Below are 57,671 nucleotides of genomic sequence, written 5' to 3' on the forward strand. Positions count from 1 at the left end.
GTAGCCAGCACCAATTATCAGGGCTGCACCAAGTACAAGAACAGCAATCCGCCCCGATAAAGGCCAAACGCCTATTCGAGATAACTCGATATCATTTATATCAAGTTCATTAAGCTGTTTTATAGTATCTGCCAGTGCCATGACCGAAATCCTTTACTATTTTGCGCTATCTTCATCATCGTCTTGCTTGCGCCCACTGACCTTCACTGTAAGCTGGAATTCACTCGCTTGCTCGCCGAATTGTGGAGTTGCGGTTACACCAGTTAGATTGGGGGCCTCATACCAATCCGACTGGTCCAGATTTCGCATGAAAGAGGAAACTCGGTTATTTGATTCAGCCACACCTGATAGGTCCAACCGATCACCTTCCCTATTCATCCCATTTAGCCACAACCCCTCAGGAGTTGCCTGTACAATTTCATCAAAATAACGTACAGCCAGTGGCCGGTTACCCTGCAATTCTTGAATTACCCGCATTCGATCAATTAATTCTTGGCGACGCTTTTTTAGATCGTTGATTTCTTTTACCTGAATATTTAGCGCATTAATCCTAGTCTGAAGGATCTGGTTTTTTTCTTTTTGACTAACAACCTGTTGATCAACCGTTTTCATCCAGAAGAATACTGCTAACGCAGCAGCAATAAACACCAATAGAGCCAACTGCTGGAATTCTTTTTGCTTTTGTGCCCGGTACTCCTGACGCCAGGGGAGAAGGTTAATTTTTGCCATCTCAGTAGTCCTTCTCCCTCATAGCCAAACCAGTGGCAATCATCAGCGATGGAGCCTCACTCGCAAGAGCTTGCTGATTAACCCTTGAGGAGATGCTCATTCGCAAAAATGGATTAGCAATCAAAGTAGGCCTACCCAATTTTTCAGCAATCAAATCACCAACTCCCTCCATCGCTGCAACACCACCACCGAGCAGGATAAAATCTACATCGCTATAAGATGTGGAGGAGTAAAAGAACTGTAAAGAACGAGTTACCTGTTGCACAACAGCATCACGGAAGGGTTCCAACACCTCAGCAAAGTAGTCATCCGGTAATCCACTCCCTCCCTGACGCTTCGCTAAAGCAGCTTCCTCTGCTGAGAGACCATAGCGGCGTTGAATCTCATCAGTAAGCTGGCGCCCACCAAAAAGCTGCTCACGGGTATACACAGTTTTACCATCCACAAGAACAGACAGAGCGCTCATCGTTGCTCCAATATCAATAACAGCAACGACCAACTGCTCTTGCGGGGGGAGCTGATCCTCCAGCAGAGTATAAGTTCGCTCGATGGCGTACGCTTCTACATCAACGACACCGGGCTCAAGGTCCGCCTCACCTAGTGCAGAAATCCGCTGCTCAATATTCTCCGTTCGGCAGGCTGCAAGCAGGACTTCCACTTGCCCATCCCCTTTTTCAGAAGGCCCCTGCACCTCAAAGTCCAGGCTGACTTCTTCAAGCGGATAGGGAATATACTGGTCAGCCTCGATTGCGATTTGGGCTTCCAATGCCTCGTCAGTAAGGTCCGCTGGCATTTCGAGCGTCTTGGTGATCACCGCTGATCCAGACACGGCAACGGCAGCTTCCCGCAGGCGGGTTTTGGAGCGTCGCACAACTTTGCGGATAGCCTCAGCCGTCGCCCCCACATCGTTGATATTCTTATCAACTACGGCATTGGGTGGGAGAGGTTCCACGGCGTAACTTTCGACACGATATTTGTCGCCGTTGCGACTTAGCTCCAGCAACTTGACCGCAGTAGAGCTAATATCGAGTCCCAACATGGCCTTGGGGCCTTTGCTCAGAAAAGGGAAAATTCCCATTTTTTCTTATCTTTTCCGTGGGTTATGAGGGTTTGATGTTATAGCACTTTAAATTAACGCTTCAACCTGCATTTGCATAGGTAATAGCGCACAATATTCGTATAATTATTCACCTAATCACTTTGATGAAGTACACAGAAGCAGTTTCATGACCGTAAAAGCCCGCAATCGTCTGCTCGCACTGCTTTGGCTCGGCCTTGCCGGTGTGGCCGCTACAGCAATGGCCCTAGCCAGTATCTACCTCTACCTCAAACCGGGGTTGCCCTCAGTGGAGAGCCTCCGCGATATCCGCTTACAGACCCCTCTTAGGGTCTACTCACGGGATATGAAACTGATCGGTGAGTTCGGTGAAAAGCGGCGCAACCCTATCACGATCGAGCAAACGCCAGAACCCTTTATCAAAGCGATACTTGCCGCTGAGGATGCCAGCTTTTACTCCCACAATGGTGTCTCCATCAAAGGTTTGATGCGGGCCGCCTCGCAGCTGATTAAGACCGGTTCTATCCAGTCTGGTGGTAGTACACTGACAATGCAGGTGGCGCGCAACTTCTTTCTCAGCCGAGAACAGCGTTTTGTGCGCAAGTTCAATGAAATTTTGCTATCACTGCAAATTGAGCAAGAGCTGACCAAGGACGAGATCCTCGCCCTATACATCAATAAGATCTTCCTCGGAAACCGCGCCTACGGTTTCCAGGCTGCAGCTCAGGTCTATTACGGCAAAGATATCAAGGATCTGAATCTGGCCCAGTGGGCTATGATGGCGGGACTCCCCAAAGCGCCATCAACCTTCAACCCTCTCGCGAACCCCTCCCGAGCCCTGGTACGCCGCAACTGGATCCTGATGCGGATGCTCGACCTTGGCTATATCAACCAGGATCAATATAACCAGTCTATTACTGCGCCGGTAACAGCCAGCTATCACAGCCGCGATCTCGACCTGGATGCACCCTATATCGCCGAGATGGCACGGAAGGAGGCAGTAGACCTCTTTGGCGACAACGCTTATACCGACGGCTACCAGGTCATAACAACGGTAGACAGTCGCCTGCAGGAGTCGGCTCGCAATGCGCTTCAGCACGGTCTGGAAACCTATGATGCGCGCCACGGCTATCGCGGCCCAGAACAGCGTCTTGCACCGGAATTGCTGCAAGATAGCGACCAACTTATCGATTTACTCAACGAGATTCCGATTCTCGGCGGTTTGGAACCCGGCGTTGTCACCGCAGTAGAACCCAAGAAACTTCAGGTTCAACTGAGAGATCGGCGCGTAATTGAATTGCCTTGGAGCAATGGACTCAGTTCTATCAGGCCCTATATTTCTGAGAGCGCCCGGGGCGCACGCCTTCAGTCCGCTGAAAAAATGTTTGCTCCCGGAGATGTTATTCGATTACGCAAGGTCGTTAAGGAAAAGAAAGAGAGCAACTCCAGTAGCGAGATGATCGCCACCGCTGTAGATGAGCCCCTTCAGGCCGATCCGTTTGCGGATCCCGAGAGCGGTGATACCAAGCCTGCCGAACCCCAGGTGACTGAAGAGTGGGTTCTAGCCCAGGTCCCGGAAGCACAGGGCGCCCTGGTATCTATTGAGCCCGAAGATGGGGCTATCCGCGCCCTTGTCGGTGGTTACGACTTCCGCCAGAGCCATTTCAATCGGGCCACTCAGGCCGCCCGGCAACCCGGCTCCAGTTTCAAGCCCTTTATTTACGCCTCGGCGATCGAGCGCGGATATACAGCGGCCAGCATTATCAATGATGCCCCGATTATCTTTGAGGAAACCAACCTGCAAGATGTATGGCGGCCTGAAAATGACGGGGGGACCTTCCTCGGCCCAACCCGCCTGCGTATGGCGTTGTACAAGTCCCGCAATATGGTCTCAATCCGGTTGCTGCAATCCCTAGGACTGGACTACGCCCTGGGCTTTGTCGAAGGCTTTGGGTTTGAGCGCAGCAAGCTCGCCCGCAACCTGACCATTGCTCTGGGTAGCTCCGCTCTCACGCCCCTGGAGATGGTGCGCGGCTATGCCGCCTTCGCCAATGGTGGCTACCGAGTGGAGCCCTACCTGGTTGACCGGGTATTGGATGTTAATGGCGAAGTCCTGTATCAGGCACTGCCTCTCACTGTATGCGATAACTGTCCTGAGCCGGGCACAGGCTCTGAAACTCTGTCCGCTGAACCCGTCGATCTCGCGGAATTACAGCTGGAAGGACAAGGGGTCGATCAAGGTGAAGAGCCAGCGGAACTACACGTACTGCCCGTTGGCCCCCTCGACCCGAGCAAGAGCCAAGCGCGTCCTCGCGCTCCGCGAGCCATGTCCGCAGAGACGGCATACATAATGGATTCGATGCTTAAAGATGTTATCAAAAAGGGCACCGGGCGCCGCGCTCTGGCGATGAAACGCGGTGATATTGCCGGAAAGACCGGTACCACCAATGGTCCACGGGATGCGTGGTTCTCAGGTTACAGCCCCTACCTGGCTACCAGTGCCTGGGTTGGCTTCGATTCCTATGGCGAACTGGGTAAAAATGAATACGGTGGCTCGGCCGCTCTACCTATCTGGATCGATTTTATGAGCAGTGCCCTCGAAGGTCTTCCCGAGCGCCACCTGGCTCAACCAGATGGCATAGTTACGGTACGCATCAACCCTCAAAATGGCTTGCGCACCTCTTACGGGGGCATGTTTGAGATATTCAGGACCAACCGGGTGCCCGGCCGCGAAGTGTATAACCCATATCGCAATCGCTACACCGATGAAGATATGGATATGCCCAGCCAGGATGGCCGGGAGGATTCTTTACCGGAAGAGCTGTTCTAAGCGAACAGCCCAATCAAAAAAGGGGCCTCAGGCCCCTTTTTTGGTGATACATCGCAAAACAACTCAGTCACTGCGATAGCGCAAGCAGGCCCGCTCTAATCCCTGCAGGTCGGGAATAACCGCCTCCTCACCAGAAAGGGCCACATGCATTAACTCTCCAGGGCTTAGCGGCTGCTCTCGCAGTGCCAACTCCTCAGGGGTAACCCGTACCAGGCGCGGAGTGCCGCGCAAGAGCAATGCAAAATACGGCAGCTCACCATCGGGATTTCCCGTACTCAGCACCGCAATACGCCCCTCTTCTGCAACTGCTCCCAAGGCACCACCACGCATCACTTCAAAAGATACCACCGGCAGGCGCTGTTCCCGCCAGATCAGATCTCCCAAATACCACTCGGGTACATCTTGAACTGCCATCGGCGTCTGCATTGCAACAACCTCTGAGAGGCTGTCCACCGGCACCAGCAGCTGCCCCTGCTCAAGGGGCAATAACAGGCTACTCACTTCCTGGGGGACATCTACCGGCAGCGCTTCAACTTCACTCATTGCCTATCTCTATATTATTCCTGATATTTGCCGTCTCAGCTTCCGACAGCTTCGGCATCCGCGTACTCACGAATAGCCGCCAGCAGTACATCTTCCTGGTAAGGCTTACCCAGGTAGTGGTTAACTCCCAGGGACATAGCGTGATCGCGGTGCTTATTACCGGTACGCGAAGTAATCATTACGATAGGAATATCGCGCAGGCGGCTGCTGGAGCGAATATGGCGGGCAACCTCGAAGCCATCCATACGCGGCATCTCAATATCCAGCAAGATCAGATCCGGGATCTTATCCTGCAGCTGGATAACCGCATCCTGACCATCCTTTGCAGTGCTAACCAGATAGCCCTCTCGCTCCAGGAAGCGCGTCGTTACCTTGCGTACCGTAACCGAGTCGTCCACAACCATAACGGTCTGCTGGCGCGCCTCCTGCTCGGACTGCACTTCAGGCTCTTCCTGAATTTGAAGCTGTGGCACTTCCGGCCTTGCCAGCTGGGTGGCCTGGCGGCGCAGCAGGGCGTGAGCGTCGAGAATCACCACGACGCTACCATCACCAGTTACCGTTGCACCTGATACCCCTTGAACCCCGGAGAACTGCGGGCCGAGGCTTTTCACTACAATCTCGCGGCTGCCCTTAATGGCATCCACCTGTAATGCCATAGCGTGCCCTTCAGAGCGCACCAACAAAACGGGCAGTTGCATATCATCGACACTGAGCTTGGGTTGAGCACCAGACTTCAGCAGAGTACCGAAATAGCTAACCTGATAGAGTTCTCCGGCGTATTCGAAACGCGCATCATCTGAGCGATAGTAGTGCTCCAGCTCAAATGGGCTGAGGCGCACAATACCTTCGATAGTATTCAGCGGCAGTGCAAACAGGTCATCGCCAATTCGCACCATCAAAGCGCGGTTAACCGAAACTGTGAACGGCAGACGAACGACAAATTCTGTTCCTGCGCCTGCCTCTGAGTTGATATGGACGCTGCCACCGATCTGCTTCAGCTCGGCGGATACAACGTCCATGCCCACACCCCGGCCAGAGATCTGGGTAACTTTTTCTGCAGTGGTAAAACCAGCCTGCAGAATGAACTGAAGAATCTCATTATTCGAGAGCTCAGCATCCGGCCTCATCAGGCCATTTTCCACGGCCTTTTCACGTACTCGGATCAAATTGACACCGGCACCATCATCGCGGATGGTGAGGACAACTTCACTGCCCTCCCTTTTCAGCGCCACATCGATACGCCCACGCTCAGACTTGCCGGCAGCCAAACGCTCCTCTGGCATTTCAATGCCGTGGTCCACAGCGTTGCGCAGCATATGCTCCAGTGGCGCAACCATACGCTCCAACATGGACCGGTCCAGCTCGCCTTCAACGTTGGAGAATCCCAACTCGACCTGCTTGCCCAGCTCAGCACTTACTTGGCGCACGATGCGACGCAGGCGCGGTACCAGACGGGAGAAAGGTACCATGCGGCTGCGCATCAGACCTTCCTGCAATTCGGTATTTACTCGGGACTGCTGGAGCAACAGGGTCTCTGTATCCCGCGCCTTGTTATTCAGAGTGGAGCGCAGCTCCATCAAGTCAGATGTGGACTCCAGCAGGGAGCGGGATAACTGCTGAATAGACGAGTAACGGTCCATTTCCAGCGGATCGAAGTCGCCGTCCTGTTCTGCCAACTGCTCCTGGCGGAACAGGATCTGAGCCTCGGTCTCGCGGTCCAGGCGGCGCAGCTGTTCGTTGAGACGCACCAGCGTCACATCCATCTCGTCTAGGGCGAGACCGAACTCACTCATCTGCTCTTCAAGACGACCACGGGAAATTGCAGTCTCACCGGCGAGGTTTACCAACTCCTCCAGAAGTTCAGCAGCTACACGCACCATCTCCTGGGGCTGGTTCCGGGTCGGTGCCGCTACCTCCTGCTCTGCATTACCGGCCTTGCGGATAAACGGCAAAACGTTATCGCTTTCCTGACCTACAGCGATCTCGGGCAGCTGCGTAGCAACTACATCAGCATCCGGCTGAGTACTCTCGGCCGCAGTGACTTCATCACCTTGTTCCGCATCCGCTACGAGAACAGTTTCTTGAGCTTGTTCGTCTGAAACTTCAGATTCAATCACTGCTTCTGCAGCTGCCGAGTTAGCCGGCTTCTGATCCGCCCAATCGGTGCTGACCAGCTGTACAAAAGCATCAAGCTGTTCACCAGCCATCCAGGCGCGAACTGTCTCTACTCCATCGGCGAGACGATCGTGGATACCATGGGCATTGGCGAAGAAATCTGCGGAGGGCCGATCGTTGTCGCGCATGCCTTCGATCACCGTTTCAAAACGGTGGGCTACTTCACCCAACCCCATTAGGCCAGCCATACGTGCACCACCTTTAAAGGTGTGCAATACACGCTTCAGGGCCTCACCTTGCTCGCGGCCTTCCGGCTGCTCTTCCCAACTCTGGATCAGTTCCTCCAGCTCATCGGTAAGATCTCCCGCCTCCTCCATAAAGACATCGACAACATCCGGGTCAATGTCTGCCAACAACTTCTGTAAATCGACTGATTGAGCGGAATCCTGTGATGACACCTCGCTACCCGGTTGCTCGATAGCCAGGTCGCCAGCAGGTTCAACTTCAGGTGCAGAGAAGGGTTCTTCAAATTGAGAAACGTCCTCAACGGCGGCCTCAACTTCTATGGCCTGCAATTGAGGAATTTCCGAATCCTCAGCCTCGCCATTGAGAGATTCCCCGTCGTGCGACACCTGTAATACAGGTGGCTCAATCCACTCATCAGGGGATGCTTCTGAAACCAGAAGCTCGGTTACTTCCGTGGGCTCCGGCGCCTGCTCTTCAGGCTCGGCAATAGCCAGTGCTTCGCTATCGATTCCCAGTTCATTGAGGTCGTAGTCATCTTCAGCTGAAGAGCTGGTTTCCTCACCCTGAGCCAGGTAGCGAAGCGCCTCTTCCACAGCTTCACTGACTTCAGGGAGGTCTTGTGCTGCTGCTACTGCATCGATTAAATCAAGTAGCTCGTTGTGTCCCTGCTCAAGAGAGGCCCACAGCGCTGGCTCCTGCTCAAGATCACCAGCAAGGACTTTGCGATAAACATTCAGTAACAGCTCAGCGAGCTCGGCCAGGATCGGCAACTGCGCCCGGCTGGCCGCCTCCTGCAGAACATTGAGTTCGTCAGCGACCAATACAACACGACTTTTATCCGCCGGATCGGCGCGCCACTCCATCAGCATTTGGTCTGCATCAAGCAGCACCCGCATACCATCAGCCATCAAGACTTCGAGCAGCTGGGGATCGACCGCGCGAGGTTCATTCGCCTCGCGCTCGCGAATCAAGTGACCTACAGAGCGCTCCTGCAATTCAGCAACGCGAGCAAGAAACTGTTCCGATTTCTCTATTGCGAGAGGCTCTGAAGAGCGAATCTGTTCCAGTACTTCACGCACATAGGTGGCGCTATCATTGATCAGATCAAAAATATCTGCATCGATAGGCACCTGATAAATACGCAGCTCTTTAGCGAAGCGCTCCAGTGGCGCCATAATTTCGGCAACCACTTTGACTTCCGCCATATGTGCGGAGCCTTTAAGTGTGTGGAGTGCCCGGTGCATTGGATCGCTCGGTACACCATACAAAGGCGCGGCAGCCTGCATATCCTGCAGATACTCATCTACGACATTGAGGTGCGTCTCTGCTTCCTGTGCAAAAATTTCCCAGAGTTGAGCCAGGTCTTCTCCCGTGTCCTCAACAACGTCAACTGCCGCGACACCGCCTGCACTTTGAGCTTCCAGATCAGCGGGCATCTCTCCCGCACTCAGCTGCTCAGCCCAAGCTTGTAACTGCAGGGTAAGCTGCTGATCGGGGTCGCTCTGACCGTGTTTAAACGCCTCAATCATTGAGGGGAACTTCTGATACACCTGCTCAATCAGGTATACATGGGCAGGCCCGGGCTTCACACTGCCATCGATAACCCGGTTGAGCATATTCTCCACAGACCAGGCCAGTTCACCAATATCCAGGGCCTCGACCATACGGCCCGACCCCTTCAGGGTATGGAAGCCCCGACGAAACTCTACCAGGGCATCCTGATTGGCAAAATTGGCAGCCCACTCCGGGAAGTAGCAACTGATATGCGCAAGAACTTCCCCGGCTTCTTCCAGGAAGATCTCGATAATTTCATCGTCAATCAGGCTCTCAGTGTCATCACCGAGTTCCTCCGTCGTATCCGCGACCTCTGCAACTGCAGCAACCGGCTCAACCTCAGCAGACTCTACCATCGGTGCAGCTTCAATGAAGTCAGCAATCTCAGCAGGCGCTTCCTCAGCTTCAGGAGCCTCTATCCCAGTTTCAACTTCAAGTACCGGAGCAGCTTCAACCTGAGGAGCCCCATCAGAGAACCAAGACTCCTCCGGAACAGACTCTCCATCGATTTCCAGCTCGGACTCCACAACAGAATCTGCTTCATCGACAGGCAGTTGCAAAGTTATGGCAGATGTCTCTTCCGCTTCTTTTTCAGCTTGAGAGTCCAGAGGTTCGTCAGAAACCACAGCGGCTTCGTCATCGGGGATTAAATCGTAATCAATAAGATCTGGCAGTTCGGGTTCTGATATCGGAGACGCTTCCAGATTGGCGTCGGCCTTACTCTCGTCGACGATCTTCAGCGAAACGCCCAATGCCTCTACGCTATCTTCAGCCAGTGCCAAAAGCATTTCTGCATCAGCCAGACCTTCCGCACGGCGCTCCAGGTAGTATTCAACACTGGTAATGGCATCTGCCAGAGTATCCAGCATTGTCCATTCGGGCTGTTCTCCAGCCTCAATCAGGGAGTTGCCAATATAGCGATTGCAAGCGGAGATAATTTCACCCGCTCGCTGGTAACCCACCATTTCAAGGCCACCACAGACTTCCTGTAAACGCTGTGGCACACGGCTCAGGTAACTGATATCCCAGTGGCTGGCCACATACTCCATGACCGCTTCTTTTACCGCTTCCAGACCGAGTCTGGCCTCGCGTAATACAGAGTCAGTGGCGTCGCCCATAATGGGCTGCTCATCATCGACTTTTTTATTGCGATCGACGGTGGCGGCAAGCGCTGAATCGAGCTGAACCAATTCCCCGGCGGCACGCATCAGGTACTCTTCAACGTCAGTACCACGGGAAGCATCGCGAAGGTCTTCGTAGACACTGCGAGCGCGAACCCGCTGCGCCTCCAATCCCAAAATACCGAGTGTATCCGCGAGACGCTTGGCCACTGCGGCAGTGTCAGACAGCGAGGGTTGTTCTGTATCAGTTGTACTGGGCTCCAGTGCTTCACGCACCAACTGCAGTTCATCGCGCACTGCAGCAATTGCACTGCCTAAGGCTTCTGGCCCCATCGCCAATACGTCTTCAGTATCCGGGCGAGGCGTACCGGGAACCGCCTTATCTAATGCGAAGCGGTGGTAGAGTTTCTCGCAGTGCGGCCCATTCGGACCGGCGAGGTAGACATAAAAAAGTAGGTTGCGCAGAAAGTCCTGATCCAGGCGCGCGTCCAATACCTTTGCGCCACGCCCCTGCAACAACCTGAATTCAATATCCACCTTGCGCAGTAAATGGCGCAGTGCGGGCTGCACATTAATACGGTGTTCGCCGAGCGCCTCCAAAATACCGAACAGTACTTCCCACAGGGATTGGCGGCAGCTGCCACTGTAAAGCAGCTGCATTTTTTCAATAATCTTGGTGAGGTAAGCCAGGCTTTCGCCACTGTTTACATCCCGGATCAGACCCGCAGCCGCAACGTGATACATCTTGCGCAACTTGGTGACCAGGTCATTTAAGCGGGCGCTATCGGCGACGAGGGGCTGGCGCTTTCCAATCACCGTTGCCAATGAAGACAGTTCTGGCGAGAAAAGCGCTCCTTCACTGATCAATCGCTCGCGGCGCACTGCGCGCAAGTCATTCATCAGGGGAAGTAAGAGAACGGCATTGTCACGACGCTGAAAAGAAACCTTTTCGAGGTAAAGGGGCAACTCCAGCAATGCGCGCATCAAAAATTCGCGCGTCTCGTCGGTATTTTCAACCGCACCAGTGGCGAGGGCCTGGATAAGTTGCTCCATCTCTTCTGCTAACATCGCGGCACCACTGAGCTGTGCCATATGCAAGCTACCGTGCACCTGGTGCACCAGCGACAAGCTGTTTTGCAGAAGAGAGGCACCCGCATCGGGTTCGACAGCGAACGTCTCAAGAAATTGGCGCGCTTGTGCCAAAGTCTCGTTAATTTCACCGATCAGCCAATCCAAGGCCATGAAGTTCGGATTGTCGTGACTCACGCCAAGTCCCCAATAATTTATTCAGTACTCAAGCGCTACAGTTTTCTGCGAGAAAAACTCGCGGATTTATCGGAAGCAATTCCGTGCGCCCCTTTTGCGCCCGGCCAACTTTCATAATGGCCGGGCATTATTGTGTGGGTTAGGCCAGGGCCCGGTCTTCGCGGGACTCCAATGAATGAGTATCTTCACCTTCAATAGCGAAAGTATCTGTATCCATTTCCGGCAACTCCACGTCATACAGCTCGCTGTTGCTTTCAACACTTTCCTCTTGCGGAAGTTTGAAGCCGGCAACGGATTCGCGCAGTGCACTCGCGGTCTGCGCCAGGTTACCAATGGACTGGGCGGTAGCTTGGGTACCCGCAGAAGTCTGCGAGGTAATTTCCTGAATCACGTTCATCGTGTTGGAAATGTGGCCTGCAGACGAAGCCTGCTGACGGGCAGCGTTAGAAATGTTCTGAATCAACGATGCCAGGTTGTTGGATACACTTTCAATTTCTTCCAGTGCAACACCCGCATCCTGGGCCAGACGAGCTCCACGTACCACCTCACTGGTGGTTTGTTCCATGGAGATTACCGCCTCGTTGGTATCGGACTGAATCGCTTTTACCAGACCTTCGATCTGCTTGGTTGCAGCTGCAGAGCGCTCCGCAAGTCGCTGTACCTCATCCGCAACCACCGCGAAGCCTCGACCGGCATCACCGGCCATGCTCGCCTGGATCGCGGCATTCAATGCAAGAATGTTGGTCTGGTCGGCAATGTCGTTAATCAAACTTACGATATCGCCAATTTCCTGGGAGGATTCACCCAGGCGCTTAATTCGCTTGGAGGTATCCTGAATCTGCTCGCGGATGTTATCCATGCCTTTAATGGTGTTCTGTACCACCTTGGCGCCATTACTTGCGATATGTACCGAGCGCTCGGCTACCTGGGCAGATTCGGAGGCGTTGGCAGATACCTGGTCAATGGTGACCGCCATTTCGTTAACCGCGGCAGAAGCTCCGGCAATTTCCTGTGCCTGGTGCTCAGAGGCCTCGGCCAAGTGCAGTGCAGTCTGCTGGGTTTCCTGGGACAAGCCAGATACTTCCTGTGCAGCACCATTAATCCGCGATACCAGCACACGCAGCTGGTCAATAGTAAAGTTAATGGAGTCGGCAATCGCACCAGTAAAGGCTTCGGTTACCGTTGCAGAGGTGGTCAAGTCACCGTCGGCGAGGTCGGCCAGCTCGTCCAGCAGCTGCATAATCGCGTGCTGGTTACGCTCGTTGGTATCTTCCTCTTTTTTCAGGTTTCGGCGGGTACCGGAGAATGCCATCGCCATCATACCGAAGATCAACAAAACGAAGACCAAAGCCAGTGCAGCAATGGTCAAGTTGTTGGGCTGGCGATCATCTGAAAGGTTTACGATTCGGTCATTCAGCGTACTCAATGCTTCGATCAGCTGGGGAGATGACGCGATAATGCCGTCAGAGGCCTGGCGGGTAGCAAACAGGGCTGGAGTTGCTTCGAAGATATCCCGTACGGAGGTGCTTACGAAGCCGAACAGCTCAGTAATTTCATCCAATGAGTGGCGAGCCTCTTCATCGGTAATACGGGAAATCCCCATCACCACATCGCCGCTCTTCATACCGTCAACCACCTTACCGAAAAGACTGGCGTCGGTATTAAACTGGTCAGCGGCGGCTTCGGCATCATCGCCACCTTGAAGCATTTTATCGATATTTCGACCAATACGCTCCGCACGCCATACCTGCAACTGGGCCTGTTCCACCTGATTTGCCGGGGCGTTGTTAGCCAGCAGAATTTCTACAATATTGTTGTGCTCAGCCTGTAATTCCGGAAGCGAGTCACTCAGCGTTGAAGCGATATCGTTAAGAAATACGATGGTTTCCTGGTTGCCGATAATCGTATCGACCTGCTCGCGCAAGCTGCGCCAAACCTGATCGTAAGCAGACAGCTGAGCACCCAGGGCGCGGCGACTATTGTCATCCATTCGCTGAAGCTGGTTCCAGGCATTAGCCATTTCTTCGGTAACATTTTCCAGCTCGGTAAAGGCCTCACTATCGCCTGCGGTTGCCGCCGGCGCATAGGAAACTACCTGATAGGAAAGGGCCCGCAACTCGGCGACTTGCTGCAGGTACTCTTTATCCTGCTCGTCTCGAGTCTGTACCAAATAAATACTGACAATAAGCCCCGCCAGCGTGGCGAGTACCAGTAGACCTAATACCAGCGCGGCAGGGTTACTGCGCAGCGCGGAAAAGGAACTCTGGGAGCCTGGTTTCATAATTTACTCCTAGCGGGCCATTGCATTAGGCCGGTTTAATACCACTTTAGTTTTAACGCTTTAATGACAAGACCCCTCAGTCAGTGCTGTACATCCCTGCACTAATTGCGGGCCATCCGGTCGACCACCCTCGGCTACCGGAAAGAAAGAACTGGATTAGTCAGCGTAAAGCTGCATCCATAAAACGCGCATCCTTGATCAGTGCCCGCATATCGAGAACGAGCCAACGATGCTGCTGTAAAACAAACTGGCCGTGCACCATTGGCGCAAATGGTTCACTCAAATCTGTCGGTGCCTCACGGGCATACTCAAACGCCAAGTGCTGCATCCCAAACAATTTATCCACGATAAGCCCCACGTAGGTCTTATCCCTCTCGAGCACCAAAACACGACGTTGCTGGCGCGGACCTGAGAGGTAGCCGCCATAAAAAGCTGCGAGATCAATAAGGGGAAGCAGGCGACCACGAACATTAGAGACGCCTTTTACCCAAGGCTGAACGCCGGGAATAAAGGTGTGCTGTGGCACTTCGAGCAATTCCACAACGTCATCCATGGAGGCGACAAAGTGGTTATCCAGAAGAGAGAAACCGATACCGGTCCAGTAGGGTTTGATTTCCCGGCGGCCAGGCAGGCCAGTGGCCTGCGCTTTGGCGCGCCGTGCAATATCAACCAGAGCTAAATAAGGTGTTTGTGACTGCACTTTTCGCAGCTGGCTATTAGGCCAACACCTCCCCGATCGCATCCAGCAATTTGCTCTCATCGACAGGTTTGGTCAGGTAAGCCCTGGCTCCCTGGCGCATACCCCAGACACGGTCTGTATCCTGATCTTTGGTAGTTACCATAATGATCGGAATTTCACCGGTATTGCTGTCTTTGCTCAATTGGCGGGTGGCCTGGAAACCGTTGAGACCCGGCATCACAATATCCATCAGGATCAGATCGGGGCGTTCGGCGCGGGCTACTTCAACTCCGCTTTCACCGTTGGGAGCGGTGATTACTGCGTGGCCATTTTTTTCAAGAATGGTTGTCAGCTTATGTGTTTCTGTAGGAGAGTCATCAACTATTAGTACTCTTGCCATCATTTCCCCCATGACATCTTTTCGGCAACAACTACTGCGCTCGGCGGTTTTTGTTGTGATTATCCTCGCTAGCATGTGCCGAGATGCACTATGACTACCGATAGTGTGGGTACAAAAATCAACCGGTATGTAACAACCGGAAAATCTGTACTCAAATTAAATTTTGGTACCGAGCTTGTGGGCACAATGCCCACAATGGAGTCCGTTATCTATATTTTCTTTTTCTGTAGGCCACTTATGCGGCATGGTGCGGCTTGGCATGAGCGGAAATAGCACCCAGCAGCTCGCTCTTACTAAAAGGTTTGGTCAGATATTGATCGCAACCAACAACACGCCCTTTTGCCTTATCGAACAAACCGTCCTTACTCGACAACATTACAACAGGGGTGGAGCGGAATTCGCTGTTATTTTTTATTAACGCACATGTTTGATAGCCATCCAGGCGCGGCATCATAATATCGACAAAAATGACATCCGGACGGGAGTCCGCGATTTTTGCTAACGCATCAAAACCGTCTGTCGCGGTGACCACGGTACAGCCCGCCTTTTGCAGCAACGTCTCCGCAGTGCGGCGAATTGTCTTACTGTCGTCGATCACCATGACAGTCAGACTTTCCCAGTTAAGCTCCATAGTCTTTTTTGAATCCCCTGTTTACTTATTTTCGGGCACGCGAAAACTTTAGTTGCGCCCTTTTTTCAAACCGCTTGCGGGGTCCGGGCGCCTAGCCTGGCGAAGGTCGCACGCTGAGACGAACTTTTATCACAGAACCCCAGGCGAATCTAGCTGAGTCGACACACTGCAGGCGACGCAGTTCAAATTATCACCACTTATACATTCATTGGAGGTATTGCGTTAAGAAGGTTGCACCTTCGCAAAGCTGCTCTTACCTTATCTATCCAACAACGCTGGTAGCGGCCACAAATTTGGGAGCAAAACCAGTGATAACTGGGATAGAAATACCCAACGATTTGGAAACCCGTATGAATTATTCCCTCGGTGTGGTGATGGACCCCATCGCCCAGATCAATTTTAAAAAAGATACGACGCTTGCACTGTTACAAGCCGCACAAGATTGTGGTTTCCAGCTGTTTTATTTCGAGCAGAGCCATCTTTACCTGGAGAATGGGCGCGCAACTGGGCGCGGCTGCCCTATGCAGGTTTTTGATGATGAGAATCGTTGGTTTTCTCTGGAAGAGTCCAGAGAAATGCCTCTCGGCGAGCTGGATGTAATCCTGATGCGTGTCGACCCCCCCTTTGATAATGAATATATTTATTCCACTTATATTCTCGAAGCCGCAGAGCGCGAAGGTGCAACGGTAGTCAACAAGCCCCAGGCGCTACGCGACTGCAATGAGAAAATTTTTGCGACAAGTTTCCCCCAGTGCTGCCCACCGGTTCTAGCCAGTCGCGATATGGCCAAGCTGCGGGAATTTCACCGAACTCATCAAGATGTCATTTTTAAACCTCTAGACGGTATGGGCGGTGCGGGCATCTTTCATTGCAAACCGGACGGCGCCAACTTGGGAGCAATTCTGGAAATGCTTACCGACCACGGCCGCCAGCAGATTATGGCGCAGCGTTACATCCCCGAAATCAAAGACGGTGACAAGCGTATCCTGGTCGTTAACGGTGAAGCGATTCCCTATTGCTTGGCGCGAATTCCGGAAGCGGGCGAGACTCGCGGCAATCTTGCAGCCGGCGGGCGCGGAGAAGCACGCCCCCTGACCGATAGAGATCGTTGGATCGTTGAGCAAGTCGCTCCCACTTTGAAAGAAAAAGGTCTGTTATTTGTCGGGCTGGACGTTATTGGTGACTACCTAACAGAAATTAACGTTACCAGTCCCACTTGTGTACGGGAAATTGATGCCGCCTACAATACGGACATAGGCGCGCGACTAATGAGCGGCATCACACACCTGCTGGCACAAAAAAGGTAAACTGGGCGTTTGATAACTCTCAGGGCGGTTTACCACTGAGAACAAGGCTGTGTGAAACGCACGCCCGAATAAGTAGTAGTTGATAATAGATAATGAATTCCTCTGCCAACGCGACACAGTTTCATGCAATGCAGCGTGAACGCTTTGTGTTCTCATTATTTCTAGCCGCCGCGTTACATGCGCTAATTGTTTTCGGAGTGGCTTTTGCTGCTCCGAAAGGTGCACAGGCGCCACCGACACTTGAAGTCACACTTTCTTTGCAAAATTCCGCTCAGGCCCCAGAGGATGCTGGCTACTTGGCACAGCACAACCAATTAGCCAGTGGTACCGCAGACTCTCGGAAAGAGTTATCCACTAAGCGCCGTGCCGAGTTTGCCGATACGCAAATTCATCGCGTGACGCCTTTGCCACAACAACAATCTGCGCGGCCAGCAGAACAACGCCGCCTGTTAATTACCACAGTTGGTGAGAGCCCGATTCAGGCTCCTGAACTTTCGGCAGAAGATAAGTTATCCGAGGAAAAGCGCGGCGACGCACCCAATGACCTGCCATTGAGCAACCCTAAAATAGCTAGCCTAGAAGCGCGTCTCGATAAAATTCGCCAAACTATTGCCGAGCGCCCCCGAGTACGCAGATTGACATCTGTAGCTACCAGAGCCTCAGCCGATGCCGCTTATTTACATGAATGGCGCCAGAAGATAGAAGCTGTTGGCAGTGATAACTTTCCCGAAGAGGCCTTGGAAAAACAAATTAGTGGCGAGTTACGCATGATGGTGCGGTTGCTTCCCACCGGAGCCGTCGAGAAGGTTGTTATTCTTCAATCCTCCGGGGAGCGCATTCTCGATGATGCGGCCCAACAAATTGTGCGTCTGGCTGCTCCCTTCGCTCCCTTCCCAGTAGAGATCAAGAATGAGGTTGATCGACTGGAAATTATCCGTACCTGGCAATTCGAAAGAACCGGGGGACTTACTACTTCTGCGGGGGATCTGCCCAGCCGAGGCTAAAATGGGCTTTCAACTGGCGGTTTATTACTGATCTATGCCTAATTCGAATATCGATAGCGACCTGACTCACGGAAACCTGCGCGGCCAGTTCCTTCTGGCCATGCCCGGTATGGAGGACCCGCGCTTCAAACACGCTATCGCACTGATTGTTGAACACAACAGCGACGGTGCCATGGGCATAGTGATCAATATGCCCAGTAAAGTGCACTGGCACGAGGTATTCGAGCAGCTGTCTCTGGAGGATCTCAGCTTGCGCGGTGACGAACCAGTTCTACTGGGCGGTCCCATGTCACCAGAGCAGGGATTTGTACTGCACGGCACCGGCATGCACTTCGACTCTACCACCGAAATCAATTCAGATATCAGCCTGACTGCCTCCAAGGACATCCTCGAATCCCTCGCCGCAGGGCGCGGCCCTGACGATGTACTACTCGCCCTCGGCTACGCGGGCTGGGGGCCCGGTCAGTTGGAGCAGGAGCTGACAGAAAACGCCTGGCTGACACTGCCGGCAGAGCCCGAAACCCTATTCGCCACACCGGTCGAAAAACGCTGGCAAAGCGCCGCCGCCCGCCACGGCATCGATCTTTCCGGCCTCGGCTCCCAAGCTGGCCACGCCTAACAGAAAAATTACTGACCCCTATGAATAAACCCGTCACAGCGCTAGCTTTTGACTTTGGAACCCGCTCTATTGGCGTAGCTTACGGCCAGAGCCTTACCGGTGGAGCACGGGAACTGGCCCCACTACCCGCCAAAGATGGCAAGCCCAATTGGGACTCCGTCGAAGGCCTGATCAAAGAGTGGCAACCCCACCTTTTACTGGTTGGCCTCCCCCTCAATATGGATGGCAGCGAAAGTGAATTTGGCGTGCGTGCGCGAAAATTCAGCCAGCGCCTGCACGGTCGCTATGGACTACCGGTAGAGCTGATCGACGAGCGTTTGAGCACTCGAGCCGCCAAGGAAGAGGCCAACGAACGCGGACATCGTGGCAACTACGCACAAGACCCAGTGGACTCAATAGCCGCACGGATAATTCTCGAAGACTGGCTGCGCACCAGGGGCTAGCCCCTCGGCTACAGAGAGCCTCACTGCATTGCGACTCTGTTAGAATGGCCGCTTCAACCAATAAGTGATTGAGCCGCATGTCTATAGATCGTATTCGCATTGCCACCCGACAGAGTGCTTTGGCTCTGTGGCAGGCCAACTATGTCAAAGACCGCCTGCAACAGGCGCATCCCGAACTTTTTATCGAGTTACTGCCCCTGACCAGCCGGGGTGACCAGGTTTTGGACATCCCACTAACCAAAGTGGGTGGCAAAGGCCTTTTCGTTAAAGAACTGGAAGTGGCGATGCTCGAAGGCCGTGCGGACATCGCAGTTCACTCGATGAAAGATGTCCCCATGGAATTCCCCGAAGGACTTCACCTGCCGATTATTTGCGAGCGTGAAGATCCCCGCGATGCCTTTGTCAGTAATCTTTATGACAGCCTTGATGACCTGCCCCAGGGCGCAGTAGTCGGCACTTCCAGCTTGCGCCGACAGTGCCAATTACTTGCCCGTCGCCCGGACCTCAAAGTCACCTTTTTACGGGGCAATGTGAATACCCGACTGACCAAGCTGGATGCCGGCGATTACGACGCAATCATCCTCGCTGCGGCCGGACTGCTGCGACTTGAGATGCCGGAACGCATCCGCAGCTTCCTGGCAACAGACATCCTGCTCCCCGCTGGTGGACAGGGCGCAGTGGGTATCGAGTCGCGCCGCGATAGCGAACTGGAAGCCTTGATCCAACCGCTCCACTGTCCGGAAACCGCAGCCCGACTCAGTGCGGAGCGCGCCCTGGTTAAGCGCCTCAACGGCGGCTGCCAAGTGCCTATCGGCTGCTACGCCGAGCTGGATGGTGACACCCTGTGGTTGCGCGGACTCGTTGGCAGTCCCGATGGCAAAACCATGATACATGCCGACAGTCGCGGCCCTGCCGCTGAGGGAGAGCGACTGGGTACTGAGCTCGCGGAACAGTTACTGGCCGATGGTGCCGATAAAATCCTCGCCGCTATCTGACATGAGCGATCTCACCTCCGACCTGCTGCAGGGCAAACGTATTCTCAGTACGCGGCCAACGCAGCAGGCTGATAACTGGTGTGCGCTACTGCGCAGCCTGGGGGCCCAGGTAGATAACATCCCCATGCTCGGCATAGAGCCAATTGAGGATCAAGCTGCCATACAGGCCTTAAAAAACTCAATTCTCGATTTCGATCAAACGGATGTCGCGATCTTTGTTTCCCAGAACGCCGTGCGCTACGGCATAGACTGGCTTGAAGATTATTGGCCACAGTTTCCCCAGGGTCCTCGCTTTCTGGCGATCGGCGCGGCAACCGCAAGCGCCCTGGAGAAGCGCGGTATACCCTGCGAGCAAAGTGGCAATACGATGAACTCCGAGGAGTTGCTGCGCCTACCCTGGTTACAGCAGTTGGACGGGAAAAGCGTGCTTATTTTTCGCGGCTCCGGTGGCCGCCCTCTTATCGGCGACACCTTGAGTAATAGGGGGGCGCGAGTAACTTATTGCGAACTCTATCGAAGAGTGCTGCCACCGGAGGCTGCAACCTCCCTGGCTGAGTATAAATTCCAACCCGATATTATCAGTGTGCACAGCGGTGAAACACTCGATAACCTGGTTACCTGTATCCGCCAGATAAACCGAAACACACTCTTTGAAACCGCTCTTATCTGCCCGAGTATACGAGTTGCCACTCGGGCAAATGAGCTTGGTTTTGCCCATTGCTATAGCGCGCTAAATGCCGGCGATAACGCTATGCTGGAAACACTGCGTAAAGCCCTCGGCTGATTTGCAATCGAATTCTCGATCGCTTTGCGCTAAAAATCTTAAAACGGCGTTTAGCCCGCTATTAAGGCTCGCGCCACTCGTTATAATCTGACGACATTTTCCACCTGCGCCGCCATACCCATGACCGATAAAAAAGATCAAAATGTAGCCGCGACCAATGAGCCCCCGGAAAACACAAAGCCTGTAAAAGGCAAAAGTAATTTCGCCAAAGCCTCAGAGGAAAAAGCCTCTACGGGTAAAGCCAGCGGCGGTGCTGCGGCCAGTAAATCCAATGGGCTGTGGTGGTGGCTACTGTTCATCATCATTTTGATTGCTGTGGCCTCACTGGCCTGGTTCAACTCTCCGCAGCTGCGCGAACACCTTGGCGCTTACCTCGACTATCTACCCGGAAAAACGGCAGTCCCGGAGAGCACCACCACTATTACCCCTGCAAAGGAAGTGCCGGCTGCCGCTGAAAACACCACCCAAGCGCCGACCTCCAATACCACTTCGGAAACCCCTGCTGCTACCCCAGCCCCAACTGAACCCCAAACCCCAGATTATTCCGGGGAGTTCAGTCAGCTGGAGCAGGCCGATGCCAATTTACGCAATCAACTGGAGCGACAAAATCGCACTATCGCCCAACTGCAGCAGCAACTGGCTTCCATGCAGCGCAGTGTCACCGCACAGGGAAACCGTTTGGGTCAGCTGGGAAATGTAAGCCGCGACGATTGGCAATTGGCTGAGGCAGATTACCTGTTGCGTCTAGCCAACCAACGCCTGCTTCTCGAAGACGATAGTCGCGCTGCGCTGGGGCTGGTCGAGCGCGTGGACGAGATATTGCGCGATGTGGACTTACCGGATCTATACGGAGTACGCCAACAGCTTGCCCGCGATATCACCTCACTGAAGCTGGTCCAAAACATCGATCGCCAGGGTTTATACCTCCGTCTCAGCGCCTTGGAAGAACAGCTAATCCGCACAAATATTCAACCACAATTCGATATGGCTTCGGCAGAACAACCCAGTGAAGAGCAGCCCAGCATTGAGGAGAGTGCCCCCCTGTGGAAGCGGGAGTGGCACAACTTCACCCGCTTTATGCGCGAATCGGTACGCCCCATTGATGGAGACATCAATCCGGTAATGCTGTCCCCTCAGAGTGAAGCTCGCTTTCGCCAGACTCTGCGCCTTTATATGGAGCAGGCCCAACTGGCATTGCTTCGCGGCGATACCACGGTTTACAGGGACGCTCTGGATAGTGCGCGGTCGCTACTACTCAGTTATGGCACTGCCAGTCCGCAGCGCGATGCGCTGGCCCAACAACTAGCGGAACTTAGCAAACAGCGTATCCAGGTCGAAATGCCTGACCTCAGCGCCTCCCAGCTTGCCCTCCGCAATTATATTGAGCGCTTACACAAAACATCCGGCACCGCCACACCAACTGCCTCGCAACAGGAGGAGAACCAGTGAAAAAACTGTTCTTCACCGCTCTGGTACTACTGCTGCTCGGCGCTTTTCTACCGGAGGCTATTAACAACTATCCCGGCTACCTGGTAATCGGTATTGGCGGTGAGCTGAATAAAGGCTACGAGATGAACCTCTGGTTCGCAATTTTCTCGCTGGCAGCAGCTCTAATTATCCTGTTCTTTGCCATTTGGCTGGCTCGCAGTATCTTTCGCGGATTCCGAGGTAGCGTCGACCGGCTGAGATTTGGTCGCCAGCGTGTAGCGCGCCGACGCCTGACCAGCGGCTTGGTGGAATTTATGGAGGGCAACTGGTCCCGGGCGCGCCGTCAGCTGCTGAAGAGCGCCCCTCGATCTGAAGCCCCGCTGATCAATTATTTGGCGGCAGCGCGCAGCGCCTTTGAGCTAGGCTTTCGTGAGGAGGCCAATGAATTACTCGCCAAAGCGGAGGCCTGTGGTGAAGATACCCGCCTGGCTGTAGCCCTAAGCCAAGCTCGTATGCAGCTCCTGGATAAACATTACGAGCAGTGTATCGCCAGCCTGGAGCGCGCCAAGCAGCTCGAGCCGAAACATCCTGCCCTGTTACAACTTCTCAAGCAGGCTTATTACCTTCTGGGTGACTGGAGCCGTCTTCGCGCATTACTGCCCGAATTGGAGAAACATGCGAACATGCCCGAAGCTGAGCTGCACCAGCTTGAACTCGAGGTGTATCAACATCAGCTGACCGAAGCAGCTAATCGCAAAGATATCGATAAATTACACGATGCCTGGCAAAGCCTGAGTGGCCGCTGGCAACGCAACGAAGCCCTACGCAGTCTCTACGCACAGCAACTGCATCGGATTGGTGAAGACGCAGAGGCAGAGAAGCATTTGCGCTGGCTACTCAATCGAGCTTGGGACCCCAAGCTTGCCGAACTCTACGGCTGCCTGGTGGGGGCCTCCCCTGCGGCACAAATATCAGCAGCTGAAGGTTGGCTTAACGAGTATGGCGAGAGTACCGCACTGCTAACCTGTCTCGGACGCCTCTCAATGCGCAATGAACTTTGGGGCAAAGCGCAGCAGTATTTCGAGAAAAGCCTGTTGTTGCGCCAAGATCCTGCTACCTCCGCTGAACTGGCTCGCCTATTTCAATCCCTTGGGGAAAAAGACAAAGCAGCAAAACTCTATGAGGAAGGTTTGCTACAAGCAGTCAAGGACTTGCCCCAGTTGCCTATGCCCAGCCAGGGCACTCCCCTACTAGGCGCTCACGCCTGAGTGATCTCCCCTGAAAGGCCGACGGGCCTTTCAGCCACTCCCCAATTGCGCCTATAGTGAACTCCCGTTTACCAATAAGGACACGGCTGTGACCCTCTTTGTGCGCTACATAGTTGCCTTACTTCTTACCGCCAGTGTGTTTTTTACCGGCCATGCATCTGCTGAATATTCAGTAACGCCTCAAGATAAAGCCTTAACTGATTACGAATATCCCTATCCAGTTCATCACTTTCATTTCGAACAACAGGGGCAACCATTGGCAATGGCCTTTATGGATGTACCGCCTGCAGAGGGTAAAAATGCAAGAGGAACGGTACTCCTGTTGCATGGTAAGAATTTTTCGGCGGCCTACTGGAAGGAGACTATCTCCCAACTCAGTCAGCTAGGGTACCGGGTTATAGCACCGGACCAGATCGGTTTCGGAAAATCCAGTAAACCGCTTACCCAATATACTTTTCAGGGGCTTAGCAACAATACCAAAGTTTTATTGGATAAATTGAAAATAAGAGAAGTTATGGTAGTTGGGCACTCTATGGGAGGTATGCTGGCTACCCGGTTTACCCTGATGTACCCGGAGCGAGTCAAAAAGTTAGCACTTGTAAACCCTATAGGCCTTGAAGACTGGAAGCGATGGGTTCCCTATGAACCTTTGGACAAAGCCATTGCTCGCGAGAAAAAACAAACTCCAGAATCTATCAAACGCTACATGAGTAAAGCCTACTTTTCTGAGCAGTGGCGCGAAGAATATAACCCGCTACTGGATATTCAAGCTGGCTGGACCCTGGGACCCGATGCGGCTCATATGGCAACCGTGGATGCCCTAACCTCCGAAATGGTATTCACTCAACCGGTACTTTATGAGTTTGCCAATATCAAGGTGCCCACCCTACTGATTATAGGTACCCGAGATCGAACAGCTATTGGCCGCGCCCGTGCGCCTGAAGCTGTACAAGAAAAATTAGGCCGGTACGATCAATTAGGCAAGCGTACAGCAGCAGAAATCCCCAAAGCCGAATTAGTTGAGATGGAGGGGGTTGGACATTTACCCCAGTTCGAAGCATTTCCAACTTATATTGATGTTTTAAGTAAATTTCTTGCGGCTCCTATTGGAAAGTAGGACCTACAGCCTGCCCAGTAGAAACCTAATCTAGGAAATATATCATTGGTACGGAAGCTGATGTGTAGAGCATCCATTTTGCAGAAAGTTATAGCTTGCACGCAAGGAAACTATTAGTAATCAATGATAGTGCAAATGGCGATTTAACATTCAATAAATCGCCGCTTGCAGATTTTCTGCGAGAATTTATTTCGTTTTTAAACAGCCCAGGGCAATCCCACAAAGAGTAGCATGGCAAAATAAGTAATTACCCCTTGTAAAAGGGCGATTAGAATAGCCTTTAAAAAACCCGTACCAAGTACCAGCATATAGGCAATAGCAGCCAGGGGAATTGTCATTAAAATCCCAGCGCTATCCGTCACACCCGGCAACATGCCGCCAACAATTCTTTGAATAATTAGGGCCAACAGCAAAGCGAAAAGACAATAAAAAACACCCGTATTTTTCGCCCCCAACATAGCAGCTGCCAACTTCAGAGGCAGAACAAGAACTGCCACCATAATAATTACAAAAATAATTAATTCCATTTGTTACCTCTCCATTTAATTTTAGTTATTTACTCACTTCCAACTTCTACCGTTTCCCAACCCCAGGAATTAGATATCCACTTGTTTTCAATACAGCATGTCGCCATAAGCAAAAATACAACCCGGGAACAGCCTGCACTGTCACCCCATGCCAATAAACTGGCAGCAGCATGCAAATTCAGTCGCGAATCATACTTATATAAACCAAAACCACAATAAAGTTCACAAATAAAAAAGCTGGCGCGAATTTCGCTCCAGCTTTGAGAAATAATACATCTAAACTATCAGTTAATAACGATTTGGCAGCTTATTTACGTACCAGAGTCAAGGATGAGGGTAACTGCTCCCCGTTCTTCAAGTAAGTCTCTTCCCGTTGTAACTTGCCGTTACCTAACCAGGTAAAAGTGAGGCTATCCAGACGACTCTTACTGTCCAAAGTAAAATTAGTTACATCCTTGAAAGAGAATGCCAAAGTATCTTCAGCACTATTTTTTTGCCAGCTTAACCTGGGCTGATTACCCTGGGGGCAATAGTGCGTCACTATTAAATTGTCGTTATCCAAGTGGTAGGCCGTCAGGGAATGTTGGCGCCCGTTATAGAGCCAACTTTCCAGTACTACGCTTCCCCCAGCTGTATCGGAAAAACTAATAACAAAATCGTCATTTTCCGCCCCTTCCTCTCGCCACTCTCCGGCTAGCCCTTTGATCCTCTCAAAAATTGCCTCTGCACCATTATCCTGGCTGGCAATCACAGGCTGAAATATTTCTATCCCAAAAAATAGAACTACTAGTTTTGATAAATTCCCTATCATATTCTCATCCAACCTTAGAAAAATACACAACAAGAAAGAACCTCCTAAAAATAAAAATTTCCGGAGTAGTCATCCTACAGTTGTTTTTTATATTTTCATGAGACAAATAGCAATACGCTTCATCGAATTCTCCGATTTAATACCCATGTCTCTGCTCATCAAGATAATAAACTATATTTAATTTCTAATTCAAAAATAAATGCCGACAAATACACTCGGATTAGCCCCCACACTTTTATTCTGGCAATGGCTATTCAAGGTATGGCTGCCTACCAAATAACTACAGATATAAACTCTTCGATATTATTATTTACAGCATTTTATTCCTGCTCACTTGGTACTAATACCAAAATATGAAAACAACTATCCCTATCAGGCGTACTAAATAAATTCTCCTCATTAAAGCAATCCTTATAGTAAATTGAGGGCCACGGTCGAGCCCGTACCTGACTGCGACGCCAGCAGTAAAAGCTATAGATGCAAAAAAGGAAGAAAAAATAAAGAGTGACCGCTAAGCGGCCACTCTACTGAGCGCCACCAGAGACGCTTATTCGGACGGGAGTACTGAGAATATGTCGCCGTGCTTATTCGAGGCCCAATTTAGACCATATTTCATCAATCTTTTTAACCACATTCGGGTCGCGCTCAATAGGTACACCCCACTCCCGACTAGTTTCACCTTCCCATTTATTAGTCGCATCAAAACCTATTTTTGAGCCTAAACCGGAGACCGGCGAAGCAAAATCCAAATAATCAATCGGAGTATTTTCTACCATCACCGTATCCCGCGCCGGGTCCATACGCGTGGTCATCGCCCAGATTACATCTTTCCAATCCCTGGCATTGACGTCTTCGTCAGCGACAATAACAAACTTGGTGTACATAAACTGACGCAGGAAAGACCAGACACCCATCATTACCCGCTTGGCGTGACCCGCATACTGCTTCTTCATGGTGACCACGGCGAGACGGTAAGAACATCCCTCCGGCGGCAAATAGAAATCGACAATTTCAGGAAATTGCTTTTGCAGGATTGGCACAAAAACCTCGTTTAAAGCCTCGCCTAAAATCGCAGGTTCATCCGGTGGGCGCCCGGTATAGGTGCTGTGGTAAATGGGATTTTTACGGTGCGTAACCTTCTCTACCGTAAACACAGGGAAGCTGTCCACTTCGTTGTAGTAACCGGTGTGGTCCCCATAGGGCCCCTCATCAGCCATATCATCGGGATAGATAAATCCCTCCAGAACATATTCGGCACTGGCAGGCACCTGAAGATCACTGAGTAAGGCATCAGTCACTTCTGTCTTATCCCCCCGCAGCAGGCCGGCAAAGGCATACTCAGACAAAGTATCCGGCACCGGGGTAACGGCCCCCAGAATTGTGGCGGGATCGGCACCCAGGGCAACAGCTACCGGATAGGGTTCACCGGGATGCTTCTTACACCAGTCCCGATAATCCAGCGCACCCCCGCGATGACTGAGCCAGCGCATTATCAGGCGGTTCTTTCCGATTAATTGCATCCTGTATATGCCCAGGTTTTGCCGTTTCTTCTCAGGCCCTCGGGTAATTACTAAGGGCCAAGTGACCAGCGGAGCGGCATCTCCCGGCCAGCAGGTTTGGATTGGCAGCTGATGAAGATCAACCTGATCCTTCTCAAGGACCACCTGTTGGCAAGCGGCACCCTTTACGACTTTTGGCCCCATATTCAGGACCTGCTTAAAGACCGGCAACTTCTCCCAGGCATCGCGGAGATTTTCCGGTGGCTGCGGCTCCTTGAGAAAAGCCAGCAGTTCTCCCACTTCACGCAGTTCGGCAACACTCTCTCTTCCCATCCCCAGGGCGACTCGCTCTGGTGTTCCGAAAAGATTGGCAAGAACTGGGGTCTCAAAGCCTACCGGGTTCTCAAACAACAATGCAGGCCCCTCAGCTCGCAATACGCGATCGGAAATTTCTGTCATTTCCAAAATGGGGTCAACAGGGTGCTTGATTCGTTTTAGTAGGCCGCGCTTTTCCAGCAACTTAATAAAGTCGCGTAGATCTTTATATTTCATGGGCTAACAAGGCGTGACTATAAACCAGAGCGCAGTGTAAAACAGAAGGCGCAGGATGGGTAACAACACACCAATTGGAATGAAGAGAGAGGAGGGAGGGAGTCGCGGCTCGCAAGCCTGGGCTGCGAGCCGCGGAAATAATAAGCTTTTTACAGCTTAGAAGCGGGGGCGACGCGGACGATCTTCGCGAGGCTTAGCTTCGTTAACGCGGATGTTACGGCCAGACAGCGGTTGGTCGTTCATCTCTTCGATAGCTTTGCGCGCTTCATCGTCGTTAGGCATTTCTACGAAACCGAAGCCTTTAGAGCGGCCAGTCTCACGGTCGGTGATAACAGTAGCCCGAGAGATCTCTCCGAATGCACCAAAAGCTTCGTGCAGGTCGTCAGAGGTTACCGCGTAGGCCAGATTTCCAATATAGATATTCACAAAAGGTTCTCACTAGGTGTGTGGGCTGTCGTGCAGTCACAAATGGATAACCAGCTCCACCAGATTAACCATTTGAGATTGGCCCTTTGCGGAGAAATAAACCCCTGGGCCAATTCAGTAAGGCGCGTTGCCTAAAATCCATATCAAGCGCCACAATGTGGAACTTTATATGCCTATTGGCTCGCCTTTTCAACAGTAATAGACGCAATTAATCGTCTTATTCTGCTCCTAATAAATAAAGAGCGCCTTTTTAGGCGCTACTTTATATACAAAAATTATTTCCGTTTCATGGATAGGAAGAATTCGTCATTTGTCTTGAAATCTTTCAATTTATCCACTAGGAATTCAGTCGATGCAACATCTTCCATATCGTGTAACAGCTTACGCAAAATCCACACTCGCTGCAGCTCGCCCTCAGGCATTAACAGCTCTTCCCGGCGAGTGCCGGATCTGCGCACATTAATGGCCGGATATACGCGTTTTTCAGCAATTTTGCGATCCAGCTGCAATTCCATATTACCGGTACCTTTAAATTCCTCGAAAATCACTTCGTCCATTTTCGAGCCGGTATCGATAAGTGCAGTAGCAATAATAGACAGACTTCCGCCTTCTTCAATATTTCGCGCTGCCCCAAAGAAGCGCTTCGGGCGCTCTAAGGCGTGAGCATCAACACCACCGGTTAATACTTTACCGGAGCTAGGAACTGTTGTGTTGTAAGCGCGAGCCAGGCGGGTGATAGAGTCGAGCAAGATAACCACATCTTTCTTGTGCTCAACCAGGCGCTTGGCTTTTTCAATTACCATTTCCGCAACTTGTACGTGACGTGCCGGCGGCTCATCAAAAGTAGAGGCAACAACTTCACCGCGCACGGAGCGCTGCATTTCTGTCACTTCCTCAGGACGCTCGTCAATCAGAAGTACGATCAAGTGGCACTCTGGATTATTGCGCGTAATGGCCTGTGCCATATTTTGCAACATAATCGTTTTACCGGCCTTCGGCGGCGCAACAATCAAGCCGCGCTGGCCTTTCCCGATTGGAGCTACAAGATCAATAATACGACCAATCAAGTCTTCGGAGGAGCCGTTTCCGCACTCGAGGGTGAGGCGATCGTTGGGGAATAGAGGAGTGAGGTTTTCGAAAAGAATTTTGTTACGTGCGTTTTCCGGTTTGTCAAAATTAATTTCGTTAACTTTTAATAAGGCAAAATATCTTTCACCTTCTTTCGGTGGGCGAATCTTTCCGGAAATTGAGTCACCCGTACGTAAATTAAATCGGCGAATCTGACTTGGAGATACATATATATCATCCGGTCCCGCAAGATAAGAGGAGTCAGCAGAACGCAAAAATCCAAAACCATCTTGAAGGATTTCTAATACGCCGTCGCCATAAATATCTTCACCGCTTTTGGCGTGGCGCTTGAGGATATTGAAAATAATATCCTGCTTGCGCGAACGGGCCAGGTTTTCAAGGCCCATGCCTTTGGCTATTTCAATCAACTCTTCAATGGGTTTGGTTTTTAATTCGGAGAGATTCATACCAATTGCTTATTAATGTTTCTGTTGTCATATGGCGCGGACACGCCTGAAATTTTGAGGAGGGGTTTGATATTAGAGATTAGCTCGTTTATTTACCCGATACACCTAGGTACCTTTTCCTACCAAGACCACAGTACTCAGTAAACTTTTGCTCTCCATAATCAATTTATGGAGCATTATCAGAACAAGTTCAACTCGAGGAGTATACGCGCCGGGGATGGTCAGGGACCCTGTGGAGGGGCGTTTTGTCAGCTCGTCTCATTTAATTCAAGACCGCTGAACTATTTCAGAATTACAGCCAGTATAACGGGTGTTTCCAATCCTGCAAAGAAATTTACCCCCTTTGCAGGATGGAAACGACAGTCTTATAGCTGACCGTCGATAAACTCAGTCAGCTGCGCGCGGGACAGTGCGCCGACTTTAGTACCTTCGACATTGCCGCCTTTGAACAGCAGCAGCGTGGGGATACCGCGGACATTGTATTTGGCCGGGCTCTCTTTATTCGCATCAACGTCTACTTTTACGATCTTCAACTTATCGCCGTAGTGGCCGGCCAGGTCTTCCAGCACTGGAGCGATCATCTTGCACGGACCGCACCACTGTGCCCAAAAATCTACCAACACCGGGCCTTCAGCTTTGAGAACTTCTGCTTCGAATTCAGCGTCAGATACGTTGACGATTGAGTGCTCGCTCATATTGCATTCCTGTTCTTTAGTTACTCGATGCGTGGGCACCGCCAACGCATCTTCTCACGGTCACAGCGGTGGTTATACAGCTGCGATGCACCATTGCCCTCAAAATTGGGGCGCAAAATGGGATTTCAAGTCTTTCCTGCCACAGACTTACGCCTGCTCCAGGAAGCGCTGCAAAATCTCATCGATATAGTCAAAGCCAAAAGCCGTGGCAGCAATCCGCTTATCCAAACACTCTACAAGCTCCATTGCCATCAAGGTAGGCCATTGTTTTTGCAGCTCGGACATCGGCAATCCGGTGTAGCGGGTGAAAGTATCACTGGGAACACCATCCGCCAGGCGAAGGGCATTCATAAGAAACTCCAGTGGCAAATCCTCATTCTCAACCCTGTCAGTATGGGGTTCAGACAAGGCACTATGCAGCAGCTCGGGATCTTGCCTGGCGATAGACAAGTAGTCCCTCGGAGTGCGTGTGCGACGACTGCGCAGAATTTGCCCAGTTTCAGCTAGGGTTACCTTGCCATGAGCACCGGCACCAATCCCCAGATAATCTCCGAATGACCAATAATTAATATTATGGCGGGATTCAAGTTCGGGTTTGCTATAAGCCGACACCTCGTAACGACGATAGCCCTCGGACGCCAGTAGTTCGCGTCCGCTGCCCTGCATACTGGCGATCAGCTGGGAGCCGGGGGTGACTGGTGGCGCACTGTAGAATGCAGTATTTGGCTCAATCGTTAATTGGTACCAGGAAATATGCTCTGGAGCCAAGGAAATTGCACGGCGCAAATCGCCAAGGGCTTCCACCTCGGTCTGATTGGGCAATCCGTGCATCAGGTCGAGGTTAATATTGTCAAAGCCCGCACGACGCGCCATTGCCAGGGCACCTTCGGCCTCTTCTCCGCTGTGAATACGTCCCAACTGTTGTAGCTGATTGGAATCGAAGCTTTGCACTCCAATAGAAAGACGATTAACTCCAGCAGATCGATAGCCTGTGAACTTGGCTTGTTCAAAAGTGCCGGGGTTGGCCTCCAGGGTTATCTCGACCCCCTCAGCAAAACCCACCACCTGCTCAGCAGCCTCCAGGATCTGCCCAATTGCTTGGGGGGAGAACAGGCTCGGCGTACCACCACCAAAAAAGATGGACTGCAATTTTCGCCCCTGCACCCAGGGCAACTGGCTGATCAGATCCAGGCGCAACTGCGCCACATACTCGGATTCCGGTAGGGCGTAGTCCGTATTAGCCCGGTCTCTATCAGCCTGGTGGGAGTTGAAATCACAGTAGGGACATTTGCGCACACACCAAGGGATATGGATATACAGGCTCAGCGGTGGCAGCTGTAATTCAGCAATCTGATCAGGCAAGGTCGGCACCCTGCATATTTTGCTGCCATAAAAGCTCAAATTGAGACATAGCCTGGGCCCTGTGGCTCAGTCGATTCTTCAAGTCTCTCGGCAGTTCAGCGGAGGTCATTCCCTCAGATTCAACAAAGAACAGCGGGTCATAACCAAAACCCTGCTCTCCCGCCGGCTCCCGCAAAATTGTCCCGCTCCACTTTGCACTAGATACCAAAGGCACCGGGTCATCCCATTGCCGCACGAAAGCCAGCGCGCAGTGGAAACTGGCAGTGCGATGCTTAGATTCAACATCAACCATGGCCTCCAATAACTTCGCATTGTTTTTTTCATCAGTCGCCCCGGCACCTGAGTAGCGTGCAGAGTAAATTCCCGGCGCACCACTCAATGCATCTACCGACAGCCCGGAGTCATCGGCTAATGCCGGCAGGCCACTGATACGGCTGGCGTGGCGGGCCTTAATCAAAGCATTCTCAATAAAGCTCAATCCGGTCTCATCAGCGTCACTTACCCCAAAGTCAGACTGAGGAAGAACCTGTATATCCCATGAGGCGAACAGCTGTGAAAATTCGCGAAGTTTGCCGGCATTACCGCTGGCAAGAACAATTTTATTTACCATATTGCTTCAAACAAAAAGCGGGCCTCGGCCCGCGGTGAATCTTAAAGAAGGGGTTTCGACCAGCTCTCAGCCAGCGGAACCTTGGCAGATGTCTATCGGTTCAATCTGCGACGGAAAGTGATCGTCTCACTTTTACCATTGGGCAGCTTGATATCTACGTTAAAGGTAAGGGTCTCCTCATCCTCAAAGCGCAGGGGTGCGAGATAGTAAACAGCATCCCCTTCCCGAATTTCTTTGAACTTAAGTGGTCTTGACTGCTGGATCAGGTTGGTAGCTGTGCCAGACATCTCAGCGCTGAGGCCATGGGTTCCGCCCTCTTTCTTGACGACAGAGACATTTACATACGCCCGATCTTTTGCTCGAGCCAACTGGTACTGACGGGCGATATCCGGCTGGATAAAATCGCTATTGAACACTGAATAGACTACTCGATAGTCGCCAAAATCAGCGTAGTTCTTAATCGTACGCGCTTCTTGCGCGGCAGCGCCGACAGATAAAAATAGCAAGGCCACAGAAGCAGCCAGGGTAAGGATGCGTTTCACGCTCCACCTCCAGTTGTTATAGGCGCCACCTCTCCCGGTAGGTTTGGTGGTCAATTCCAGTCAGGCCCCCTCAGGAGTGCCCCTCTCGATCTATTTATCGCGCCAAAGTCCTCCACAAAAGAGCTGGCGCAAATCTTAGTTTAGCGAGTTAGATGATAGATGGCTGTCTCACCAAACAAATTTGGTAAAAAGTCTTTGAATGCCCGCCCAACCGTGGACTCAGAAACCACTTGCCGATGCAGAATCGCCCAGCCATTTTCTCGGCATAACACCTCAAAGTCTGTAAAAGTACAAAAGTGAATATTGGGAGTGTCATACCATTCGTATGGCAATAAGTCGGATACTGGCATGCGCCCGGAGAATGCGAGGTGCCAGCGGGCCTTCCACTGCCCAAAATTGGGAAACGTAATAATGCAATCCCGCCCAACCCGGAGCATTTCCTCTACCACTAAATGAGGCTGACTCAAGGTTTGCAGTGCCTGGGTCATCACCACAGCATCAAAGCTACCATCAGCAAAATTTCCCAGCCCTGTATTCAGATTTTGCTCGACAACATTGACCCCACGAGCCACACATCGCTCTATTTGCTCGGGATCAATCTCCAGGCCATAGCCTTTCACATTTTTATTTCTCCCCAGCTGATCGAGCAGTGCACCATCGCCACAGCCGAGGTCGAGAACCCGGCTGTTGGGAGCGATCCATTCCTGGATCACATCCAAATCTATCCGCATCAGTACACCTCCTCAGCAATTTCTGCCGCAACTCTCTGCATATAGGCACGAAATACACCTTCATAACGACCATTGGGCAGCAGGAAGGCATCGTGTCCCATTACTGACTCTACTTCGGCATAGCTGACTGGAATATCCGCGTGCATCAGGGCATCGGCGATTTCCCTCGAGCGCTCCGGCGCAAAGCGCCAATCAGAAGTAAATGACACCAATAAAAACCGGCACTTGGCATGGGAGAAGGCCTCTACCGGGTCATCCCCGTATTCCCGAGCTAAGTCGAAGAAATCCAGCGCTCGAGTCATCAGAATGTAAGTATTGGGATCGAAGGTGGTGGAAAAACTGGCCCCCTGGTAGCGCAGATAACTTTGTATCTGAAACTCCACCTCTTCATCCGACCCCTGCTGAAAGCTGCCACTGCGCAATTCTCGACCAAACTTGCGCCCCAACCCATCGTCAGACAGATAAGTGATATGCCCGATCATACGCGCAACGGCCAGGCCTCTACGGGGTAACTTATCCTGTTGGAGGTAGTGCCCATCACAAAAGTCTGGATCGGATGTTATCGCTTGGCGTGCGGTCTCATTAAACGCGATATTCTGTGCAGATAACTTCATGGCAGAGGCAATCACCACACAATTACGCAGGCGCTCAGGGTATTCCAGTGACCAGCGCATCGCCTGCATCCCACCGAGACTGCCGCCAACAACCGCCGCCCATTGTCGAATACCTAGCATATCCGCCAGACGCGCTTGGCTGTGGACCCAGTCGCGGACACGCAGTGATGGAAAATCCGGCCCCCAGGTAGTGCCGGTATCCGGGTTGATGGATACGGGGCCGGTAGATCCGTGGCAACCTCCGAGATTATTAACGGACACCACAAAGAAATGATTAGTATCTATCGGCTTACCCGGTCCGATATAGTGGTCCCACCACCCCGGACGCTTATCATCGATACTGTGTCGCCCCGCAGCGTGATGATGCCCAGACAGAGCATGACAGATCAGAACTGCGTTAGTCTTTTCCCTATTGAGTTCACCGTAAGTCTCATAAACCAGAGTGTAATTTTTCAGCGCTCGGCCACAGGCCAACTCCAGCGGTTCACTAAAGTAATGACTTTTAGGCTCAACAAGGCCCACGGAGCCTGGGTCACCGGTAGTTGCGGTTTGGGCTTCCGCAGAAGCGATAGGATTTTCCGTTGACAAGGCACTGTATCTGTCAGGTTGATAGGTGCTGCCTGGCAAATTGCCGAAGCAGTCAGTGAATAAGATCACTGCAACTTATAACAAATGCCAGTCAGAACCAATATCAATTAGCACCCAATTCAGGTGGTATGGGAGGCCTTCAAGGGGGTTACATTGTGCGCGCGCGGCGCCGGCGCAACCGGCTGTGGTGCAGTGCTGTTGTGCCGCAGTAAATCCTCTAACGCCACCAGCGCCTTATCATTGCGCTGAACCTCATCCTCGAGAGTTCGAAGATCCGTGCGGCGGCTGCGCGTTTTCTGTTTCAACTCGGTGAGTTTAATCAAATGGCGATTGAGTAATTGTTTCTGATACTGCGCATGCTGTTTGAGAGGCTCAAGAGCCTGCTCTAACCAATTTTCCGCTTTGTTACCCATATCGTTGTACAGCCGACCCACTTCACTGGCAAGCGTGGTAATAAAGCGCTCGCTGAGACGGCTGCGGCGCGCCAATAACAACTGCGGGGATCGCCTCAGCTGAGCGGCCTGGCGATGCAGTCCACGCAACGCGAAACGAAATTTGCGGATAGTAAAATACTGCTCGGCATCATCGACTTTCTTCAAGCTGGAGCGCTCAAATACAGCGTCGAGCAAGCGATTAGCCTGATCCACTTCCCGCTCGAGGTTAGACATCTGATGGTCTACCCCTTCCATAAAAGTATCGATAGCCCTGGCCATGCCCATGGGCGTCCAACGGCGATTGAGAGTAGCCAGGGTATCGTCAATCAGCGCCTGCAACTGCTGTCTGGATATCGGCGCCAACAAAGAAGTGCTTTGTCGTGTAAGCATTCTCTGGCTGGATTTGAGCGTCAGCAATTCCTGATGACAAATCTTATGCTGCTCGCGCACGGTCGTCTGCAACTGTTCCAACTCTGCCAATTGCTCTGAGGTGTTGCCACTATTGCGCTGCAGGTGAGCCAGCGCTGCCCGGCCACTATTCAAACGACGCTTGAGTAGATCGCGGGTATCAGCCATCAGGGTGAGAGCTTGATGCAGTGAGCGGTGCTCGGCCATTTTATGCCGGTGCTCCAGCAGGCGCTGAACCAGCATCCTTTCAAACTCACCGAAGCGGCTGCTTCGCACCAAATCAGCATCCCGCTGCTGGCGCCCCAACAGAGCCATTTTTGCAGAGACACCGGCAACACTTTCCTGAGGCAGAGACAAGAGGCCGGCCACTTCAGCGCGCATGCGTCGCAACAGCAGCTCAGCATCCTCCTCCGGATCATCCCAAAGCACATCCATCTTGTTGAGCAGGGCCATCACGGATGTTCCGCGATGCTCTTGCAGTGGCGCCAGGTGAGTTTCCCACATGCTCATATCGGTACCACTTACCCCAGCATCGGCAGCCAGCAGAAAGGCAACCGCCTGGGCCCCGGGCAGTGTACTCAATGTGAGCTCCGGCTCATTGCCTAGGGCGTTCAGTCCCGGGGTATCAATAATACGCAACCCCTGATCCAACAATGGGTGCGGCAGACAAATCAAAGCAAAACGCCAGGCGGGGATCTCGACTAGGTTCCCCTTGCCATCCAAGTGGCGCCGATCAAAGCCATAGCGGGCGGCCTCTTCCGGCATTACTGACTTGGTCGAGGCAACCTTCAATAAAGTCTCTCGGGTCGCCTCGGGATCATTGGCATCAAACTCGTGAGTTACCCATTTTTGCGGAATTCGACGGAAGCTCTCCAGGCTGGTATTCGTCGCCAAGGTCTCAATCGGAAGCAGCCGCAAACTGGCGCGCTCGCCGCCATCACTGAAAATTTCCGTGGGACACATAGTGGTGCGCCCCGGCCTTGAGGGCAGTAGACGCTGTCCGTAAGTTTGCGACAACAGGGCATTGAGCAGTTCAGTTTTCCCCCGTGAAAACTCCCCAACTAAAACCAGGGTGAACTGATCATCTGCAAGTAGGGCGCGGGCCTGCTGTACAACCTGGCAGGCACCAGCGGAATTAGAGAAGTGCTGTTCAAGCCATTGGCTGAAGTGGGCAAACTGGCGATCGAGATTCTTTTTCCAACGGTCGTAGTCAGAAATATGCTGGCGTAAAAGTGCGTCTTCCATTTCACGGTGTTCTTGTTATTGAGACCCGAGACTACCGGCCCCTACTAAGACAAGAGAAAGAGCCGTCAGTCGATAGTATAAGAGTCTAACACCGCGCCAAATACGATCTAGTGCGCACAGGTGAAGAAATGTTCAGCCGGTCACAATTTAAGAAACCTTCGAACAACTGCGCAAGCCCCCGAGGGCGGGGCTTGAAAGATGCAGGGGATATTTTGGGGTTAATCAGAGTCCGGTTAAAAACCGGGGACATGCCAAAACAGGCTGTACACGAAAGCCGGCATGTTGGCCATTTGGGCAAAACCAATAAGCAGCCTGTTAATCACAGTGAGCAGGATAAAGACAAATATCGGGCTGATATCAATCACCCCCAACGGCGGAATCATGCGTCGCACAGGTCCGCAAAATGGCTCCAGGAGTTGGTGCAGTAAAATTAGAATTGGATGGCCGCTATTCGGCGCAATCCAGCTGGCAACGATGGAGACCAATAAGCCGACAAACACCATCGCTATCACAGTGGAAACACAGCCGATCAACGACCACAGCAGGGCACTGAGGGGGTTAACCAGGCCGTAACCTGCAATCATGGCGCAAGCCATAATCATCGCCCAACCGACTATCAACGCCAGCACTACTGAGGCCATATCGACGCCAAAAAGTCCTGGCACCACTTTGCGCAACGGCAGCAGCAAAGGGTTGGTAACCTTCACAACTCCCTGAGATATGGGGTTGTAAAAATCCGCACGGCCCAACTGCAATAGGAAACGCAATAACACGGCGAAAAGGAACAAAATGCCCAGTATGCCCACGACATAAACGCCGATATCGCTGAAGGTATTGACCATGGATAAACCCTAAACAAAAAGATTCTCAGCAGCCACCGCTGCACCTACCCAATTGGACCGGAACCTGTTACCGATCCAATTCCTTTGCCATTTCCGTCGCCCGCTCCTCGCAATCGCGCATGGCATCGGCCACTAACTGCGGCAACCCACCCTTCTCGAACCGTTGAACAGCGCGCTCAGTGGTTCCACCTGGTGACATCACATTGCGCTTCAACTGGGCGACATCAACATCGCTGGCGACCGCCAGTTTGGCGGCGCCCAGGGCAGTTTGCAACACAAGGCGCTCCGCATCCGCACGGGCAAGGCCACCGGCGGAAGCCGCATCAATCATGGCCTCCATAAACTGGAAAAAGTAAGCCGGTGCCGATCCCGCTACCGCAATCACCTGATCGATGCCGCGCTCTTCCTCAACCCAGTAGGAGATACCTACCGCATCGACGATGCGCTCGGCAAGTTCCTTCTGTTCACCCGTAACCTTGCTATCGGCATAGAGACCGGTAACTCCGGTTTGCACCAGGGCCGGGGTATTAGGCATAGCCCTGACAATAGGGAGGTGCATTCCCATCCAACGGTGGTAAGCCGCGAGCGGAATTCCCGCAGCAAAAGTGATAATCAAGGGCGAGCGATCCACCAAATGGGGTTTCAGTCCCTCACAAAGTTCTCGCATAACTTGCGGTTTCACCGACAGTACAATTACATCGGCATCAACAATAGCGGCAACATTATCGTCACTAATAGCTACCCCATGGCTCTCGGCAAAAGCATTGAGTTTGTCCCGATCACGGCCTGTAGCAGTGATCTGGTCCGCCGGATAACCGGAGGCCACCAAACCACCGATCACTGCCCCCGCCATATTGCCGGCGCCACCAATAAAAACCATCTTAGGGTTCGCTGTACTCACTCATATCACCTTGGGCGGTTACAAAAATTTTGTTGCTTTTCCCCGTTCGGGGCATTCCGCTAATATGTGGCCGCCAGATTCAAATAACAAGAGAGCCATACCAAGTGGCTCCTAACGGAGGACAGTATGCAAAAAGGATGGCGTTCACTGCTTATAGCGACACTGATCACTGCGACCAGTGCCGCTGGTGCAGTAGAAACTCGTACGCTAAACAACGGCCAATTGGTACTCGAAGATGTGCCAAACATTCCCCAAACTATCATCAATGAGCTCAATCGTTATCAGAACGTACGCTCAGCTAGCTTCCGGGGCTGGGACCTTGAAGGTAACGGTATCTATGTCAGTACCCGCTTCGGCGAAGTTTCTCAATTACACAAGGTAGAGAATGCAGGTGGCGCTCGCCGACAGCTAACCTTTTTCGAAGAACCGATAGGCGGCATCTCTACCCGCCCGGAGCACCGCCAACTGGCATTCACCATGGATGCCGGCGGCAATGAATACGCCCAGATTTTCCTGTTTGATACAGAAAATGGCACTAGCGAGATGATTACTGATGGTGAGTCTCGCAATGGCAGTATTCTCTGGAATAAGCAGGGCTCCGCTATCGCTTACCAGAGTACTCGCCGAGATGGCAGGGCCAATGATATATGGCTAACCACTTTCGACAGTGACAAAAAAGAAGACCGCTTGATCCTTAAGTCTGAGGATGGCAGTTGGTGGGGTCCCAGTGATTTCTCACAATCCGGCAGCCAAATTTTGGTCATGCAATATATCTCCTCCACTCGATCTAATGTCCATTTGCTGGATCTCGACAGCGGCGAAGTCTCACTACTCGCCGGTACGAGCGATGAAGAGGCTGACTCCCGCAATTTCCCAGCGGGTTTCAGTTATGACAATCGCTCGGTTTATATCATCTCTGACAAAGGGCGCGAATTTACCCAACTGATCCGCAAAGATCTGGAGAGTGGCAATGAAAAGATAATTACCTCCGATATCCCCTGGGATATCAGCAGCTTTATCCTCAGTAAAGACGGTCGCCGCGGCGCTTTTGTCGCCAACGAAAATGGTATGTCCACCCTCTATCTATACGATCCACGCAATGACCGCTACCGCAAGGTCGACTCGCTGCCAATCGGTCTTATCGGTGGAATAGAATTTAACCCCGAAGGTGATAAGCTGGCCCTAACCCTAAACACACCTAAAACTCCCTCTGATTCCTTCGTAATGGATCTTGGCCGCCGCCCGCTATCCAGTGGCGACCTTACCCGCTGGACATTTAGTGAAGTCGGTGGTCTCGACAGCGAAAGCTTTGTCGAACCAGAGCTGGTGCACTATCCCACTTTCGACGAGGTGGATGAAAAGCCGCGTGAAATTCCCGCATTCGTCTATAAGCCGCGCAATGCCAAAGGCCCCGTACCTGTGGTTATTTCAATCCACGGTGGCCCTGAAGGACAGTACCGTCCCATGTTTTCCAGCACATACCAGCTGTGGCTAGAAAAACTTGGCGTTGCTGTAATTGCTCCAAATGTACGCGGGTCCGCTGGTTATGGTAAGAGCTACCTAGCCATGGATAACGGCTACAAGCGCGAGGACTCAGTTAGGGATATCGGTGCTCTTCTGGATTGGATTGCTACCCAGCCTGATCTGGATCCGGAACGCGTTGCTGTATTTGGCGGCAGCTACGGTGGTTACATGGTGCTAGCCAGTAGTGTTTACTACTCCGATCGTTTAAAAGCAGCAGTGGATATCGTCGGCATCTCTAACTTTGTCACCTTCCTCACCAATACCAAGAGCTATCGTCGCGACCTTCGTCGAGTCGAATACGGTGATGAGCGGGACCCGCAGATGCGCGCTTTCCTGGAAAAAATCAGCCCCAACAACAATGTGGACAAGATCCAGGTGCCAATGTTTGTAGTGCAGGGACAAAATGACCCTCGGGTACCTGTCACCGAGGCTGAGCAAATCGTGGCTGCACTTCGCGAGAATGGCAATCAAGTCTGGTATATGAACGCACTCAATGAAGGGCACGGCTATCGCAAGAAAGAGAACAGTGATGCCTTTACCCAGGCAACAGCTCTCTTCTTTGCCGAACACCTACTGAGTGAAGATCAAAAAAAGCAGCTCAGTTTGAATGAACAATAATTATTTGTTCCCAGAAAAAGAAAACGGCCTTTAGGGCCGTTTTCTTTTTAGAACTTAACTATGTAAGGAGCCCCTGATTAACTAAACAAAAAAGGAAATGTTTCCACAATCGCAATCAAGTTCAGAGCAATCGCCAGTATCCAAAGCCAATAGCGGCTCTTATCTCCGAATATCCCAATAACTGCCGAATTCAAAAAGCCGGTCACCAATGAGATTTTGGGAGAAACAAATGCAATCAGGCAGATAAAAGCCAACCACTCAAGCGCTACCCAAGTCACCAGTACACTATTCGTTACAGACAGAGATAGCACTGCGCTCACTGATAAAAGCAGCAGCAATACATCTACAGTCCCAGATTTTGTCATCCCATATCCCAAAAAAATCTACTTGCGTACTAATTCTGTCATGCAGAATAGTTTCGTGTCCCAAAAATATCTGTGCCGATACGCACAATAGTCGCGCCGCAGGCAATAGCAGCCTCCATATCTTTAGACATCCCCATGGATAGAGTATCGAAAGTCTGCTCAGGAAATTCTTCGCGAAGGCTTTGCAGCAACCCTGCCAACTGGATAAATGGTTTTTCCTGCTCAAATACATTGTCACGAGCAGCGGGGATCGCCATCAAACCGCGCAGGCATAGTCCCGGCAATGTCATCACTTCACGCGCCAGAGCCACCAAATCCTGTGGAGCTATGCCAGACTTGCTCTGCTCGCCATCGATATTCACCTGCAAGCAGATATTGAGTGGTGCCATATTACTGGGACGCTGTGCCGATAGCCGCTGGGCAATTTTTAAGCGATCCACCGTGTGCATCCATTGGAATCGCTCTGCCACAGCGCGGCTTTTGTTCGATTGAAGCGGCCCAATAAAATGCCAGTGAATATCCAGGTCGGACAGGGCATCCTGTTTTTGCAGGGCTTCCTGTAAATAATTTTCGCCAAAGTGATGCTGGCCAGCTGCAAAAGCAATCCGCAGGTCTTCCGCCGGTCGTGTTTTGGAAACCGCCAACAGGGTAATTTCTGCAGGGTTGCGATCGCAGTTGTTGCAGCATGTCACAATCCGCTCACCTACTGCATTCAGGTTTTCGACGATTGTCTCTTTGCGCATATACTGATGCCCTTACCGATTTGAGCGGCGATTTTACCTGAGCCCAAACAAGAACCATAAGGTAGCAGTATGGATATCACTGAACTCCTCGCCTTTAGCGCCAAGCAAAACGCCTCGGACTTACACCTCTCGGCGGGCCTGCCGCCGATGATCCGTGTCGACGGCGACGTGCGCCGTATCAACCTGCCCTCAATGGAGCACAAGCAGGTACACGGCCTGATCTACGAGATCATGAACGATAAGCAGCGCAAGGATTACGAAGAACTACTGGAAACAGACTTCTCTTTTGAAGTCCCCGGTGTCGCCCGCTTTCGTGTAAACGCCTTTAACCACAACCGAGGTGCCGGCGCCGTATTCCGGACCATTCCCTCCAAGGTTCTCACTATGGAAGACCTGGGAATGGGTCAGGTGTTTAAACAGATCTCAGATACTCCCCGTGGCTTGGTGCTGGTAACCGGGCCCACGGGTTCCGGTAAGTCCACCACCCTGGCGGCGATGATGGACTACATCAACGACAACAAGTACGAGCATATCCTCACCATCGAGGACCCGATCGAATTTGTGCACGAATCCAAGAAGTGCCTGGTGAACCAGCGTGAGGTGCACCGGGATACCCACGGCTTTGCCGAGGCACTGCGCTCCGCACTGCGTGAAGACCCGGATATCATTCTCGTGGGTGAGATGCGGGACCTGGAAACCATTCGCCTGGCGCTGACTGCGGCAGAGACCGGTCACTTGGTATTCGGCACCCTGCACACCACTTCCGCCGCCAAAACCATTGACCGTGTGGTGGATGTATTCCCGGCGCAGGAGAAAGCCATGGTGCGTTCAATGCTATCGGAATCCCTACAGGCCGTTATCTCCCAGACGCTAATGAAGAAAAACGGCGGTGGCCGGGTTGCTGCCCACGAAATTATGCGTGGTACCCCAGCCATCCGTAACCTGATCCGCGAAGACAAAATCGCGCAGATGTACTCGGCCATCCAGACCGGAGCCAGCGTCGGCATGCAGACCATGGACCAATGTCTGGAAGACCTGGTGGCACGCCGCATCATCAGTCGCGAAGTGGCTCGCGAGAAAGCCAAGATGCCGGAGAACTTCTAAACGGCCAAAACCCGCCCCCAATCTGGGGAAGAAAAGTCGAGATAAAACGCGGTAAACACCATGGATATTGAAAGACTTCTACAACTGGTTGTAGAGAAGGGCGCTTCGGATTTATTTATCACGGCGGGCGTCCCGCCCTCCATCAAACTGCACGGCCGAGTGGTGCCCTGCAGCAGCACCGCGCTCACGCCAGAGAAAGCGCGCGAGCTGGTGGTGGGAACCATGAACGAGAAACAGCGGCGCGAGTTTGCCGAGCAAAAGGAATTGAACTTCGCGATTGCAGTGCGCAACGTGGGGCGTTTCCGGGTATCGGCCTTCTTTCAGCGCAATCTGGTAGGTATGGTGCTGCGTCGCATCGAAACCAAAATCCCCACTATCGATGGACTCGGACTACCCGACGTACTCAAAGACTTGGCCATGACCAAACGCGGGCTGATTATTTTTGTGGGCGCCACCGGTACCGGTAAGTCCACATCCCTCGCCTCCATGATCGGCCACCGCAATGAGAACACCAAGGGTCATATCATCACCATTGAGGACCCGATCGAATTTATCCACCAGCATCGCGGCTGTATTGTGACCCAGCGCGAAGTGGGCCTGGATACCGAGTCTTTCGATGTAGCCCTGAAAAACACTCTGCGTCAGGCACCAGATGTTATTCTGATCGGTGAGGTGCGCTCCCGCGAAACCATGGACCACGCCATCGCTTTCGCCGAGACCGGCCATTTGTGTCTGTGCACCCTCCACGCCAACAATGCTAACCAGGCCCTAGATCGGATCATTCATTTCTTCCCGGCAGACCGCCACAAACAGTTGTTTATGGACCTGTCCCTCAACCTGAAGGCGATGGTGGCCCAGCAGCTGGTACCGACCCCCGATGGCGATGGCCGCCGTGCCTGCCTTGAGATCATGATCAATACCCCACTGATGTCGGACCTGATCCGCAAAGGCGAAGTGGATAAGATCAAGGAGTTGATGAAGCGCTCTGGTGAGCAGGGAATGCAGACCTTCGACCAGGCACTCTACGAGCTCTACGATGGGGGAGAAATTACCTATGAGGATGCCCTCTCCCACGCCGACTCCGCCAACGATTTGCGCCTGATGATTAAGCTCAAATCCGAATCCGATGCCGAGTACTTAAATAGTGCCGCTGGCGAGTTGAGTCTACAAAATGATTCAGAGTACGGAGACGGTGGTCCTCAGCTCTACTAGCCCCCGATCCAGCCAGATCAAAACCGTTTACAGACATATCAAAGGTCCCCAGCCTGTAAACGGTTTTCACCCGGTATAATCCGCTGCGGATATTTCCGCAATGCAAAAGCTGATCCCGCCCGATATTGAATGATATCGCAGGCTCTTTTCTGCAGCATTTTTATTGGAAGAAAATAGCCTTTCAATAAGTCTCTATTTTCCTGCGCAATATCCCGTTTAAAGAGTGACCAATCAATATGAATAAAAAAGTTGCCTTGATCACTGGCGGCAACCGGGGCATTGGTGCCGCGACAGCCAAATTACTTGCCCACAGGGGGTACCAGATTGCCATTAGCTACCGGCAGCGCAAGCAGCAAGCGGAAGAACTGATCGTCGAACTTCGATCTTTTGGTGTTTTAGCAATAGCCGTTCGCGCCGATATATCCTCAGAGAAAGATATTGTTCAGCTATTCAATATGGTCGACGAGCAACTAGGCCCAATTAGCTGCCTGGTTAACAACGCGGCAATCATTAAACCGCAAATGCGCGTCGAAACGATGGACGCTGAGCGCATCAATGAAATCCTGCGTACCAACATCACCGGCACCCTGCTCTGCTGCCGGGAAGCAATCAAAAGAATGTCTATCAAAAATGGGGGCACTGGAGGAACCATCGTGAATATTTCCTCTGCTGCCAGCCGTTCGGGATCACCTAACGAGTACATCGACTATGCAGCGAGTAAGGGCGCTGTCGATACGCTGACCATCGGGCTCAGCCAGGAAGTTGCCGATGAAGGGATTCGCGTAAATGGTGTTAGGCCTGGCTTTATTTATACAGAAATGCACGCTGATGGTGGCGAAGCAGACAGAATTGAGCGAGTAAAGTCTGCGATTCCACTCAAGCGTGGGGGGCGAGCAGAGGAAGTGGCTAAAGCTGTGGCTTGGCTACTCGGTGATGAATCCACCTTTACTACCGGTTCATTTATTGACGTTGCAGGCGGGAAGTAGGACCAAAAATTATGTTAGAAGCACTCTTTTCACTAATTGCAGCAACCGCTCTATTACTCGGCTCCCCTGGCCCGGCACCACTTGCCCTGGCCGCATCGGGAGCGACATTTGGAGTGAGAAAAAGCGGCGGTTTCCTTATCGGCATCCTGCTCGGCCTGAGTGTCGCCATTGTCGGGGCAACCGCCGGCATCGCCGCACTGCTGGCAGCCTGGCCAGAAGCGCGCTTGGCGGTTCAGCTTTGCGGTGCCTTATATATTGGCTATATCGCGATCAAAATTGCCACGGCCCCGGTACTGGAGCAGGGCGCATCGGCGGAAGCTCAGCCTCCGTCGCTGTTGGATGGGTTTATTTTTAACTTATTGAACCCCAAGGCTTATGCCGCCTTCCTTGCCATATTTTCCCAATTCTTACTACCGATTGAAGAGAGTGGCCTGAGCTATTTAGCTACAGGGTTGGTCTGTTTACTGGTAGCCACTGTGGTGGATTTTATCTGGTTGTGCTTAGGAGGAAGCCTGAGGCCGGTTTTTCATAAACCCAGGCAGGCGCGAATAATCAGGGTATGTTTTGCGGTATTAATGGTGGCAGCCGTACTCGCTGTTTTTATCCGCGGAAGCATTTAAGCTCTAACACATCTCTGCGATCAATCCTTTTACCGAAGGCAGCATGCGCCGGCTCACCAGCGGCGCTGCTGTTACGCCATCCAGCTCCACCCGGTAATTTGTACCTTCCCTGCGCAACCCAACAATATATTGCACAGCCACTAGCGCGCTGCGATGAATACGCACGAAACGCTGTCCAAACTCACTCTCAAGCTCTTTTAGAGACTCGTCCAGAATGGTCTCTCCAGCGGAGTGATGGGCTACAACATACTTGCTGTCCGCAACCAAACAGCGGATAGAATCTACATCCAGCAGCTCCACCCCCAGGCGGCTTATCGCCTTAATGCGGCTGCGGCCACTGGGCTCCTCCAGATCCTGCTTAGTTAACAACTGCTGCTGCGGCTTACTCAGACGCTGCGCTTTGGAAACCGCCTCGCGCAGCTGTTCGACATTCACAGGTTTTAATAGATACCCAACCGCTGAGGTGGCAAAAGCGGGCAAAGCAAACTCATCGTGAGCAGTGCAGAAAATTATTGCCGGCGGACACGCAAAACTGGATAACTGCTGAGCCAATTCCAGGCCGCTACCACCGGGCATTTCAATATCCAATAGCACAAGGTCCGGGTCGAGTTCGCGGATCTGTGATAATCCAACTTCAATATCTGCCGCTTCTCCCACAGCAATACAATTATCAATCTTCTCCAACTGCCGGTGCAGACGGGCACGAGCCAAAGGCTCGTCATCAATAATCAGTACGCGCAATTGGGTCACTCCATCACCTCGAAAGTCTTCTTGGAATTTGTGGTGGACTCTATTTCCCGCCGGTCCACTTCCCGGGGAGATAAGGGTAGCTGTAGTATGACCCGGTACCGGCCCTCCTCCCGACGGGCGGTAAATTTGAAGCGATCGCCGTAGTATGCAGTGAGACGCTGGCGAATATTCTCTGTCGCCATGCCATTACCAGTCTTCGCAGGAACTGCACTGTCCTGTGGCAACGGGTTTTCAATAACAACTTTGAACATGCCCCCCTCTTGCGAGAGTTGTACACTGATCTCTCCGCCTGCCCGCAACTGTGCCACACCGTGCAACACCGCATTCTCCAATAGGGGTTGTAGCAACATACTGGGCAGCTGAACCTTATCCAGGCCCGCGTCTAGCTGCCAACTCTGGCGCAAACGCTCCCCCAGACGTAGGGCTTCAATCTCCAAATAGCGTTGGGCTAGAGTAATCTCTTGCGCTAAAGGCACCAGCTTTGGATCGGCGAGGCTTGCACGAAATAATGCACATAAATCCTCTACCAACCGCTCCGCGCGATCAGGATCAACAGCGATCAAACTAGCCAGGCTGTTCATACTGTTAAAGAGGAAATGGGGGCGAATCCGCGATTGAAGTGCCTCAATTCGGGCACCGAGCTCCGCCTGCTGCTGGTTGTAGAGTTGTTGCTGAAGATAGGCGTAGCGCAATACCACCCCCGCACAAATAGCCCCAAGCAGGCAGTCGCCCGCAAACCCCCAGCTGTCAAAGCTGGTCTGCAACAACACCGCGCGCAGGGAGCGCTGCACTGCCATCACCAATATGAGCACCGACAGCACTGCAATAAAACTCAAGCCGCCAGCGAGTTTGTGGGGCATTTTCGCCAGGCTCGGCCGAAGCCGGCAAAGTAGCGCGGCCGAGGGCAATATCACCCATTGGATCACCAGAGAGATCAGCCCCAGGCGCTGCCAACTGAATTCCGGTAAACCATCCAGGGCCAGGACCAGCACCAATGCCAGCAATTCCCCCATCAACACCAGTACCGCCAGAGAGGTGACACTGCAGAGGTCTGGCAGAAACGGAAGCTGCCCAGATTGCGCAGAATCCTTATTTTCTGTGCGATATTTTCGAATTTTCTGCGTTATAATGCCCGACGGCCAGGGGAATGACATGCAGTTGTTATTCTTGATTGTCCCAAAGTTCCAAGCGCAAGATATCACCAAGCTCCCCAGCCTTTCACCTCACTGCAGCCAGGAAAACCATGAGTAACGAAAAATCCCCCTCCGAGTCCGCCAACAATCCTGCCGCCAAACTCTGGGGCGGCCGCTTTAGTGAAGCCACCGATGCCTTTGTCGAGCGATTTACCGCCTCGGTGACTTTTGACCAGCGCATGGCCATGGAAGACATCCAGGGATCACTTGCCCACGCGCAGATGTTGTCAGAAGTGGGGGTATTAAGTGCTGATGAATATCACAAGATAGCCGACGGCCTGAAGGGCATCGCCGAAGAGATAAAAGCGGGAGAATTTCCCTGGTCTGTGCAGCTCGAAGATGTGCATATGAATATCGAAGCGCGCCTGACCCAACGCATTGGTGCCACTGGCAAGAAATTGCATACCGGCCGCTCGCGCAACGATCAGGTGGCAACCGACATCCGCCTGTGGCTGCGTGGGCGCATCGATCTAATTGCTGCCGAACTGACCCGCCTACAAAATGGCTTGGTCGATTTAGCGGAGCGCGAAGCCGATACCATTATGCCCGGCTTTACTCACTTACAGAGCGCGCAACCGGTGACCTTTGGCCACCACTTACTGGCCTGGAATGCCATGCTGAGCCGGGATTTCGAGCGCCTCATGGATTGTCGCAAACGGGTTAACCGCTCACCGCTGGGGGCCGCAGCACTGGCCGGCACCAGCTATCCGATCAATCGCGCACGCACAGCGGAGCTGCTGGGCTTCGATGCCCCCACAGAAAACTCCCTCGACTCAGTCAGCGACCGGGACTTCGCTATCGAGTTCTGTGCTTTCGCCGCGCTGCTGCTCACCCATCTGTCTCGGGCCAGTGAAGAGCTAGTGCTATGGACTTCCAGCCAGTTCGATTTTATTGACCTGCCCGATCGCTTCTGCACCGGCTCCTCAATTATGCCGCAGAAGAAAAACCCCGATGTTCCGGAGCTGGTGCGCGGAAAAACCGGCCGGGTTAACGGCCACCTGATTGCGCTGCTCACACTGATGAAGAGCCAACCGCTGGCCTACAACAAGGACAACCAGGAGGATAAAGAGCCGCTATTCGATGCCGCCGATACCGCACTGGATTGCCTGCGCGCGTTTGCCGATATGGCGCCGGCACTGAAGGCAAAAAAAGAAAATATGCTGGAAGCTGCGGCCAAGGGCTTCTCCACCGCGACGGATCTGGCCGATTATCTGGTACGCAAAGGGGTGGCCTTCCGCGATGCTCACGAAATTGTCGGGCAGTCCGTATCCTTTGCTATTGAACAGGATAAAGACTTATCCGAACTCAGCCTGGCCCAACTACAACAGTTCTCAACAGAAATTGGCGAAGATGTATTTGAGGTGCTGACTTTAGAGGGCTCGGTTGCGGCTCGCGATCATATTGGCGGTACCGCACCGAACCAAGTGCGCGCGGCCTGTAAGCGCGCACGGGAAGAGATTTCGCAGCGCGCTTAAGCGCTGTTTAAGCGGATAATTCGAGGGAAACCTGTTCGCCTTGCTGCTCGCTCAATACGCGGTCGAGCAAAGTCGGCAGGTCCTCACCGGTCGTGGTGCACTTCCAACCGGGGTTTTCAAAAGAAAGATGGTAGCCACCGGATTTGGCGGCGACCCACAACTCCCGGTTGGCAGACTGGCGCGAGAGAATTACCTGGCTGCCATTGTCTTCCAGGGTCAGGGTCAGCACCGCATCACTGCGTTCGTAGTCGATATCCCAATCGCAGTGATCGAGTGCATCCTCAATACCGATTAGAGTCTGCTCCACAGCCGCATCATATTCCGCTTGGCTCATCTTTGGTTACTTCTGTTACCGTGTAATGTGTTGAATCAGGTGGGCCGCTATACTATCAGGCTTTTGCCGGTTGCCGCTGCGAATCTCCGACTCTCAGGATGTTATCGATGCTCAAAAAACGACTCTCTCTATTAACCATCACCATCGGTGCCACCGCACTGTTACTGGGCTGTGGCCAAAAAGGTCCTCTCTATCTTCCACAGGACCCCGCCATGCCCGCCTCCAATATTCCAGGTGGCCCGCCGGAGACAGTACCCACCAGTGGTGCAGCACAACCCGGCGAGCCCGGCTCTGCAGCAGAGCAAGCGGTGGAAACCGTTGATGAAATTGAATCTGAAGACGGCTATGGGCCCGACTTTGATATCGATGACACCATTGAGACCGGCCCGACTATCGAAGTCGACGACGAATCGGGCACAGCGGATGACTCCAATGTCGAGGAAGATTTAGAAGAGTAAGAACCGGCCATATGAGAGAGTTTAGTTATCGCGACGGTAGCCTGTGGGCTGAGCAGGTTTCACTGGAACAAATAGCTGAGAATTTCGGCACCCCCACTTATGTCTACAGCCGCGCACACTTTGAACGGCAATATCGGGATTACGCCGAGGCCCTCGGCAATCGCCCCGGCCTAATCTGCTACGCAGTGAAAGCCAACAGTAACCTGGGCATTCTGTCAGTGCTGGCACAGCTGGGGGCGGGCTTTGATATTGTTTCCGGCGGGGAACTTGAGCGAGTGCTGCTCGCCGGCGGCGACCCATCGCGAATCGTATTTTCCGGAGTGGGTAAAACCTCAGAGGAAATGCGGCGCGCTCTGGAGGTTGGAGTGCACTGCTTCAATATTGAATCAGAAGCGGAAATTAACCGACTTGAGCGCGTGGCCGCAGAGTGTGGCAAGACCGCCCCAATTTCCATCAGGGTCAATCCCGATGTGGATGCCCAAACCCACCCCTATATTTCCACCGGTCTCAAAGAAAATAAATTTGGCATCGCCATAGACAAGGCGATCGAGGTTTATCAGCGCGCGGCGGATTCCGAGCACCTGAAAATTACCGGTGTGGACTGCCATATCGGTTCCCAGCTCACCGAAGTCGCCCCCTTCCTAGATGCACTCGATCGCCTGCTGGTTCTTATCGATCAGCTCGCCGAGTTAGGAATTACCCTGGAGCACCTGGATCTGGGCGGAGGCCTCGGCGTGCGCTATCGGGGTGAAGAACCACCCCCTGTCGGGGACTACTTGGCGGAGGTCCACAAGCGTATCGGCGAACGCAATTTATCCCTGATTCTCGAACCCGGCCGTTCCATTGCCGCCAACGGCGGCGCCCTGCTGACCCGGGTCGAATACCTGAAGCGTACCGAAGAACACAACTTCGCTATCGTCGACGCCGCCATGAATGACAACCTGCGTCCGGCCCTTTACCAGGCATGGCAGGATATTGTGCCAGTGACACCGGACGAGAGTGAAAGTACCCTGTGGGATATTGTCGGTCCGGTATGCGAAACGGGTGACTTCCTGGGTAAAAACCGCTCCCAATCTCTGCGAGAGGGGCAACTGTTAGCCATGTTGTCGACCGGTGCCTACGGTTTCACCATGAGTTCCAATTACAACAGCCGCTGTCGCGCTGCTGAAGTACTTGTGGATGGCGACAAAACTTACCTGGTGCGTGAGCGGGAGACTTTTGCCGACTTGGTTCGCGGTGAGACCACTGTCCCCAAAAAAGCCTGATCAGCTACTTGCATCGCAGTGGGGTCCATTTTTCAGCCCGGGCCCCAAACCGCAGCTAACGCCGCGGAAAATCAGTACGAACAGAGAAATGGAATGCGCGTTAAATTCAGCAAGATGCATGGGCTCGGCAACGATTTCGTGATGCTCGACGGCGTCAGCCAAAAAATTAAACTGACCCCGGAAAAAACTCGTCGCCTGGCAGACCGCTGCCTCGGCGTGGGCTGCGACCAGGTACTGCTGGTGGAGCCGCCCCGCACACCCGAGGCGGATTTTCGCTATCGCATATTTAACGCCGATGGCAGCGAAGTGGAAAATTGCGGCAATGGCGCCCGATGCTTTGCCCGCTTTGTACGTGAACGCCGCCTTACCGGTAAGAAAAATATCCAGGTAGAAACTGCCGCCGGTTTACTGCACCTGAGAGTGCTGGACGGGGATCAGGTTAGTGTCGATATGGGGGCACCGGTCCTCGAGCCCCAAAAAGTACCTTTTTCCGCCGATCGCCGTGCAGAGTCCTATCCCCTGGAAGTGGACGGGGAGACCTTCACCATTGGTGCTGTATCCATGGGAAACCCCCACGCGATTCTGCTGGTGGAAGATATCACTTCCGCACCGGTAGAAAGACTCGGGCCCCTAATTGAACGCCATCCGCGGTTCCCGCAAAAGGTCAACGCTGGCTTTCTGCAAGTGGATACACGCACCGAAGCCCAGCTCAGGGTATTTGAGCGCGGGGTTGGCGAAACTCGTGCCTGTGGCACCGGCGCCTGTGCTGCCATGGTATACGCTCGCCTGCGAAACCTGGTGGATGACAAAGTCCAAATTCAGCTCCCAGGTGGCACACTGACAATTCACTGGAGCGGACCCGGCCAGCCAGTTACTATGACCGGGCCCGCAACCACGGTTTTTCACGGGCAGATTATTCTCTAAACAATTGTCCGGGTATTTGGCAGTAAACCCGCCACAAGCGGGTACGGGATAACTCAGAGAGCAGAACGCTTCGCCACATCAGTTGTCCGATGCCCCATCCCCGTGCCAGAAAAAGCAAACACAATGGAACACACAGACGCCAATCAGCCCCCCGAAGAGATTGCCGGCGACACTCACAAGGAAACCCAGCGTGACGATAAACTGCTGGCACGGCAGGTAGCCCGCTACCTGATTCAAAACCCGGAGTTCTTTGAAGAGCGCATGGAACTGCTGGAAACTATCAAGTTGCCGCGGGAAAATGGCAAGACCGTGTCGCTGATGACCCACCAAACGAATTTGCTGCGTGAGCGCAATATCGAAATGCGCCAGCGCCTCGACCAGCTCTTGCACAACGCCCGGGACAACGACCAGTTATTTTTCAATAGCCGCCGACTTATCCTTGAACTGCTGGAAGCTGAAAATATCGGCGAAGTCACAGAAGCTCTCTACGCCAGTTTCGCCGCTGACTTCAATGTTGAGTTCACCAGCCTGACTCTGTTCGAGCCATTATCTGCCCCCCGCCAAAGCCTGGGACAAGTTCAGACCAGCACATTTTCCGATGCCGAGACGGCAATTGGCGGAATAATTCGTAACGGCCGCCCCATCTGTGGTGTTTTGCGCCAGCGGGAAAAAGAGTTCCTATTTGCGGAAAAAGCGCAATATATCGCTTCAGCTGCCGTAGTTCCTTTGGGCAATCAACTTGGCACCCTAGCGGTAGGCTCTGCTGATCCCCAGTACTACCGGTCTAGCCTGGGCACTTTATTCCTATCCTATATCGGCGAAGTCCTGGAGCGCCTGCTACCGAAACTGCTCAATCGGTAAAAGCTCTGAGAGGCTGAGAGGGGTTTGGCCAACTGTCACTCCTCCTGCTGGAGGAGCAACAGCGACCAGAGAGATTAGATAGGGCGGCTGCCGTATTTTGGCTGCGGTTTGCGCGGGGGGTCGGCGGTAACTTCTGGATCAACTTCACTAATCGCGCCGCCACCGGCGAGAAACTCCTCTACATCGGAACTTAACTGGCTTCTGGCGCGCTGGCGAGAGGTGATACTGCGTTCTTCTGCAAATTCCTCGGAGTCCTTGCTGCGAGAGTTCTTACCCTGATCTTCATAACCATCTTTCATAGCTAAAACCCTGTAACCTTTACTCCTGTTACAGAGGGAGTACCTCTGTGCCGCCCCTTTCCCGCGGCATCTACAAAACTGACAACCACTTTTCAGTGGCGATCCCCTACCGCGTCAATAGCGGCGATTAATTTATAGGCAGTTCCCCACCCCCGTGCCAGTATCACAAGGAGGAGGCTGTAGAGTTTTTTGTTGGGAAATGAAATGGGAATATTTCAGTTAGTTATGCAGATTTTTGCGCCTGCACCGGTAGCAGGTATTTCAAGCTAAATAGATAACAAAGATCGAAGGCGAGATAGTGGGACTTATCAGAAGTGCGTATAAAGCCCCTTGCGGGGCTTATGATACTCAATCGCTACGTTATGAAAGAGTTATCAAACAGGTTACACAGCTTCGCTACCGGTTTCACCGGTACGGATACGAATGACTTCTTCGAGAGCTGTGATAAAGATTTTGCCGTCACCAATTTTGCCGGTTTGCGCCGCCTTGGTGATTGCCTCAACAGCGGAGTCCACCATCTCATCATCAACAGCGAGTTCCAATTTTACTTTCGGTAGGAAGTCCACCACATATTCGGCGCCACGATAAAGTTCTGTATGGCCTTTTTGACGCCCAAAACCTTTTACCTCGGTGACGGTCATTCCTTGCACGCCCACTTCAGACAGGGCAGTGCGTACATCATCCAATTTGAAGGGCTTTACTACAGCCGTAATCAATTTCATCTTGAGTATTTCCCCTGATTCGTCCTCGTCGAGAGAACCTTACCCAGGCCACTGCCCCGCCTATGGGGCAGCACCGACACTGTTAACTTACTTGTTCATAAATTCCGGGTAAGCTTCCATTCCGCATTCGGTCAAGTCAACACCCTCTTGCTCCTCATCTTCGCTCACACGGATACCAGTGACGAGCTTGAGCAGGTACCACACTGCAAATGAACTGACGAATACCCAGCCAAAGATGGTCAGTGCACCAATCAATTGCCCGCTGAAACTGGAATCATTGTTAGTCACGGGTACCAATAGCAAACCGAGCAAGCCGACAACGCCGTGTACAGAGATAGCGCCCACCGGATCATCAATTTTCAGCTTATCCAGGGTGATGATAGAGAAGACCACCAACACACCGGCGATCATACCGAAGAGGGTTGCCTGCAATGCAGTCGGGGTCGAAGGCTCCGCAGTAATTGCTACCAGACCTGCCAGGGCACCATTGAGCAACATGGTCAGATCAGCTTTACCGAACAGGATACGGGCGGTGATCAGTGCAGCAATAGCACCACCGGCAGCAGCGGTATTGGTATTAACAAAGACCATGGCTACGGAGTGTGCACTGGCAGCATCGCCTAGCTTCAGCACCGAGCCGCCGTTGAAGCCAAACCAGCCCATCCACAGGATAAAGGTACCCAGGGTTGCCAACGGCAAGTTAGCACCGGGAATGGCATACACTTGGCCGTTGGGGCCGTATTTGCCTTTGCGCGCGCCCAATAGCAGGACACCAGCAAGCGCAGCCGCTGCACCCGCCATATGCACGATACCGGAACCGGCAAAATCAGAGAAACCGAGATCGCCCAAGTTATACAGGCCGAAAACCTCTTTACTACCCCAAGTCCAGGCACCTTCCAGTGGATAGATGAAACCGGTCAAAACTACTGCAAAGGCCAGGAAGCTCCACAGCTTCATACGCTCGGCAACCGCACCGGACACAATGGACATGGCGGTAGCTACAAAAACCACCTGGAAGAAAAAGTCTGAAGCTCCGGAATAAACGGAGTCACCTTCAAAACCATTTTCTGCAGAATCGCTGAGGACGCCTTCCAGACTAAACGCCTCAATACCGGACAATGCCCAGCCACCATCGTACATAATGGCGTAGCCAGTCAGCAGATACATAATGCAGGCAATCGCAAACAGGGCCACATTCTTGGTGAGAATTTCCGTGGTATTTTTGGAGCGCACCAAGCCGGCTTCCAGCATGGAAAAGCCGGCGGCCATCCACATTACCAAGGCGCCGCACATCAGAAAGTAAAAAGTATCAATTGCATACTGCAATTGAAAAATTTGGTTCTCCATATTCCTCTCCGTTCAAATCTGGATATTTATTAAAATTATGTTTTCGGTTTTTAATTAAATTGCTGCATTACCGGTTTCTCCGGTACGTATGCGCACGACCTGCTCAAGCTCTGCGACAAATATTTTTCCGTCACCGATCTTGCCACTCTGCGCGCTGGAACCAATTGCTTCGATAACCGCATCCAGTTGCGAATCCGCCACCGCTATTTGCAGCATGGTTTTCGGAAGAAAATCCACCACATACTCTGCGCCGCGATACAATTCCGTATGCCCTTTTTGGCGACCAAAGCCCTTCACTTCAGTGACCGTTACACCATTAACCCCCGACTCCCGCAGGGCATCTCTCACAGCATCCAGCTTGAAGGGTTTAATGATTGCAGTGATTAATTTCATGGTATTCCCCTAAAGAAAAACGAGCCCTCGCATTAACGAAGGCCCTTTTGTATTACCAGGTATAAGTCGCGCCAGCGAGCAATGTAGGTTCGCACCAGTCGGTCTCGTAGCACTCTTTATCGCTGACATCGGTGCCCACGAAAGAAGCGCTCAGGCTCAAGTCGCCAAATTCTTTACTGAGGGAAACGGAGTAATCGATATAGGAATCAGATCCATCGAGAAAACCTTCTTCTTCTTCAAAGAGGTTTAATCCCAGATGTAGATCGAGAGAAAGATCTGAGGGAAGAGCGAAACTATATTCCGCATAAGGGTAATAAAATTCACCGGTATCCGCCCAATAATCATCGGAATAGGCAAACCCCAACGTTAAGTCTGAAAAACTCAGGCTGCCGTATATTTCCTGATAATCTTCATCTTCACTTCCACCGTGATAGGCGTAATAAATGTAGCCAACATCAAAGCTAACGCTGTCATTGATATCCGCACTATAACCGCCGTAAAAATCCTGTTCGTAGTCGGTTTGATCAGTCTCGTAATCAAAATCCACTTGGGATGCCCAGGTGCCAATATAAATGCCGTTTCCAAAATCGACATCGACACCCCCCTGTAATGCGGGGCCTCCATCAGTCTGGCTAATACCACGAAATCTATAGTCAGAAACAAGACCTACATTGGCACTAATGCTGGGACCGCCCTCGGCAGCCATCGATAAATTTGCAGCGCCCAGTGCGAGAACGGCACCGGTGACGAGAGTGGCAACTTTATACATTTTATTTTCCACTTTAATCCTCCAAGGCTTTTGAAGCTGTTTTTTCGAGTGCTTTTATGGCGCCGCCTGCAATCAGTCCTTCACTGTCGGGTGTGACAGAGGGTCGCTTGCGTCTCGTGAACTGCTACTTTCCCAGACTCCCAATGATCGTTAATGGGACACCTGCACAGATTGTTTGCAGACTTGATGCCAACACTGCAACCGCAAGCAAAATCAATAAGTTAGGAGTAATTGAATTAGTAAAATTCGTACGAATAGAAACTCGGAGGCAAAGTGTTGCACCAACATGGAACTACCTTTCTTCCTTTGCACTGAAGTGGGGAGGTAAAGATTAAGGTGCGCTCAGAACGGTGCGCTGTTAGGCTGCTTTTTCCAAAAAATGCACTGGGTTACAATCCCGTGCTATTCATATCCATCTTATTTAGCGAGGAAATGCCCGTGGCAGCAGATAAACTGCAACAGCTGCTGAAAGAGCTACAACAACAGGGCGCCGTGGTGACCAGTGACCTGCGCAGTGCTCTGGAGGTATCACTGGATAAATTGCCATTGGTCTCCCAGCGAGAGTTCGACACCCAGGTGGAGATACTGCGCCGGACCCGGGAAAAGCTGGCACGACTCGAAGATAAGGTCGAAATGCTGGAGCAAGCCCTGGCGCAGCGAGACAGCGCCGCCAAGGACTAAGCCCAGGGAGCCACTTCAAGGATGAAATCGTGAGCCTCTCAGTCACCTACTCCCGAGCTCAGCTCGGGGTCTCTGCACCTCTGGTTACCGTAGAAACCCACCTGGCAAATGGACTCCCTGCTTTTCATATTGTGGGTTTACCGGAAGCGGCGGTGCGGGAGAGCCGCGACCGTGTGCGCAGCGCCCTAATCAACAGCCATTTCGACTTCCCCCAGCGCCGTATTACCGTCAACCTCGCCCCCGCCGACTTACCCAAGGAAGGTGGCCGCTACGATCTGGCCATCGCCAT

Annotated in this window: 55 protein-coding genes (2 of these 55 cut by a window edge); 22 read left to right on the forward strand and 33 right to left on the reverse strand. The window is 52.5% G+C overall.

All coding sequences use genetic code 11. The annotated features are described in order from the left end of the window. The 3 genes in view from ACJJIR_RS20420 to ACJJIR_RS20430 are tightly spaced (at most 15 nt apart) and all read right to left on the reverse strand, a layout consistent with a single transcriptional unit that may run on beyond the window. A protein-coding gene (locus tag ACJJIR_RS20420) for a type IV pilus inner membrane component PilO (protein WP_444906629.1) crosses the window boundary here: on the reverse strand, positions 1 to 141 show its 5' portion. The gene continues 480 nt to the left of window position 1, outside the view; the window shows 141 of its 621 coding nt (coding positions 1–141); its start codon is at positions 139 to 141; the stop codon falls past the left edge of the window. Between the two features lie 15 nt (positions 142 to 156). Next, positions 157 to 729 (reverse strand): PilN domain-containing protein, encoded by a 573-nt coding sequence (locus tag ACJJIR_RS20425; RefSeq protein WP_444906630.1) that lies wholly within the window; start codon positions 727 to 729, stop codon positions 157 to 159. Between the two features lies 1 nt (position 730). Next, positions 731 to 1,807: a pilus assembly protein PilM gene (locus ACJJIR_RS20430; protein WP_444906631.1), complete on the reverse strand. Its 1,077-nt coding sequence runs from the start codon at positions 1,805 to 1,807 to the stop codon at positions 731 to 733. 148 nt (positions 1,808 to 1,955) lie between these two features. On the opposite strand from ACJJIR_RS20430, the gene ACJJIR_RS20435 reads away from it, so the two are divergent. Beyond that, positions 1,956 to 4,616 carry a penicillin-binding protein 1A gene (locus ACJJIR_RS20435; protein WP_444892583.1) on the forward strand — a complete coding sequence of 887 codons (2,661 nt, stop codon included), beginning with the start codon at positions 1,956 to 1,958 and terminating at the stop codon, positions 4,614 to 4,616. A gap of 63 nt (positions 4,617 to 4,679) precedes the next feature. Here the strand turns inward: ACJJIR_RS20435 and ACJJIR_RS20440 are convergent, their stop codons facing one another. From ACJJIR_RS20440 to pilG, 6 genes are all read right to left on the reverse strand, one after another. Beyond that, entirely contained in the window at positions 4,680 to 5,159 is a 480-nt protein-coding gene (locus ACJJIR_RS20440) for a chemotaxis protein CheW (protein WP_282930302.1), read from the reverse strand. 35 nt (positions 5,160 to 5,194) lie between these two features. Beyond that, positions 5,195 to 11,437, reverse strand: coding sequence for a hybrid sensor histidine kinase/response regulator (locus tag ACJJIR_RS20445; protein WP_444908440.1), 6,243 nt, complete (start codon positions 11,435 to 11,437; stop codon positions 5,195 to 5,197). Between the two features lie 163 nt (positions 11,438 to 11,600). Further along, positions 11,601 to 13,742, reverse strand: coding sequence for a methyl-accepting chemotaxis protein (locus ACJJIR_RS20450; RefSeq protein ID WP_413664075.1), 2,142 nt, complete (start codon positions 13,740 to 13,742; stop codon positions 11,601 to 11,603). A gap of 160 nt (positions 13,743 to 13,902) precedes the next feature. Beyond that, positions 13,903 to 14,442, reverse strand: a complete 540-nt coding sequence (locus ACJJIR_RS20455) for a chemotaxis protein CheW (protein WP_413664074.1) — start codon at positions 14,440 to 14,442, stop codon at positions 13,903 to 13,905. 16 nt (positions 14,443 to 14,458) lie between these two features. Next, positions 14,459 to 14,821, reverse strand: a complete 363-nt coding sequence (gene pilH / locus ACJJIR_RS20460; RefSeq protein ID WP_108731421.1) for a twitching motility response regulator PilH — start codon at positions 14,819 to 14,821, stop codon at positions 14,459 to 14,461. 235 nt (positions 14,822 to 15,056) lie between these two features. Beyond that, positions 15,057 to 15,452 carry a twitching motility response regulator PilG gene (gene pilG / locus ACJJIR_RS20465; protein ID WP_020413651.1) on the reverse strand — a complete coding sequence of 132 codons (396 nt, stop codon included), beginning with the start codon at positions 15,450 to 15,452 and terminating at the stop codon, positions 15,057 to 15,059. Positions 15,453 to 15,802: 350 nt separating this feature from the next. Here pilG and gshB point away from each other — a divergent pair, with 350 nt between their 5' ends. From gshB to ACJJIR_RS20510, 9 genes are all read left to right on the forward strand, one after another. Further along, entirely contained in the window at positions 15,803 to 16,759 is a 957-nt protein-coding gene (gshB, locus tag ACJJIR_RS20470; RefSeq protein ID WP_444906632.1) for a glutathione synthase, read from the forward strand. A 92-nt stretch (positions 16,760 to 16,851) separates the two neighbouring features. After that, positions 16,852 to 17,763 (forward strand): energy transducer TonB, encoded by a 912-nt coding sequence (locus ACJJIR_RS20475; RefSeq protein ID WP_444906633.1) that lies wholly within the window; start codon positions 16,852 to 16,854, stop codon positions 17,761 to 17,763. A gap of 34 nt (positions 17,764 to 17,797) precedes the next feature. Continuing rightward, a complete protein-coding gene (locus tag ACJJIR_RS20480) occupies positions 17,798 to 18,382 on the forward strand; it encodes a YqgE/AlgH family protein (RefSeq protein ID WP_282930307.1) in 585 nt (194 codons plus the stop codon). A gap of 20 nt (positions 18,383 to 18,402) precedes the next feature. Next, a complete protein-coding gene (gene ruvX / locus ACJJIR_RS20485) occupies positions 18,403 to 18,825 on the forward strand; it encodes a Holliday junction resolvase RuvX (protein ID WP_413664071.1) in 423 nt (140 codons plus the stop codon). A gap of 77 nt (positions 18,826 to 18,902) precedes the next feature. Continuing rightward, entirely contained in the window at positions 18,903 to 19,820 is a 918-nt protein-coding gene (gene hemC, locus ACJJIR_RS20490; RefSeq protein WP_444906634.1) for a hydroxymethylbilane synthase, read from the forward strand. A 1-nt stretch (position 19,821) separates the two neighbouring features. Further along, a complete protein-coding gene (locus ACJJIR_RS20495) occupies positions 19,822 to 20,604 on the forward strand; it encodes a uroporphyrinogen-III synthase (RefSeq protein WP_444906635.1) in 783 nt (260 codons plus the stop codon). 120 nt (positions 20,605 to 20,724) lie between these two features. After that, positions 20,725 to 22,053: a uroporphyrinogen-III C-methyltransferase gene (locus ACJJIR_RS20500; RefSeq protein WP_444906636.1), complete on the forward strand. Its 1,329-nt coding sequence runs from the start codon at positions 20,725 to 20,727 to the stop codon at positions 22,051 to 22,053. Next, on the forward strand, positions 22,050 to 23,300 hold the full coding sequence (locus ACJJIR_RS20505; protein WP_444906637.1) for a heme biosynthesis HemY N-terminal domain-containing protein: 1,251 nt from the start codon (positions 22,050 to 22,052) through the stop codon (positions 23,298 to 23,300). The genes ACJJIR_RS20500 and ACJJIR_RS20505 overlap by 4 nt, the downstream gene beginning before the upstream one ends. 88 nt (positions 23,301 to 23,388) lie before the next feature. Further along, positions 23,389 to 24,417, forward strand: a complete 1,029-nt coding sequence (locus tag ACJJIR_RS20510) for an alpha/beta fold hydrolase (protein ID WP_444906638.1) — start codon at positions 23,389 to 23,391, stop codon at positions 24,415 to 24,417. 197 nt (positions 24,418 to 24,614) lie between these two features. Here the strand turns inward: ACJJIR_RS20510 and ACJJIR_RS20515 are convergent, their stop codons facing one another. The 14 genes from ACJJIR_RS20515 to proC form a co-directional block, all read right to left on the reverse strand. Beyond that, positions 24,615 to 24,944 carry a hypothetical protein gene (locus ACJJIR_RS20515; RefSeq protein ID WP_413664065.1) on the reverse strand — a complete coding sequence of 110 codons (330 nt, stop codon included), beginning with the start codon at positions 24,942 to 24,944 and terminating at the stop codon, positions 24,615 to 24,617. A gap of 307 nt (positions 24,945 to 25,251) precedes the next feature. Continuing rightward, on the reverse strand, positions 25,252 to 25,755 hold the full coding sequence (locus ACJJIR_RS20520) for a hypothetical protein (protein WP_444906639.1): 504 nt from the start codon (positions 25,753 to 25,755) through the stop codon (positions 25,252 to 25,254). A gap of 584 nt (positions 25,756 to 26,339) precedes the next feature. Next, complete coding sequence (gene ubiD / locus ACJJIR_RS20525; RefSeq protein WP_444906640.1) at positions 26,340 to 27,806, reverse strand: 4-hydroxy-3-polyprenylbenzoate decarboxylase; 1,467 nt, start codon at positions 27,804 to 27,806, stop codon at positions 26,340 to 26,342. 156 nt (positions 27,807 to 27,962) lie between these two features. After that, positions 27,963 to 28,232, reverse strand: coding sequence for an RNA-binding regulator (gene rbp / locus ACJJIR_RS20530; RefSeq protein WP_020413665.1), 270 nt, complete (start codon positions 28,230 to 28,232; stop codon positions 27,963 to 27,965). 275 nt (positions 28,233 to 28,507) lie between these two features. Then, positions 28,508 to 29,767, reverse strand: coding sequence for a transcription termination factor Rho (gene rho, locus ACJJIR_RS20535; protein ID WP_108731406.1), 1,260 nt, complete (start codon positions 29,765 to 29,767; stop codon positions 28,508 to 28,510). Positions 29,768 to 30,132: 365 nt separating this feature from the next. Beyond that, positions 30,133 to 30,462: a thioredoxin TrxA gene (trxA, locus tag ACJJIR_RS20540; RefSeq protein ID WP_282930316.1), complete on the reverse strand. Its 330-nt coding sequence runs from the start codon at positions 30,460 to 30,462 to the stop codon at positions 30,133 to 30,135. Between the two features lie 147 nt (positions 30,463 to 30,609). After that, positions 30,610 to 31,824, reverse strand: coding sequence for a radical SAM family heme chaperone HemW (gene hemW, locus ACJJIR_RS20545; RefSeq protein WP_444906641.1), 1,215 nt, complete (start codon positions 31,822 to 31,824; stop codon positions 30,610 to 30,612). Continuing rightward, positions 31,817 to 32,434: an RdgB/HAM1 family non-canonical purine NTP pyrophosphatase gene (gene rdgB, locus ACJJIR_RS20550; RefSeq protein WP_444906642.1), complete on the reverse strand. Its 618-nt coding sequence runs from the start codon at positions 32,432 to 32,434 to the stop codon at positions 31,817 to 31,819. Before rdgB ends, hemW begins: the two co-directional genes overlap by 8 nt. A 92-nt stretch (positions 32,435 to 32,526) precedes the next feature. Further along, positions 32,527 to 32,976 carry a DUF4426 domain-containing protein gene (locus ACJJIR_RS20555; protein ID WP_413664060.1) on the reverse strand — a complete coding sequence of 150 codons (450 nt, stop codon included), beginning with the start codon at positions 32,974 to 32,976 and terminating at the stop codon, positions 32,527 to 32,529. Between the two features lie 140 nt (positions 32,977 to 33,116). Continuing rightward, a complete protein-coding gene (metW, locus tag ACJJIR_RS20560) occupies positions 33,117 to 33,707 on the reverse strand; it encodes a methionine biosynthesis protein MetW (RefSeq protein ID WP_413664059.1) in 591 nt (196 codons plus the stop codon). Continuing rightward, positions 33,707 to 34,891 (reverse strand): homoserine O-succinyltransferase MetX, encoded by a 1,185-nt coding sequence (gene metX / locus ACJJIR_RS20565; protein WP_444908441.1) that lies wholly within the window; start codon positions 34,889 to 34,891, stop codon positions 33,707 to 33,709. Before metX ends, metW begins: the two co-directional genes overlap by 1 nt. A gap of 137 nt (positions 34,892 to 35,028) precedes the next feature. Further along, positions 35,029 to 36,996, reverse strand: coding sequence for a dynamin family protein (locus tag ACJJIR_RS20570; RefSeq protein ID WP_444906643.1), 1,968 nt, complete (start codon positions 36,994 to 36,996; stop codon positions 35,029 to 35,031). A 233-nt stretch (positions 36,997 to 37,229) separates the two neighbouring features. Next, a complete protein-coding gene (locus tag ACJJIR_RS20575; RefSeq protein WP_444906644.1) occupies positions 37,230 to 37,838 on the reverse strand; it encodes a YggT family protein in 609 nt (202 codons plus the stop codon). 67 nt (positions 37,839 to 37,905) lie between these two features. After that, complete coding sequence (proC, locus tag ACJJIR_RS20580) at positions 37,906 to 38,739, reverse strand: pyrroline-5-carboxylate reductase (RefSeq protein WP_444906645.1); 834 nt, start codon at positions 38,737 to 38,739, stop codon at positions 37,906 to 37,908. Positions 38,740 to 38,865: 126 nt separating this feature from the next. Here proC and ACJJIR_RS20585 point away from each other — a divergent pair, with 126 nt between their 5' ends. Next, complete coding sequence (locus ACJJIR_RS20585) at positions 38,866 to 40,881, forward strand: S9 family peptidase (protein WP_444906646.1); 2,016 nt, start codon at positions 38,866 to 38,868, stop codon at positions 40,879 to 40,881. Between the two features lie 77 nt (positions 40,882 to 40,958). Here ACJJIR_RS20585 and ACJJIR_RS20590 read toward each other — a convergent pair whose 3' ends face one another. Together ACJJIR_RS20590 and ACJJIR_RS20595 are read right to left on the reverse strand one after the other, a co-directional pair. Then, positions 40,959 to 41,246 (reverse strand): hypothetical protein, encoded by a 288-nt coding sequence (locus ACJJIR_RS20590; protein ID WP_444906647.1) that lies wholly within the window; start codon positions 41,244 to 41,246, stop codon positions 40,959 to 40,961. 38 nt (positions 41,247 to 41,284) lie between these two features. Then, a complete protein-coding gene (locus tag ACJJIR_RS20595; RefSeq protein WP_444906648.1) occupies positions 41,285 to 41,989 on the reverse strand; it encodes a YggS family pyridoxal phosphate-dependent enzyme in 705 nt (234 codons plus the stop codon). 69 nt (positions 41,990 to 42,058) lie between these two features. Here ACJJIR_RS20595 and ACJJIR_RS20600 point away from each other — a divergent pair, with 69 nt between their 5' ends. The 4 genes from ACJJIR_RS20600 to ACJJIR_RS20615 all read left to right on the forward strand — a co-directional run bounded on the left by ACJJIR_RS20600 (position 42,059) and on the right by ACJJIR_RS20615 (position 45,911). Continuing rightward, positions 42,059 to 43,093: a type IV pilus twitching motility protein PilT gene (locus tag ACJJIR_RS20600; protein WP_108731395.1), complete on the forward strand. Its 1,035-nt coding sequence runs from the start codon at positions 42,059 to 42,061 to the stop codon at positions 43,091 to 43,093. 60 nt (positions 43,094 to 43,153) lie between these two features. Then, positions 43,154 to 44,305, forward strand: a complete 1,152-nt coding sequence (locus ACJJIR_RS20605) for a PilT/PilU family type 4a pilus ATPase (RefSeq protein ID WP_108731394.1) — start codon at positions 43,154 to 43,156, stop codon at positions 44,303 to 44,305. Between the two features lie 236 nt (positions 44,306 to 44,541). Further along, positions 44,542 to 45,291, forward strand: a complete 750-nt coding sequence (locus tag ACJJIR_RS20610; RefSeq protein ID WP_444895473.1) for an SDR family oxidoreductase — start codon at positions 44,542 to 44,544, stop codon at positions 45,289 to 45,291. Between the two features lie 11 nt (positions 45,292 to 45,302). Then, complete coding sequence (locus tag ACJJIR_RS20615; RefSeq protein WP_444906649.1) at positions 45,303 to 45,911, forward strand: LysE family translocator; 609 nt, start codon at positions 45,303 to 45,305, stop codon at positions 45,909 to 45,911. A gap of 3 nt (positions 45,912 to 45,914) precedes the next feature. Here the strand turns inward: ACJJIR_RS20615 and ACJJIR_RS20620 are convergent, their stop codons facing one another. Both ACJJIR_RS20620 and ACJJIR_RS20625 read right to left on the reverse strand, forming a co-directional pair. Continuing rightward, positions 45,915 to 46,661, reverse strand: a complete 747-nt coding sequence (locus ACJJIR_RS20620; RefSeq protein WP_444906650.1) for a LytR/AlgR family response regulator transcription factor — start codon at positions 46,659 to 46,661, stop codon at positions 45,915 to 45,917. Then, positions 46,658 to 47,815, reverse strand: coding sequence for a sensor histidine kinase (locus ACJJIR_RS20625; RefSeq protein WP_444906651.1), 1,158 nt, complete (start codon positions 47,813 to 47,815; stop codon positions 46,658 to 46,660). The genes ACJJIR_RS20620 and ACJJIR_RS20625 overlap by 4 nt, the downstream gene beginning before the upstream one ends. Positions 47,816 to 47,904: 89 nt before the next feature. Here ACJJIR_RS20625 and argH point away from each other — a divergent pair, with 89 nt between their 5' ends. Beyond that, a complete protein-coding gene (argH, locus tag ACJJIR_RS20630) occupies positions 47,905 to 49,329 on the forward strand; it encodes an argininosuccinate lyase (protein ID WP_444906652.1) in 1,425 nt (474 codons plus the stop codon). A 7-nt stretch (positions 49,330 to 49,336) separates the two neighbouring features. Here argH and cyaY read toward each other — a convergent pair whose 3' ends face one another. Next, on the reverse strand, positions 49,337 to 49,663 hold the full coding sequence (cyaY, locus tag ACJJIR_RS20635; RefSeq protein ID WP_444906653.1) for an iron donor protein CyaY: 327 nt from the start codon (positions 49,661 to 49,663) through the stop codon (positions 49,337 to 49,339). A gap of 107 nt (positions 49,664 to 49,770) precedes the next feature. On the opposite strand from cyaY, the gene lptM reads away from it, so the two are divergent. The 4 genes from lptM to ACJJIR_RS20655 all read left to right on the forward strand — a co-directional run bounded on the left by lptM (position 49,771) and on the right by ACJJIR_RS20655 (position 53,171). After that, a complete protein-coding gene (lptM, locus tag ACJJIR_RS20640; protein ID WP_282930330.1) occupies positions 49,771 to 50,121 on the forward strand; it encodes an LPS translocon maturation chaperone LptM in 351 nt (116 codons plus the stop codon). Positions 50,122 to 50,132: 11 nt separating this feature from the next. Beyond that, positions 50,133 to 51,386, forward strand: a complete 1,254-nt coding sequence (lysA, locus tag ACJJIR_RS20645) for a diaminopimelate decarboxylase (protein ID WP_444906654.1) — start codon at positions 50,133 to 50,135, stop codon at positions 51,384 to 51,386. A 93-nt stretch (positions 51,387 to 51,479) separates the two neighbouring features. Then, entirely contained in the window at positions 51,480 to 52,310 is an 831-nt protein-coding gene (gene dapF, locus ACJJIR_RS20650) for a diaminopimelate epimerase (protein WP_444892563.1), read from the forward strand. 123 nt (positions 52,311 to 52,433) lie between these two features. Continuing rightward, a complete protein-coding gene (locus ACJJIR_RS20655) occupies positions 52,434 to 53,171 on the forward strand; it encodes a DUF484 family protein (RefSeq protein ID WP_444892562.1) in 738 nt (245 codons plus the stop codon). 74 nt (positions 53,172 to 53,245) lie between these two features. Here ACJJIR_RS20655 and ACJJIR_RS20660 read toward each other — a convergent pair whose 3' ends face one another. The 5 genes from ACJJIR_RS20660 to ACJJIR_RS20680 all read right to left on the reverse strand — a co-directional run bounded on the left by ACJJIR_RS20660 (position 53,246) and on the right by ACJJIR_RS20680 (position 56,701). Beyond that, a complete protein-coding gene (locus ACJJIR_RS20660) occupies positions 53,246 to 53,470 on the reverse strand; it encodes a hypothetical protein (RefSeq protein WP_108731384.1) in 225 nt (74 codons plus the stop codon). 383 nt (positions 53,471 to 53,853) lie between these two features. Then, entirely contained in the window at positions 53,854 to 54,192 is a 339-nt protein-coding gene (locus ACJJIR_RS20665) for a P-II family nitrogen regulator (RefSeq protein WP_108731383.1), read from the reverse strand. 87 nt (positions 54,193 to 54,279) lie between these two features. Then, positions 54,280 to 55,539 carry an ammonium transporter AmtB gene (gene amtB, locus ACJJIR_RS20670; protein WP_282930335.1) on the reverse strand — a complete coding sequence of 420 codons (1,260 nt, stop codon included), beginning with the start codon at positions 55,537 to 55,539 and terminating at the stop codon, positions 54,280 to 54,282. A 54-nt stretch (positions 55,540 to 55,593) separates the two neighbouring features. Next, positions 55,594 to 55,932, reverse strand: a complete 339-nt coding sequence (locus tag ACJJIR_RS20675; protein ID WP_282930336.1) for a P-II family nitrogen regulator — start codon at positions 55,930 to 55,932, stop codon at positions 55,594 to 55,596. A gap of 52 nt (positions 55,933 to 55,984) precedes the next feature. Then, on the reverse strand, positions 55,985 to 56,701 hold the full coding sequence (locus ACJJIR_RS20680) for a TorF family putative porin (RefSeq protein ID WP_444906655.1): 717 nt from the start codon (positions 56,699 to 56,701) through the stop codon (positions 55,985 to 55,987). Between the two features lie 432 nt (positions 56,702 to 57,133). Between ACJJIR_RS20680 and ACJJIR_RS20685 the strand changes: the two genes are divergently transcribed. Together ACJJIR_RS20685 and ACJJIR_RS20690 are read left to right on the forward strand one after the other, a co-directional pair. Continuing rightward, on the forward strand, positions 57,134 to 57,382 hold the full coding sequence (locus tag ACJJIR_RS20685; protein WP_282930338.1) for an accessory factor UbiK family protein: 249 nt from the start codon (positions 57,134 to 57,136) through the stop codon (positions 57,380 to 57,382). A gap of 29 nt (positions 57,383 to 57,411) precedes the next feature. Then, a protein-coding gene (locus tag ACJJIR_RS20690; RefSeq protein ID WP_444906656.1) for a YifB family Mg chelatase-like AAA ATPase crosses the window boundary here: on the forward strand, positions 57,412 to 57,671 show its beginning. 1,231 nt of this gene lie beyond the right edge of the window; 260 of the gene's 1,491 nt are visible here — the first part of the coding sequence; it begins with the start codon at positions 57,412 to 57,414; its stop codon lies beyond the right edge, outside the window.

The sequence above is a fragment of the Microbulbifer maximicatervae (SeqCode) genome, from assembly GCF_052467385.1.

Bases quoted from the DNA above. Each gene is read 5' to 3' on its own strand.
- ACJJIR_RS20425 (WP_444906630.1), bottom strand. From the start codon at position 729: ATGGCAAAAATTAACCTTCTCCCCTGGCGTCAGGAGTACCGGGCACAA.
- ACJJIR_RS20430 (WP_444906631.1), bottom strand. From the start codon at position 1,807: ATGGGAATTTTCCCTTTTCTGAGCAAAGGCCCCAAGGCCATGTTGGGA.
- ACJJIR_RS20435 (WP_444892583.1), top strand. From the start codon at position 1,956: ATGACCGTAAAAGCCCGCAATCGTCTGCTCGCACTGCTTTGGCTCGGC.
- ACJJIR_RS20440 (WP_282930302.1), bottom strand. From the start codon at position 5,159: ATGAGTGAAGTTGAAGCGCTGCCGGTAGATGTCCCCCAGGAAGTGAGT.
- ACJJIR_RS20445 (WP_444908440.1), bottom strand. From the start codon at position 11,437: ATGGCCTTGGATTGGCTGATCGGTGAAATTAACGAGACTTTGGCACAA.
- ACJJIR_RS20450 (WP_413664075.1), bottom strand. From the start codon at position 13,742: ATGAAACCAGGCTCCCAGAGTTCCTTTTCCGCGCTGCGCAGTAACCCT.
- pilH (WP_108731421.1), bottom strand. From the start codon at position 14,821: ATGGCAAGAGTACTAATAGTTGATGACTCTCCTACAGAAACACATAAG.
- pilG (WP_020413651.1), bottom strand. From the start codon at position 15,452: ATGGAGCTTAACTGGGAAAGTCTGACTGTCATGGTGATCGACGACAGT.
- gshB (WP_444906632.1), top strand. From the start codon at position 15,803: ATGAATTATTCCCTCGGTGTGGTGATGGACCCCATCGCCCAGATCAAT.
- ACJJIR_RS20475 (WP_444906633.1), top strand. From the start codon at position 16,852: ATGAATTCCTCTGCCAACGCGACACAGTTTCATGCAATGCAGCGTGAA.
- ACJJIR_RS20480 (WP_282930307.1), top strand. From the start codon at position 17,798: ATGCCTAATTCGAATATCGATAGCGACCTGACTCACGGAAACCTGCGC.
- ruvX (WP_413664071.1), top strand. From the start codon at position 18,403: ATGAATAAACCCGTCACAGCGCTAGCTTTTGACTTTGGAACCCGCTCT.
- hemC (WP_444906634.1), top strand. From the start codon at position 18,903: ATGTCTATAGATCGTATTCGCATTGCCACCCGACAGAGTGCTTTGGCT.
- ACJJIR_RS20495 (WP_444906635.1), top strand. From the start codon at position 19,822: ATGAGCGATCTCACCTCCGACCTGCTGCAGGGCAAACGTATTCTCAGT.
- ACJJIR_RS20500 (WP_444906636.1), top strand. From the start codon at position 20,725: ATGACCGATAAAAAAGATCAAAATGTAGCCGCGACCAATGAGCCCCCG.
- ACJJIR_RS20515 (WP_413664065.1), bottom strand. From the start codon at position 24,944: ATGGAATTAATTATTTTTGTAATTATTATGGTGGCAGTTCTTGTTCTG.
- ACJJIR_RS20520 (WP_444906639.1), bottom strand. From the start codon at position 25,755: ATGATAGGGAATTTATCAAAACTAGTAGTTCTATTTTTTGGGATAGAA.
- ubiD (WP_444906640.1), bottom strand. From the start codon at position 27,806: ATGAAATATAAAGATCTACGCGACTTTATTAAGTTGCTGGAAAAGCGC.
- rho (WP_108731406.1), bottom strand. From the start codon at position 29,767: ATGAATCTCTCCGAATTAAAAACCAAACCCATTGAAGAGTTGATTGAA.
- trxA (WP_282930316.1), bottom strand. From the start codon at position 30,462: ATGAGCGAGCACTCAATCGTCAACGTATCTGACGCTGAATTCGAAGCA.
- rdgB (WP_444906642.1), bottom strand. From the start codon at position 32,434: ATGGTAAATAAAATTGTTCTTGCCAGCGGTAATGCCGGCAAACTTCGC.
- metW (WP_413664059.1), bottom strand. From the start codon at position 33,707: ATGCGGATAGATTTGGATGTGATCCAGGAATGGATCGCTCCCAACAGC.
- ACJJIR_RS20570 (WP_444906643.1), bottom strand. From the start codon at position 36,996: ATGGAAGACGCACTTTTACGCCAGCATATTTCTGACTACGACCGTTGG.
- ACJJIR_RS20575 (WP_444906644.1), bottom strand. From the start codon at position 37,838: ATGGTCAATACCTTCAGCGATATCGGCGTTTATGTCGTGGGCATACTG.
- ACJJIR_RS20585 (WP_444906646.1), top strand. From the start codon at position 38,866: ATGCAAAAAGGATGGCGTTCACTGCTTATAGCGACACTGATCACTGCG.
- ACJJIR_RS20590 (WP_444906647.1), bottom strand. From the start codon at position 41,246: ATGACAAAATCTGGGACTGTAGATGTATTGCTGCTGCTTTTATCAGTG.
- ACJJIR_RS20595 (WP_444906648.1), bottom strand. From the start codon at position 41,989: ATGCGCAAAGAGACAATCGTCGAAAACCTGAATGCAGTAGGTGAGCGG.
- ACJJIR_RS20600 (WP_108731395.1), top strand. From the start codon at position 42,059: ATGGATATCACTGAACTCCTCGCCTTTAGCGCCAAGCAAAACGCCTCG.
- ACJJIR_RS20605 (WP_108731394.1), top strand. From the start codon at position 43,154: ATGGATATTGAAAGACTTCTACAACTGGTTGTAGAGAAGGGCGCTTCG.
- ACJJIR_RS20610 (WP_444895473.1), top strand. From the start codon at position 44,542: ATGAATAAAAAAGTTGCCTTGATCACTGGCGGCAACCGGGGCATTGGT.
- ACJJIR_RS20615 (WP_444906649.1), top strand. From the start codon at position 45,303: ATGTTAGAAGCACTCTTTTCACTAATTGCAGCAACCGCTCTATTACTC.
- ACJJIR_RS20625 (WP_444906651.1), bottom strand. From the start codon at position 47,815: ATGTCATTCCCCTGGCCGTCGGGCATTATAACGCAGAAAATTCGAAAA.
- argH (WP_444906652.1), top strand. From the start codon at position 47,905: ATGAGTAACGAAAAATCCCCCTCCGAGTCCGCCAACAATCCTGCCGCC.
- cyaY (WP_444906653.1), bottom strand. From the start codon at position 49,663: ATGAGCCAAGCGGAATATGATGCGGCTGTGGAGCAGACTCTAATCGGT.
- lptM (WP_282930330.1), top strand. From the start codon at position 49,771: ATGCTCAAAAAACGACTCTCTCTATTAACCATCACCATCGGTGCCACC.
- lysA (WP_444906654.1), top strand. From the start codon at position 50,133: ATGAGAGAGTTTAGTTATCGCGACGGTAGCCTGTGGGCTGAGCAGGTT.
- dapF (WP_444892563.1), top strand. From the start codon at position 51,480: ATGCGCGTTAAATTCAGCAAGATGCATGGGCTCGGCAACGATTTCGTG.
- ACJJIR_RS20655 (WP_444892562.1), top strand. From the start codon at position 52,434: ATGGAACACACAGACGCCAATCAGCCCCCCGAAGAGATTGCCGGCGAC.
- ACJJIR_RS20660 (WP_108731384.1), bottom strand. From the start codon at position 53,470: ATGAAAGATGGTTATGAAGATCAGGGTAAGAACTCTCGCAGCAAGGAC.
- ACJJIR_RS20665 (WP_108731383.1), bottom strand. From the start codon at position 54,192: ATGAAATTGATTACGGCTGTAGTAAAGCCCTTCAAATTGGATGATGTA.
- amtB (WP_282930335.1), bottom strand. From the start codon at position 55,539: ATGGAGAACCAAATTTTTCAATTGCAGTATGCAATTGATACTTTTTAC.
- ACJJIR_RS20675 (WP_282930336.1), bottom strand. From the start codon at position 55,932: ATGAAATTAATCACTGCAATCATTAAACCCTTCAAGCTGGATGCTGTG.
- ACJJIR_RS20680 (WP_444906655.1), bottom strand. From the start codon at position 56,701: ATGTATAAAGTTGCCACTCTCGTCACCGGTGCCGTTCTCGCACTGGGC.
- ACJJIR_RS20685 (WP_282930338.1), top strand. From the start codon at position 57,134: ATGCCCGTGGCAGCAGATAAACTGCAACAGCTGCTGAAAGAGCTACAA.